We start from the raw sequence: 56,295 nt of genomic DNA, 5'->3' as shown, positions 1-56,295 counted from the left end.
ATACATCAAACAAGTGAATCATAATAATATTATGTAAACTTATTGAGAATAGTAAATGTCGAACTAATCCTATCATGACATTTTCAATACTGCTTAATGAGAAGGGGGCCACCAAATAGATTAGATTTTATACTTTATTCTTGGTCTGTAAAATTCAACTCAACACCAGAATTGTAACTTTTATAAGGTGGTTTTAGCTTGTCTATGCAACACTCATTACAAAACATCTATCAAAGAAAATTAGCTGTCAGTGCTGCATTTATTGTGATTTTTTCACTTCTGCTTTCAAAATTCTCATACCCTGACCTAGCATACTTCGCTGGTGTAAATCATATGTACTTTTTTGTTATTGTAGCCATTTCTATTTATGGCATTTGGGCATCGTTGTTAAGCGACATGTTTGCTTCAATAATATCGGATCGTACGCGAATTCCAGAAGTATACCTAGCGGCGTTATTACATATTTTGGCTGGATTAGTCTTTGGCCTAGGCACTTTAGCTATCGCCTTTTCATTTTTCCTATTGGATCGTTTTTTCATGAAATACATAAACGTTTTTTTTCTGTAGCTGTCATTTCTTTTGGGATAGTCGTTCTCATTTTTGCTTTGAACTTTACTAATTATTTTCCGTCTTAATCGACATACAATAGCTTCATTACAAACGAAGAGGGAGGGTGATTATGGATTATATAAAGCATTTACGCTCAATGGTAGGTCACGAAAAAGTGATTATGGTCGTAGCGGGGGCCATGGTGTTTGATGATCGAAATCGATTGTTGCTACAACTCAGAACAGATAGCGAGTCATGGGGACTACCAGGTGGATTTATGGACTTAAACGAATCTGTTCAGGAAGCAGCTCGACGAGAAGTGTTCGAAGAAACGGGACTTACTTTAAAAGATATGGAGTTGTTTGGGATTTACTCAGGTCCTGATAAACACAAGCAATTTGCCAACGGAGATCAGGTTTCACCTGTTCAAATTCTATTTCGTTGTCATAAGTATGAAGGGGTTTTAAAGAAAGATAATGAATCCCATGATATAGCGTTTTTTCACCTAAATGAACTTCCAGAAAACCTGTTTCAGGAGCATCGTATAATGATAAACGATTTATTACAGCATAAAGAACAACCGATAATTGGTTAAGGAAGGAAGGTAAATAATGAGTGAAAGAAAGGTAAGTGTCTATATTGCTACAAGCGTGGATGGCTATATTGCTACGGAAAATGACTCGCTTGACTGGCTGTTTCGATCAGAGCCAGAAGGTGACGCTGGGTACGGGGAGTTTTATGATACGGTCGATACGGTTATAATGGGCCGTCGAACGTACGACTGGGTGATGGAACAAGTAGAAGGGAAGTACCCATATGAAGATAAGCAGTCCTATATTTATACTTCTAGACTTGAAGAGAGCACATCAGATATCACTTTTACGAGCGAAAAACCTTCTACTCTCATCGATCGGATAAAAAAGGTTGATGGTGGAACGATTTGGCTCGTAGGTGGTGGGGCGATTATTAACGAATTTCTGCAGAATAATCTTATAGATGAGTTCATTATTTCGATAGCGCCTGCGTTAATTGGAAAAGGCATTCCATTGTTTAATAACAGTAAGATGGAGCATAATCTTGAGTTAACAGACGTTCGTCGTTATGGACAGTTCGCACAGCTTCACTATTCAATAAAAAAAGCTAACGATTAACACCTATTCTGATCAGGATAGGTTTTTTTAATAGTAATAACGATTTGGACATGTCATCACTTTACCGGTCTTAAGGTATGGGGAGAAAGTCTCGATTTGGAGCGTATTTAAGAACTCATCTGATTCCATAGAATCAATTTCACTTCCTATTATTATAATTATTTGAAAATTATTCCTCTAGCTATCTACAATAGGAGTGTAGTTTCAACTAGAAGGGGTGAATTGATGGATGAAGAAAACAAATTGGAAGTGGGGCATTGCTCTATTACTTATAGGTGTATTGCCTTTTGTTCTTATGCCGACTGTTGGGAGTGCGAAGAGTAGTTGCTATGATTCTGATATTCCTTTAACGCCTGAGGAACAGCGTATTGAAGATGGAGCACCAATACCTCAACAATTAATGAGTGATGCAGAATTCACCGAATTCGCAGACGAATTTAAAGAAGATTTATGTAAAGCAAAGAACATTAAAAAAGCTCAGAAAGCAATTGAAAAACACGGAACAAAATTATGGAATACTGCTGTAGCTCGTGCCCAAGGAGAAAAACCAAAATTAGGTGATCTTGATCGGTATGATGATCGTCCGTTATATTGGACACGACTACATATGACTTCTGCTTTACGTCAGTGGAAACCTGATTACACGGTATCTGAGAAAGAGCGGGAAAAGCTGATGAAAAAGCTTGAGTACACTTCGAGAGGCATTACATCCATTGATTTTCCAAAGGGTAAAGGTGTAAAGCGTATTCTTGTTAGTGGTTTTGATCCTTACCGTCTCGAACAGGAATTCAGAAGATCCAATCCATCCGGTGCTGCTGCGCTTCAGCTTGATGGCAAAATGATTTTGACAAATGAGGGGCCTGCGTTCATTCAAACAGCGAACTTTCCAGTGCGCTGGGATGATTTTGAAGAAGGGATTGTGGAAGACACATTTGGACCTTATTTAAAAGAAAATAAAAATCAGGTCGACTTGATGATGACGATCAGCCAGGGAGGCCCACGTGTAATGGCTATTGAAGGCTTTGCTGGGCGATGGCATACGGGTGTAGGGAACAACTTGGAAGATCGATCAGAGGTAATCCCGACGGCAAATGATTGGGAAATGCCTGAGAAATTGCCTGAATTTATAGAAACAACCCTACCATATGATGAGATGATTGCTGCTCAAACTGAACCTTGGCCAGTTGAGCGAAATGATGAGGTGTGCGAATGGCTAGCTCCTGAGTATCGGGATCAGCCTTACGAATGTCATGATGGTGGTCCTACCGCAGGATCTAAAGCACGTAAAGGCGGTGGTGGAAGCTACTTATCAAATGAAAGTATGTATAGATCAAATCGTGTGAGAATTGGTCTTGGAGCGTACGATATTCCTGGTGGTCATTTGCATGTTGCTGCACAGGAATATTATCCTGATGACACAACTATTTATATAACTGATGAATTTACAAATTTCCGTAGAAACACTGTTGACCAAACCGTTGAATTGGTTTCAGCCGCAGCTGAGGCTGCAGAGAAATAATACTCGAGATGAAACAGAGAGGAGGCATTCGGCTTCCTCTCTGTTTTTATGCAAAAAAAGAAGCGCACACAGCGCTTCTAGTGTAATGAACGAAAGACACCAACAACTTTACCAAGAATGGAAACAGAATCAAGAATGATTGGCTCCATTGATGAATTTTCCGGTTGAAGACGGAAGTAATTGCTTTCTTTAAAGAACCGTTTTACGGTTGCTTCACCTTCATCAGTCATCGCAACAACAATGTCCCCGTTGTTTGCGGTTGGTTGTTGTTTGACGATAACCATATCTCCGTTATAAATACCAGCTTCAATCATGCTATCCCCTTCGATAACAAGAATGAACGTATGCTCTTCGTCTTGTGCAAATTGTTCAGGAAGTGGGAAATATTCTTCTACATTTTCAATTGCAGTAATCGGTTGACCTGCAGTAACTTTACCGATGACAGGAACGTTTACAGTGTGTTGACGAGGAATATCAATCGCTTCCTCTAAACCAAGCACTTCAATTGCTCTTGGCTTTGTAGGATCGCGACGAATGTACCCTTTTTTCTCGAGTCTTGCCAAGTGGCCGTGGACAGTTGAGCTTGAGGCAAGTCCAACGGCTTCGCCAATTTCTCTAACAGATGGTGGATAACCTTTTTGCTTTACTTCGACTTTAATAAAGTCCAGAATGTCCTGCTGACGATTTGATAGTTTCATATTTCTGGCACCTCGTTCCAATCTATCTATTTGTTACTAGTATACCAGAATTTTTGTTCGCATACAAACATAAGTTCGAAGATAGCAGTTGACACGAACAGGGGTTCTGATTATACTAAAAACAGAACAAATATTCGTATATGGGGTGATTGGGATGAGAAAGCAAGCTGGGGGCTTGTCTGGAATTGATTTTCTTGTCATTATATCTTTTGTAGCTGTGTTAATTATTGTGTTCATGTCTTTGCGAACAGCTGCAGCTGATGAATATGATCGTTACACGACCATTGAATTGGAGCAAGGTGATACTGTTAGTGAACTTGCGGAAGAGTATCGTAATGCGCATGATTTGTCTGATCGTAAGTTTATCAGTTGGGTTGAGAAAGTAAATCGCATTAATGCAAACAAAATTACAGCAGGAGATACTCTCATCATCCCTGTTGAAGCGAACGCTACCGCACTTGGGGGTATAGAATAAAGAATGAACGCCATTATTTATTGTCGGGTAAGTACAAAGAAAGAAGCACAGGAATCATCACTTACAAGACAAAAGGAAGAACTGCAGAGATTTGCATCAGAATCGGGATTTACGGTATATAAAATGATCGAAGAAAAGCACAGCGGGTATGAAATTGATCGAGATGGCATACTTGAGGTGCTAGATTTGTTGAAAGAAGGATATGCCGAAGCATTGTTAATCCAAGATGAAACAAGACTCGGAAGAGGAAATGCCAAAATTGCATTGTTACATTCAGTTCATAAATATGGAGGCACGATTTATACGGTAAATCAAAACGGTGAATTGCAACTGTCTGAAGCTGATTCAATGGTGCTTGAAATTGTGAGTATTGTTGAAGAGTTTCAGAGGAAACTCCACAATTTAAAAATTAAACGTGGCATGGACAAAGCTGTGAAGGACGGCTATCGACCACAGCGTAACCTTAGTCATCAGACTAACGGTGGAAGAGAGCGTGTAGAAATTCCAATTGAGGAAATCGTGAACCTTCGCAACCGAGGACTTACATTTAATGAAATAGCTGCAACATTAAAAGGGTTTGGTCATAATGCTTCTAAAGCAACGGTACATAGGCGTTATCAAGAGTATGTTGACCAGCAAACGGAAAGGCACTAAACTTGTCTATGTGCAACATTTACGTTAGCATTATAGATACAAGTTGCTATAAAGGAGCTATATAACATGCTTTCACAAGATAAAATCCAAAGAATTAACGAATTGTCACGTAAATCCAAAGAGTCGTCATTAACGGAAGCCGAAAAGAAAGAACAGAAAGATCTTCGTCAGGAATACCTGAAGAGTCTACGTTCTTCTTTTGACAACCAGTTGAATTCCATAAAAGTAGTGGACGAAGAAGGTAATGACGTGACACCTAATAAATTAAAAGAAAGCAAGAAAAACCGCCGCTTTCTTCAGTAGAAAATAGCCTAATTTTGCGAAAAGCAAAATTAGGCTATTTTTATGGTTGCAATTTTTTGAATTTTCGTTATACTGTACTATAACAAGATGTACTAATACAAAAAACGGAGAGGGCGGATAAGATGTTTGTTGTAACTGACTCAGCTGCAGAATTTTATAAGAATGAAATGGAACTTGGGAACGGAGATAGCTTGAGATTGTTTGTGCGCTATGCTGGAAGCGGAGATAGTGGCGGTTTTTCCCTTGGTGTTATGTCAGATCGGCCTTCATATGAAGATTATAAGCAAGAAATTGGTGGGGTTACTTACTTTGTACGACCGGATGATCAGTGGTTTGTTGATCGAATGAAGCTTGATTATGATGAGAGCTGTGGCGGCGTTCTTTGCGACTTGCCGAGCATGGCATAGCATTAAAAGCCTGTACTATAACATATATGTTATAGTACAGGCTTTTTTTGATTTCGACAAAACTAGTGGACACGTGCTACATGCATAGACAACGATTTTAAAGAGAGTCGTGTATACTATCTTTCATAATCATGCTTTGTGTGACAGGGGGAAGTGTATGAGGCACTATGAAATGTATTTCATTAAGCAAGACGTCGCTTCTGAATATGCTGGTAAGGAAACCCTTTTGTATCACCTATTCTCTGAAAGAAAGCGTGCTTTATTTGTAGAAGAAAAATCGCTTTTGGATAAACAGGTTAGTTTTATTACCGAGCCTGTTTGTGAAGAGGATCTGAATAAGTATATTGTGAATGAATTAGGTGGTTTTCGTACCTATGAATTCAGAAATGACGGCCATAGGCTATCGATTAAACAATCACAGAGTGATGCTTCCTTATTTGTAAGGCGTGAAAAACTTAATTTATATTCTAGCGGTTCGAACGATGCTGAGACCGTTTTTTTTGAAGTGATTCGGAAATTAACTCCTTCTTTTTTTGCGATTGACTTCCAATCTGGTCGATATGGCTGGCTTAACCCAATAAAACAGCAGAAACTAGTTTAAACAAACTCCTACTATTTTAGTAGTCGTTATTGTATAATCATTACGGGTTGTAGTACACTATTGGAAGAGAAAGAATAAGGAGGAAATCTAGAATGTGGTGGATGTACACGATTGTGGGCGTTCTAGCGTTGATTGCTGGAGTAGCACTTGGCTTTTTTATTGCCCGCAAGTATATGATGGACTATTTAAAGAAGAATCCCCCAATTAATGAGAACATGCTGCGTGTTATGATGATGCAGATGGGGCAAAAACCTTCTCAGAAGAAGATTAATCAGATGATGAAGGCTATGAATAGTCAAATGAATACAAACGATAAATAAAGCACGGGCACTCTGATAGCAGAGTGCTTTTTTTATGGGTTGATTTTGGTTGACGGGTCTAAATGGTTAGATGGTATGATAGATTAGACTATAAAACAATCAGGAAGTGTTGATATGACGATGAAGAATCTATTTATTGCAAGTGGCTTATCTCTTGCTCTTCTTGCTGGGTGTCAAGCAAATGACGCCAATCAAGACCCAGGGCAGACGGCGAATGAGAATCAAACGAATTTACCATCTAACGAAACGAACAATAGCGCAAATAACAATCCAGAAGACACTAAAAAGAATGAAGATCAAGAGACTAACGGCAATCAGGATGATGCCAAAAAGAACGAAGATCAAACTGAAGAAAAGCAAAGTGAAGATAAAAGTGAGCAGAGTGCCTATCCAACAATGGCTGAAACCATAGAAGAAAACGATGGACAACGCACTGTAACGAATCCAGGTAGTATCTACGTTGTTGCCAACAAGGAACGCAATTTACCTGCAGACTTTGTACCGGAGAATTTAGTTGAACCTGATGTAGCTTTCTATGCTCCAGAAGGTGACCCGAAGAGATTAATGGTGGAAGAAGCAGCGAAGGCGCTTGAAGAGATGTTTGTAGCTGCTGAAGAAGAAGGTCATGAGTTGAAAGCTGTTTCCGGTTATCGCTCTTATGATCGCCAAGAAGCGATATTTGCTTACAATGTTGATCGCTATGGCGAAGAAGAAGCGAATCAAGTTAGTGCTCAGGCCGGTCAGAGTGAACATCAAACAGGGTTAACGATGGATATTAGTACGCCATCCCTTGGTAGTTCATTAACTGAAGAATTTGGAAGCACACCTGAAGGACAATGGGTTGCTGAAAATGCGCATAACTATGGGTTTGTTGTTCGTTACTTAAAAGGGAAAGAAGAGATAACGGGTTATCAATACGAGCCTTGGCACGTTCGATATGTTGGGAAAGAAGCAGCACAAGATATTCATGAAGCAGGGAATACGCTCGAAGAATTCTTTCCTAATACAAAATAGTTGATGAATGTTCATAGTATGAACGTACAAATTCAATTACAATAAAGGTTGGAATGGTAACTACATGCACATGCTATAATGACCATGTGCATTAGACAAGGAGTAATGCAATGGCAGATTTGAACTTGTTTTTAGCGTTCGGTGCCGGTTTTCTATCGTTTATCTCACCGTGTGTCTTGCCGCTTTATCCGGCGTTTATTTCATACATCACAGGTGTGTCAGTTGACGATTTAAAAGAAGATGGTGGAATGATGCAGCGGCGAGCGATCTTTCACACGATTTTCTTCTTAATTGGATTCTCAATCATCTTTCTCGTGCTGGGCATGTCTACAACATTCATCGGACATTTGTTTATCCAATATAAAGAACTACTGCGTCAAGTAGGAGCTATTTTGATTGTTGTGTTTGGACTTGTTGTAGTGGGATTCTGGAAACCGACATTTCTTATGAAAGATAGGCGTTTAACGATTCGGAACCGACCGACTGGTTTTATAGGCTCTATTCTAATTGGAATGGGATTTGCAGCAGGCTGGACACCTTGTACAGGACCAATCCTCGCAGCTGTCATTGCCCTTGGTGTTTCGAATCCAGATGCTGGCTTATTGTACATGGTAGCGTACACGCTTGGTTTTTCCGTTCCATTTTTCATTCTTTCCTTTTTTATTGGACGAATGCAATGGATTAAGAAAAACAGCCGGTTCATTATGAAGGCTGGCGGGTATTTAATGATTGTAATGGGTGTGTTGTTATACTTTAACTTTATGACAATGTTCACATCATTTCTCGTGAATAACCTCTTTAATGGATTCCAAGGATTTTAAGATGGAAAGGATGCAGTCATGTGAAAGGGACAAATGATCTAATACTTAAAACAACTACAACAATTATTGTTTTCATTATTTTAGGATTCTCCATCTACTTATTTTTTGCAGGACACAATGCGCCTGGTGGTGGATTTATCGGTGGACTTATGACGGCGGGTGCCCTTGTTCTTCTTTACATATCGTATGGTTTCAAAACGATGGACAGGGTCATTCGAATTGACTTTAAGAATTTTATTCCGATTGGATTATTAATCGCTGTGTTAACGGGGATGGGTTCATTTATCTTTAATCAACCTTTTTTGAGCCAAACGGATGCCTATTTCGAACTTCCGATCTTAGGTCATTCTCACCTTGCAACTGCTATGCTATTTGACCTTGGCGTCTACTTCACCGTTGTAGGTGTAACGATGACGATTATTCTATCAATAGCTGCAGATGAGGGTGAAGAAGAACTTTCTAAGCAAAATGGTTAAAGGAGAGCAGGGGAGATATGCCCCTGTTCTTTTTTCGTAAGCTTGTATTTTCCGTCTCTTCCACATACAATGGAAAGGATAGGGAGTAACGGTATAGGTGAGGGATGAAATTATGCTGATTTTTAGTACAATTGTAGGAGCTATGATGGCAATGGCAATGATTGTCATCAGGTTGAAAGCTTCGAAAAAACCAGCAACAATTAGAAAGATTATACTTCCGCCTTTTTTCATGGCAACAGGTTTTTTTATGTTTGCCCTACCAGAGGCGAGAGTTCCATGGTACGAAGCGATAGAAGCGCTTTCTGTTGGTGCTGCGTTTTCACTTCTTTTAATTAGAACATCAAAATTTGAAATTAGAGGGAACCAGATATACTTAACGCGATCGAAGGCATTTGCGTTCATTTTGATTGGGTTATTATTGGTTCGAATTATTTTCAAACTCATAATAGGGGAGTCCATACCCGTTCTTCAAACAAGTTCACTATTCTTCGTTCTAGCATTTGGTATGATTGTGCCATGGAGAATTGCGATGTACTTTCAATTTCGGAAAACGGAGAGAAGTAGAGGGCATCGAACTACTTTGCATCAAACCTTATTATAAAAAACTCGTTTAGCTCTTATGCTAAACGAGTTTTTTATTGAAGCAAATGATGATATGGTGTCATATCAATTCGCTTTTCATTTAATTTTTTGATGAGCCACTTATGATCTCGTTTCGGAGTGGCGATAATATACCCTCGGATAATAAGATCCTGAGACATGTGTTTCGCGTTTTCTTGTAAAGCGAGCTCTCCAACTGTTCCTGCAATTTTGTATTTAGCAATGTCTCTAAATAATTCTGGAACAGGAGATACCAGTTCATCTAGGAGTTTGATTTGATCAGGACTCCACATGTGTTTTGTTTTTTCGATATGATATTCTTGCCAATCTAATATTGATTTGCCATCTTCTTTAGGTAGGCGTTTGAGAAACTTCCGAAACATAAAGAATCCACCAATAGCAATTAGCGATATTAATATGACTGTCCAGCTGACAATAAACCATTGAAACCAACCTGCCAACACCATCACCTCTTGGCATTATAGTGTAAATAATTGTTTGAATACGGTCACATTATACGTCGAAAATGATGATTAATCAAGAGGTGTAGCGTTATTTAAGTCTCGGCTTCGGAGTCTATGACGGTAGAGAAGATCGCTTCTTGATGCTAAGTCAGTATTTAGAGATTGGGCAGGTTGTCGGCAAAATGGAGCTCGATCCAAATTAACAGAGAACGACGATTATGAATGAGGGTTAAGAAAGTAGTGAGATTTAAAGAAGTTAGAAGAGAGTAGGGGAGAATTTGTTTCTTTAAGGCTCTTTTCTAAAAGATTGTTGTTTTTGAAAGTATTTTCGTAAAAGAACCTGACTACGCTAATTGGAGCGGAAGGATGCTCGACTCCTGCGGGAATAGCGGGACAGGTGAGACCCCACAGGCGAAGCCGAGGAGGCTCACCGCCCGCCCCGCGGAAAGCGAGCATCCTGGAGCGGAAATTAACCCAAACATATAGCAACAATGTATACGAAAAGAGCCTTCTTTAATGACAAAAAGCAGACTAGCATGCAGTCTGCTTTTTAATATGTAGAAATGTTTCATGATAGTTAGTCGATTAAAATTGGCGGGACTGTGTGGGAATCGAACCCACCGAAGACGGCACGCGCCTCCCAGGCGGTTTTGAAGACCGTGGCACTCACCAGACGTACAACCAGCCCCATAGAAATGAATCATTCTTTTAATATAATAACTGAAGAATCATTGAGATTCAACTGTTGTGCTCAGAAAGGAGTGAAGTTTAGTAAATGTCTTAGTAAACATTTACTGTGGGTAAAGTGAGAACGGTATTTTTTGTCGAACCGTGCGCTTAGCTCTATAATAAAGTAATGAGTCATACCTCTTGCATTTTTCGACAACAAATCTAAAAATATACCAAGCCTCATATTTCGACAAAAAATAAGATATGTAACAGTTGTTTTTAGCCGACTATAACAGCTGGAGGAGTGGTACAGCGTGATTTGTAAAGTATAACAGTTCTCTCCTGTGGATAGCTGTTAGTAACTTTTTGTACATGCATGACTGTATAATTATACAAGCGTGTATAGTTGAGAGTAGTGGATGTACATTACTATATTTGCGCATTTCAGGGGTTATAAGTTGCAACCTATTACGACTTTTATTAATGTTAACATCGGATGTATGTAGATTGGCGGGTGAAAGTATGAACTATTTTACGATCGGTCTTGCAGGACATATCGATCATGGAAAAACGACGTTAACTGGTGCTTTGACAGGCATTGATACAGACCGGTTAAAAGAAGAAAAAGAACGAAATATTTCAATTGAGCCTGGTTTTGCGCCATTTCGTCTTTCGGAAGACATGACAGTCTCAATTATTGATGTGCCGGGTCATGAACGTTTTATTAGACAAATGATTGCGGGTGTCGCTGGGATTGATCTTGTTATCCCTGTTGTCGCAGCTGATGAAGGTGTGATGCCACAAACGAGAGAGCATCTAGAAATTCTCTCTCTCTTAGGTATTCAAAGATCCATCATAGCGATTACAAAAGCAGACCTTGTGGATGAAGAAATGCTTCAGCTTGTTCAGGAGGATATACTTGATTACATTTCAGGTTCTGGATTTGAAGGTTCTGAGATTCATTTTGTAGATGCTAAGTCCGGCAGAGGGCTTGAGGGATTGAAAAAAAGTATTGCATCATTTCTTTCCAGTTTGCCTTCAAGAAATAAAGCAGGAGCGTTCCGTCTACCTATTGACCAGGTTTTCACACTACAGGGACATGGAACGATAGTAAGAGGAACGATTTTTGATGGGGAAATAAGAGATGGTGAAAAAGTTACGCTTTTACCTGATCATTTCGAAGCTAGAGTGAGACAAATACAAACGCATAACGAGAAAGTAGATCGAGCGTTTGCAGGTCAGCGTGTTGCGATTAATCTTGCAGGGACAAATAAACATGAGCTTAGTCGAGGTCAGGTTATGGTTAACTCTAATCATTACGCGGTAACGTCAACCATCGATCTTGCATTCACGCAATCCCTAACAATGTCTCATGAGTTGAAACAGCGCTCACTAGTTACGGTGCATAACGGAACAGCTGAAGTAAGGGGCACTATTGTCTTTTTCGATCGAAACGTATTGAACTCAGGTGAGCGAGAAGAGCTTTATTGCCAGATTCGACTTCATGATCCTTTGGCAGCCAAAAAAGGAGATCATGTTATTGTAAGACGCCCTACGCCTGTTGAAACAATAGGAGGAGGGAGCATTTTAAATGTAGCTGGAGAAAAGTATCAATTTGGTCATGACACGATAGCGATGTTTGAACAGATGCAACGAGGTACACCAGTAGAAAGGTTAGATCAATTGCTTGATCAAGAACTTCTACTCTCTAAAGATCAAGTGATGCAGAATATTGGTCTTGATGAAGAAGCTTATGTACAGCTCTCTAAAGAATCGCAACTTGTTCTTTTTGATGACTATGTAACATCGGTTAATGTATTTAACAGAGTTGATCAGGCAATTCGAATTATTGTTGAGGATATTCATAAGCAATTTCCGATGCGAAAAGGTATGCCTAAAGCAGAGTTAATACAAGAAGTTAGAAAAACTTATCCGGTAAAACTTATAGAAGAGACCATTGATGTGAATGTAGAAAAAGGTGAGCTAAAGAGTACGGGTCCTTTCCTTTCAACAGACTCATTTGAGCCGTATCTTCCTGGATCGTGGAAAACAAGAATGACGCAGGTTATCGAGGAATTACGAAAACAAGGCTTGAACGTTTCACCAATTGATATGCTCATTGAGAAAGAAAGCATACCAGATTCCCTAAAAGGTGAATTTAAGCAATACGTAGTAACAGAAAACATCGCCGTTAGCCTGACCGATGAATTATACGTTCACGAGAATAGCTTCAAAAAGGCCATTACTGAGTTGAAATCACGCACAGGTGAATCATTTACACTTCAAGAAGCGAAAGATATCCTAAATGTGAGTAGAAAGTACCTGGTTCCTATTCTTGAGAAGCTTGATGATAGTGGATATACAATTAGAAAAGATCGGAATCGATTCTGGAGAACATAAAAAAGAGATGTTTAATGGATGAGGAGTGGAAAAGATGAAGAAATTAGGAATCGTGTTAATGGTCCTATTCGTAAGCATTCTGGCGGCATGTGGATCAAATCAACAAAATGATGATCAGGCTAGTGAGGATAAAAAAGAAAGTAAGCCATTTACAATTGGTGTAATCCCTGTTCAAACTGAAGGTGAAATTGACGAAGCAATGACAAAGCTTCAGGGTGAACTTTCGAACAAACTCGATCGAGATGTGGAAATTACCACATTTCCAGATTATAACGGTGTTGTTGAAGCAATGAATTATAATCAAATTGATATGGCTTTTTTCGGTCCACTTACTTATGTCATTGCACATGAGAAGAGCGGTGCTAAAGCGATTGTCACGCAGTTAATCGATGGTGAACCTTTCTATCATTCTTATATCATTACAAACACGGATAATGATTGGGATACGCTAGATGCATTTTTAGAGCAAAGTGACTCAAAAACGTTTGCTTTTGGCGATCCAAATTCGACTTCTGGATCACTTATTCCATCGATTGAACTTCAAGATCGAGGCGTATTTGAAGATCAAGATAAGAACAGTTTTGAATCAGTGAAGTATACAGGCTCGCATGATGCTACTGCTTTATCCGTTCAAAACAATCAGGTTGACGCCGGAGCAATTGATAGTGCCATTTATGACCAGCTCTTAGAATCTGGCAAGATTGATGGAGATAAGCTGAAAGTGATTTGGGAATCAGAGAAGTTGTTCCAATACCCATGGGCTGTTACGAAAGAAACGGACGATGAGACGATTGATAAGCTTCAAAATGCATTTCTATCGATTGAAGATGAGTCTATTTTAAATGCATTTGGTGCATCGAGCTTTACAAAAGCAAGTAATGAAGACTACGAGAGTATTCGTCAGGCTGCTGATAAACAAGGATTATTAAGCGAGTAATCATGGCATGGTTTAAATGGAAGCATCTAATTATTTTTATCGTGGTCATTGGATTTATGATTTGGAGCGCGAGAGTTACAGAGTTCGACATAAGAAAGTTCAGTCAGTTTAATAACATGGTGGATTTTCTATCAAATTGGTTTCCGCTGAACACGAGTATTATCCCCAAAATGCTTGAAGCAAGTTTTGTGACGCTAGGAATGGCGTTTCTTGGGAGTTTTGTAGGGCTACTAGTTGCGCTGCCAATTAGTCTTCTGGCTGCTAAAAATACAGCGGGTCGATTCTACGGAATTATCAGGATTATGCTCAGTTTTATTCGATCGATTCCAGAGATCGTACTTGGATTAATGTTTCTAACAGTAGTGGGCCCTGGGCCGTTCGCTGCAACCATTGCAATTATTGTTCATAATGGGAGCGTGCTATCGAAATTAATTGCAGAGTTGATTGAAGCGGCAGATAAAGGGCCCCAAGAAGCGATGAAAGCCGTTGGAGCACGGTCATTACCAGGAGCGCTTTTCTCCATCTTTCCGCAAATTTGGCCAAATGTGTTATCACACTATTTCTACCGTTTTGAGGTTGCGATTCGCACATCTTTAATTCTTGGTCTTGTTGGTGGAGGGGGAATTGGGCAGCAATTGTTTGTTCATTTTAAAACGTTTCAGTATTCGACCGTAGCTGTGGATGTGATGATCATTATGATGATCGTTATTGCGGTGGATTTTCTTGGGAGTAGGGTGAGACAATATGTTATGTAAGGAAGAGCTACTAACAATTCAAAGTGGTACTGTTACCTACAATAATATAGCTGCCTTAAGTGATGTCTCTCTGACGTTTTATAAAGGTGAATTTGTTTGTGTGCTCGGGAAAACGGGTGCGGGTAAATCAACTCTCATACGAACATTGAATGGTCTTCAACCTCTCTCAGAAGGAGAAATATCTTATAATAAGAAAGTTTATAGTGAATTAGATCACGAAGGCCTAAGGCAAATCAGGAGCAACATTGGGATGATTTTTCAACATCATCAATTAATTCCTAGGCTTTCAGTAATACAAAATGTATATACAGGCTTATTTGGATCTCGATCAACGTTTCGGAATCTTGTTGGCTTGTTTTCGAATGAGGAGAAAGAGCTCGCTCGAGACGTTCTTAATCAGGTAGAATTATTACCGTACCTAAATCAACGCGTTGATTGGCTGAGTGGTGGACAGAGGCAAAGAGTTGGGATCGCAAGAGCGTTGATACAAAAGCCAGAAGTTTTTCTCGGTGATGAACCTGTTGCAAGTCTAGATCCAGGTACAGCAAACCGAATTTTTCAATTGATCGAACGACTGCATTCAGAACGTCAATTACTAACAATCATGAATGTTCATGACGTTAAAATCGCAAAAAGGTATGCGTCGAGAATTGTGGCGTTAAAAGACGGAAAGGTCGTATTTGACGATAGCCCTGAGGCATTTACTGAAGAGATTGAAGAAATGATATTTGCATATTAGAAAAGCGGAAGGGATCATCCCTTCCGCTTTAATTATGCGTTTATTTACGTGCAATTATCGCAAAATCTTCTTGCTCCGTAACATGACCAACAACGCTTGCCTCTTTCCCATTTTCGCGCATGCGTTTTTTGTATATGTCTGCTTGATCTGATGGAAGGCTTATTAGTAAGCCACCAGATGTAACAGCATCGCATAGTAAATATTGTTCAAGTTCGCTTAAGTTTTCATACTGAACAGATTCAGAGATCCAGCGGTGGTTTGCTTTAGAACCACCTGGGACAAATCCTTGTTCAGCAAGCTCTAACGTTCCAGGAAGAACAGGAACACGGTTGTAATCAATATGAATACTCACATTGCTGCCTGTCGCCATTTCATAAGCGTGACCAAGTAATCCAAATCCAGTAACATCTGTTACCGCATTAGGGTTTAACCCAGAGAGAGACTCTGCTGCAGTTTTGTTTAATTCAGCCATTGTATTTGAAACTTTGTTAAGCTGCTCCTCAGTCAGTTTCTCAGGCTTAATAGCCGTTGTTTGAATTCCAACTCCAATAGGCTTTGTTAGAATCAGAACGTCTCCTGGTTTCGCACCAACATTCATATAGATTTGATCTGGATGAACAAGTCCTGTAACGGATAATCCGAACTTTGGCTCTTGATCATCAATCGAATGGCCACCAGCAGTGACTGCACCTGCTTCATCGACCTTGTCAGCAGCTCCTTTTAGGATTTCAGCTAGAATCGATGGGGCAAGGTTCTTAATTGGAAAACCAACAATATTTAGTACTGTTTTAGGTACACCACCCATCGCATAGACATCGCTCAATGAGTTGGCTGCAGCAATTTGACCAAACATATATGGATCATCAACGATAGGGGTAAAGAAATCTACCGTTTGAATCATTGCAAGTTCATCAGTTAAACGGTAAACACCAGCATCATCGGAGGTTTCGACACCGACAAGTAAATTTGGATCTTTTTTCTTATTAGGCAATTGACGCAAAACTTGCGCCAGGTCCTCAGGACCAATTTTGCATCCTCAACCACCTTTTGAAGAGAATGACGTTAATCGAATTTTTTCATGACTAGACATATGACCACCTCCTTACAAGAGTATAAATCTTTTCATGCATTTTTTGAAATGATATAGTATGGAAAACGGGAATTTTATTAAGGAGGTCGTTCAATTAATGTACAAAGTTAAGATTGAGTTTTGCATGCAGTGAAACTACGCACCTAAAGCCGCGAGTTTCGCGGAAGCGTTATTTAACCATTTTAGAACAGGGGTTACATCACTTGAATTAATACCAAGTTCAGGTGGAGCATTTGAAGTGACTGTAAATGGTGACCGCATGCATTCCAAGTTGGAATCAGGTCACTACCCAGATCCAGAAGAATTTATTAAAGAAATGGAAAAGTTGAATTTATAGTATCGGCACCCGGCAAAGGGTGCCTTTCCTTTCGCCATTAGGAGCTGAGAATATTGAATTTGTTAAGAGAACTGCCTCCAGTTCACCTAGTACAGGAAGAACTGGTGGAAAAGGGAATTGCAACCGACCTACCTCAATCGTTAGTAAAGGAAATGATCCAACAAGAAGTGAACGAAATTCGTCATCAATTATTAAATAACTCGTACAACGGAACTGCTCAGTCGAGAGAAGAGTTTCTGAACAAAATCATCCATACGATTCACTTGAAATCTCAGCAATCAGGTACGCTAAACCTTAAGTCTGTTATAAACGCTACTGGTGTTGTTCTTCATACAAATCTCGGACGAGCGCGTCTTAGTGAAGCTGCACTAGAGCATATGGTGGAAGTAGCAAGAAGCTATTCTACGCTTGAATACAACCTTGAAAAAGGTGAACGAGGATCAAGACATAGCATAGCTGAGGAATGGATATGTAAATTAACAGGTGCAGAAGCCGCGATGGTAGTGAATAACAACGCTGCTGCTGTTTTCTTAATTCTCAGTGCACTAGCAGAAGAGAAGGAAGTGATCGTATCGCGTGGAGAGCTTGTGGAGATTGGTGGATCGTTTCGAGTTTCTTCGATAATGGAGGAAAGTGGTGCGAAATTAACTGAAGTTGGAACAACAAATAAAACGCATCCCTACGATTACGAGAATGGGATTACCGATGAAACAGCCATGCTTATGAAAGTTCACCGCAGCAATTTTGCACTGATCGGTTTTACAGCTGAAGTGGAAAGATCAAAGCTCGCTAACATCGCTCGTGCTAACAATGTAATCTTTTACGAAGATTTGGGTAGCGGAGCTTTGTTTGATTATCGTAAAGCATTGATTGGCGATGAACCGACTGTTCAAGAAACGCTTCAGGCAGGTGCTGACCTGGTTTCATTTAGCGGAGATAAGCTGCTTGGGGGACCGCAGGCAGGGATGATAGCTGGTAAGAAAAATCTTATTGATCAACTAAAGAAACATCAACTTGCAAGGGTGCTTCGAGTTGATAAATTTACGCTTGCAGCACTTGAAGCCACACTTAAACAGCATTTGTTTAACGAAACCGATAGTATTCCGGCAATTAGAGATATTACAAAAGATGAGCATGAGATTAAATCACGTGCCGAGAGTTTTGAAGAAAAGCTTCAATTAAATACTTCTTCATATGTAACAGAAATTGTTCAAGGAACTTCACAGGTAGGCGGAGGGACAATGCCTGCAGTCGAGCTTCCTACGTACATTCTTTCAATTGCGTCATCATCGTTTAGTGTGAATGAGTTAGAAAAACGATTAAGAACGCATACTTCTCCTGTCATCACACGAATAAACGGAGATCGGATTTTGATGGATTTCCGCACCGTTACAGAGAGCGAAGAAGATGTAATATTAGACACATTAATGGAAATCGCACCATAAAAGACGGCCATAAGGCCGTCTTTTTAGCGTTTTATTAAGGCTCTTTACTAAGAGGTTGTTGTTTTGTAAACGATTTTTTATAAGAAACCACACTTAGCTAATTGTAGCAGAAGGAGGCTCACCGCCCGCCTCGCGGAAAGCGAGCATCCTGGAGCGGAAATGAACCCACTCATATAGCAACAATGTATACGAAAAGAGTCTTTGTGAATAATTTAAAACCCTTCACCATTTTTTTGTCTAGTGTGGTTTCTATTCTTCACTTTATGTGAGCCCTTCATTGGCTCTGGCTGTCCAGTATGTCCCTTAGGAGCGTTTTTACGAGCGTCTTTGAATGTGTTGCTCTCTGTCATATGAATCCCTCCTTAGTCATTAGTATTAGCAGTAGGAAAGTACTTATGCACGTCGTATAGGAAGCTTGTACGTGGTTACACTATGTTGAAAGTAGAAGAAAAGGAGGTTGGGTTTATGCCGTACAACAAGGATAAACAACAGTCGTTTCAAGCTGCTCAGCAAGGTTACGAACAGGCAATTAGTGCAAAGCAAGAAATTATTGTAAGTAGTAGTGGCTATGGAAAAGATCTTAAGCATTTGCAGCAAGAGGTTGGAGAAGCAAAGATGCAGATTGAAAATGCGCTCGTAAATGCCTCTGAACATCAGAGAGCTCAGCTACTTCAGTTTCAACAGGATTTGCAATCAATCGAAACAGAAATGAACGATAATTTGTAAAGAAAAACCCGTCATCTTGTGATGACGGGTTTCAATCCTATTGACGCTTTTTCGTCTTTTTATTGTATTGACGTTGTTCCTGCGTCATATTTTCGTGCGCGTATTCATTATCGGAGCCTGCACCATTTCCTTGTGCGTCGGCATCATTCATTCCAGGACGAACTCCGTTTGCTTTTCGCTTACCCATGTTAATCACCTCCGTTCTTTTAATTTCTCCTGAAGTAGAAAATATATGTGGTGAAGGTGATAAGGTGATCTTATGAAGTATAATAACAATCTTGTTATTTACTTATGTTTGAAAATTTACTAAGATGGATAAAGGGAAGTTGAAAACGTTTTTTTCGACATTCGCTTTGTTATGCAATTTGGAGGAGGGAACTACATATGGCAAATCATGAACTTTATAACTCAAAAGCAACATTCGATGCCAATGGTAAATCATATTCCTTCTATCGCCTTCAGGCGCTAGAAGAAGCAGGTATCGCTAAAGTAAGCAAGCTCCCTTATACGATCAAGATTTTGCTTGAATCAGTTCTACGTCAGTATGACGGTAAAGTAATTAAAGAAGAACATATCGAAAATCTCGCTAAATGGGGAACTAGCGAGCAAAACAAAGATATTGACGTACCATTTAAACCTTCACGCGTTATTCTTCAGGATTTCACAGGCGTACCAGCTGTTGTTGACCTTGCGTCACTTCGTAAAGCAATGGCAGACATTGGTGGAGACCCTGACAAAATCAACCCTGAAATTCCAGTGGATCTTGTAATTGACCACTCAGTACAGGTTGATAAATATGCTTCTGATGATGCGCTTGAATTTAATATGAATAAAGAATTTGAACGTAACCTTGAGCGTTATAAGTTCCTTAAATGGGCTCAAGATGCATTTGATAACTATCGTGCCGTTCCACCGGCAACGGGTATCGTTCACCAAGTAAACCTTGAGTACGTTGCGAACGTTGTTCAAGAAAATACGGTAGATGGTGAGAATATCGCTTATCCAGATACACTATTCGGAACAGATTCCCATACAACAATGATCAATGGTCTTGGCGTCCTTGGATGGGGCGTAGGTGGTATCGAAGCTGAAGCAGGAATGCTTGGTCAACCTTCTTATTTCCCTGTACCTGAAGTTATTGGTGTGAAACTTATTGGTGAACTTCCAAGCGGAACAACTGCAACTGATCTTGCATTGAAAGTGACGCAGCTTCTTCGTGAGAAAAAAGTTGTTGGTAAATTCGTTGAATTCTTCGGTCCTGGTCTATCTGGCATGCCGCTTGCAGACCGTGCGACAATTTCAAACATGGCACCTGAGCAAGGGTCTACTTGTAGCTTCTTCCCAGTAGATGAAGAAGCGTTAGAGTACATGCGCTTAACTGGTCGCTCTGAAGAGCACATCAATCTTGTTCGTGAATATTCAATTGCTAACGGCTTATTCTATACACCAGAATCAGAAGATCCTGATTTCTCTAGTGTTGTTGAACTTGATCTTGGAACAGTAGAACCAAGTCTTGCAGGACCTAAGCGTCCACAGGATTTAATTCTTCTTTCTGATATGAAAAAAGAATTTAACAAAGCACTTACAGCTCCTCAAGGCAACCAGGGTCTAGGTATGGATAAGAAAGAAATCGATAAAGAAGCAGTTGTTAAATTTAACGATGGCAAAGAAGTAACAATGAAGACTGGTGCAGTTGCAATCGCTGCGATTACTAGCTGTACAAATACTTCGAACCCGTCTGTTATGCTTGGAGCAGCACTTCTTGCGAAGAAGGCTGTTGAAAAAGGTCTTAAAGTTCCTGAGTACGTTAAAACAAGTCTTGCTCCAGGATCAAAAGTTGTAACTGACTACCTTGATAAGTCAGGGCTTATGCCTTACTTGAGAGATCTTGGTTTCCACCTTGTTGGTTACGGCTGTACAACATGTATCGGTAACTCTGGTCCACTTAAAGAAGAAATTGAAGATGCTGTTGCTAAGTCAGATCTTACAGTAACTTCAGTTCTATCTGGTAACCGTAACTTTGAAGGACGCATTCATCCTCTTGTGAAAGCAAACTACCTAGCTTCACCACCGCTAGTAGTGGCTTATGCACTTGCGGGAACTGTTGACTTTGATCTTCACTCTGAATCATTTGGTAAAGACAAAGATGGCAACGATGTATTCTTGAAAGATCTATGGCCATCAGCAGAAGAAATTAAGAAAGCAGTTGCTGAGACTGTTACACCTGAAATGTTTAAGCGTCAGTATAAAACAGTGTTTGATGAAAATAAACGTTGGAATGAATTGAGCACTAGTGAAGGAGAACTATATAACTGGGATGATGAGTCCACTTATATTCAAAACCCTCCATTCTTCGAAAATCTTTCTAAAGATCCAGAAGATATTCATGAGCTTAAAGACCTAAGAGCGGTTGCGAAGTTCGGCGATTCCGTTACAACGGATCACATTTCACCAGCAGGTGCGATTGCGAAAGAAATGCCTGCAGGACAGTATTTGCAAGATAACGGCGTACGCCCAATTGACTTTAACTCTTATGGTTCTCGTCGTGGTAACCACGAAGTTATGATGCGTGGTACATTCGGAAACATTCGTATCCGTAATGAAATTGCACCAGGTACAGAAGGTGGCTGGACTACTTTCTGGAAAACGGATGAAGTTATGCCGATTTACGATGCAGCTATGAAGTATAAAGAAGAAGGAACAGGTCTTGTAGTTCTTGCTGGTAAAGATTACGGCATGGGAAGCTCACGTGACTGGGCTGCTAAAGGAACGAATCTTCTTGGAATCAAAACGGTTATCGCTGAAAGCTATGAAAGAATTCACCGCAGTAACCTTGTTCTTATGGGTGTGCTTCCTCTTCAATTTAGAGATGGCGAAAGTGCTGATACGTATAACTTAACTGGTAAAGAAACGTTTGATGTTGAAATTACAGAGAACGTTAAACCAAGAGACGAAATCAACGTAACAGCTACTTCACCTGAAGGCGAAAAGCAAACATTTAAAGTTCTAGCTCGTTTTGATAGTGAAGTTGAAATCGACTACTATCGTCACGGCGGAATCCTTCAAATGGTTCTTCGCGACAAAATTGCAAACTAAAGAATGTTCAAAAGGTGACCTAAAAATGGGTCACCTTTTTTTGTATGGTCTCTAATAGCTTGTTGACTATATAGAACCCACACTTATCGTATTGAAGCGGAAGGAGGCTCACCGCCCGCCCCGCGGAAAGCGAGCATCCTGGAGCGGAAATAAGCTCACTCATTTTTTTCATTTAAAGAAATAAATAAACAAAAAAATCCGAATATGTAATAAGTTTTGGAAAATCGGGAATACTTGCAATAAACAAGTCCGTTTAAGAAAGGAGACTAACATGAGAAAGTCTAAAAAAGTATCATTTAAAGAACTTGTCATGCAAAATAAGCTTGAGCTTATGAACGATAAAAAAGCAATCGAACGTATTGAAGACAAATTTGAGCAAAAACACGCTAAAAATTTGTAACAGGGTAGATATTTCTCCTCCAATTGCACAGCCTAATATGTAAAGGAGGAGATAGTAATGAGTAATCCTAAACGCTTTCCTAAATCTTTTAAGCCGAATCACCTTGCTTCAGTCAATCCTGAAGCAGAAGGAAACAAAGGCAAACAGATGCAGACGAAAGGGAATCAGGAACCAGACTATGCACCCCCTAAAGGGAAGTAGACTAATCAAAACCAGAAAGGAAATAACTTTCTGGTTTATTTCATTTTTAACAAGTTCTTTTCAATCACCGTAAAACTGTCCCAAAAGGATAAAGGGGTGCGAACGGTTAGATATAAGAACGTTTTCGGGGGGACAATTATGACAATCACAGCAAAAATTCAACCTATTTCTACGATGGGAGTGGAAGAAGGCACGAAGGAAGATCTTCTATTAAAAGAACTTGAAATTAAAATGCAACAAATGGGTTATTTAGTACCTTACCGTGAAGAATTGAACTGGGAGAGAACAATAGCGAGTCTTGAGCTAGGCGAAGCACAGTCACTTCATCAATTAAAGAAAGCAGCAGCAAGAAATGATCGGGTATTGCTTATCTATGCGAGACTTTTTAAGGGAACAATTTTCCAACACCTTATTCTTCATCCTAACCATTCAGGAATCTATCTTCCGTTTCGGTTTGATGAACCTTTTACGATTCAAATTGAAGGCCAAAAAATTTGGATTGGTTCTTCTGTAAGGCTTCTTGAGGAATTATCATGGCTACAAATTAGCTTTGATCAGGGAAATCATAATGACACCGTCAAAGATTACTGGCAGAATCTTATGGAGATATCTAGAAAAAGTGTTGATTACATGAGTCCGATTATTTTTGAAGAAGCCATTTAGGAGATTTTAACAAAGAAAGATCGGGTATGGACATATAAGGTGGGTGATGAATATGGAAAGACAACAAAAAGTTGGCACTGAGATTTATCGAATGTTAGAGGAATCTGGGCCACCATATGGATGTGGGACCGCTGGAATTGTTGGTGGCTTCGCGGCACGACTAGCGATTATGAGCCTTACAATTTCTGATATTGACCATGACTTACATGATGTACCAGGTACGTTCTTTCTTCTTTGTGATGAAGACAACCAAGAATTTCAATCATTTCTCGATGGGGAGGAAGAGCGGTCGATAAACGACGTACCTCTTCAGCTGTTGGAATGTTCTTATCGTCTTCTAGTCGCGCTATCCTCTTATGAGAATCAAATCCAGGATAATGTTGTTGTGGATTACCGAATGGGAATGAGGATGTTAAATCAAGTGTTTCTAGCTGCTGAAAACATTCTCCTCTCAAACGGGTGTAGTGCAGAGATACGAAAAGATATGCTTTATTATGAGAATAAATTATCTGGAACGATTCCTAAAAGCTTACAATCCTAAATAAGGAAACATAACCCGCTTGATAACAGACATACTAGAAGTGTGCCATCATGCACATCAAATTCTAGGTCAAGGGGGATATGATATGAAAGCTAATCCAGACGATCGTCGAGACAATGCAGCTAAATTACAAGAAATGGTTCAGGATACAATTGAAAACAAAAGGGATGCAGAGGCATCTCTAGAGTTTACCGATAGTGCCGAACAAAAGAAACAGATTGAAGCGAAAAATCATCGCCGTGAAGAAAGTATTGAAGCGATGCGAAATGAAATTAAAGATGAATCCAATAATCATCAATAACTGCATTGACTGAATGGCTCTTAGCCATTCAGTCTTTCTAATTTAATATTGCTTTAAGGTGGTTCTTTTCTAAAGACTCTTTTCTAAAAGATTGTTGCTTTTGAAACAATTATTGAATAAAAACCACACTTCGCTAATTGGAGCGGAAATGAACCCGCTATAACAACAATGTCTACGAAAAGAGCAATTATGGTAAAATATTAATGAAACAATGTAACAGTAAGAGGAGGAATTTTTTTGTACATAGCAACAACTCCAATAGAGGTTCGTTATGCTGAAACAGATCAGATGGGTGTAGTCTATCATGCTAACTATCTGATTTGGTTTGAGTTAGGACGAACAGCTTTAATAAATGATCTTGGCTTTCGATATGCTGATATGGAGAAAGAGGGGATTTTATCACCTGTCGTAGACATAAAGGCAAGCTACAAGCGCCCAGTCCGATATGGTGATCAAGTGATGATACGAACGTGGGTAGAAACGTATGACGGTATTCGGGTGTGTTATGGATATGAAGTGTTGAACGGTGAAGGGGAAATATGTGTAACTGGAGAGTCAGTTCACACATGTGTGAAGCGTGAATCATTTCGTCCTGTCTCCATTCGGAGAAAATTCCCAGAATGGCATAAAGCGTATGAAGAAGTTAAAAAAGAGCCTGTTATGGATCGGATGTAACGATGGCATTTGGACTATCAAAGCGGGAATTAGCAGAATGGAAAGAAAGAGTCGCTTCTGGAGAAGTCGCTTTGCTAACACATTTCTGGTATGATCCAAGGTTTCCAGAATATAAAACGGTAACGAAAGCAGGATGCAGTAATAAAGCAACTCTTGCCAGATGGGGAGAGAAATACGGATTAAAAGCCGAATGGATGCATGATCGAGAGGAATTTCCACATTTTGATTTACTAGGTGATGATCAGTTCCGCATTCTTCAATCAGAAGGACTAAATTCGCACATTAATCGGTTCAATTTGAAACCGACTTTTAAATGAAAAAACGCGAAAGCACTTGGCTTTCGCGTTTTATAATCAATTAATTACCGTGAACGAATTCAATTTCATCCTTGTTGCGGCTAAACTTAACTGTAAAATCTTGATTTTCAAAGAACCAAATATCTTTTTCTTCAACAAAAAAGGTAATGCCCTCTTCTTGAATACTGAGAGCGGGTTCGGCTGGTGCTTCTACAGTCATTCCAAGTGAGAAGCCATCCTGTACTGTGCTGCAACCGCCAACACGTACAAAAAAGCGGAGGTTATCACCTTCTGTTAGTTCCATTTCCCGTTTAAACCATTTCATAGCGGGTTTCGTAATTGTCATTTTCATATATATTCCTCCTTGCCGTACAAGTCTACCACCTCTATTATAAAGAAGTAGCACCAACTTGCAAAAAGAAAAGGGTTCATTTCGCAATAAACGTTAAAATCTCATACAATGAGGGTATAAATGGAAGTGAAATGGGGAGGTTTTTCTAGTGAAAAAACAGAGAGCATGGCTGTTTTTATTCCTCATTCTTGCTGGAAGTATTCTTCTAAGTATTAAGCCAGTGATGGAATACCGCAGTCAACGTTTAAATGAAATAAAGCAAGCTGCCTCAATGATGGTGATGAATAAAGCACCAAATGAAACGGTCATTTCATCTATTGCAGATAAAAAAGATTCAGAAAGCACAACGGTTACTCCAGAAGTAACGAGTAAAGAAGTAGAAGAAGTATCAACTTCCAAAGAAGATGGTGAGAAAGATCCTGATGTAACGATGGTTGGTCTTGGAGATTCACTAACAAAAGGGAGTGGAGATTCAACTGGTCAAGGGTACATCGGGCGGCTAGCAGCGAATATAGAGAATGAAGCAGATACATCCGTTCTAGTTGAGAACTATGCAGTACATGGTAGAAGAACACCTAAATTATATAAGATGCTGAATGAAGAAAATGTCAAAGAAGCATTAGGCGATGCTGATGTTATTGTTATGAGCATAGGTGGAAATGATTTGATGAAAGTTGTGAAAGAACATTTTCTCGATCTTCAAATGGATGATTTTCAAAAAGAGCAAACAAATTATGTTGAACGTCTTAATCAAATCATGAATAGAATCAGAAGCATTAATTCCGAAGCACCCATCTTATTTATTGGACTTTATAATCCATTATTAGTGAATTTTCAATCAGTAACAGAAATTGATCAAATCGTTCAGCGTTGGAATGGAGCGACGCAAGAAACTGTTGAGAAAGATGAAAACACAACTTTTGTACCCATCTACGAATTGTTTCATTCAGTTGATGAAAATCTGTTCTTTGAAGATGGTTTCCATCCAAATGATCAAGGGTATGAATTAATGGCGAGGCAAATTCAGTATCGCCTTCAACAAGATGAACTAGTTGAAGATATCCCATTTGAATAGACGTTTGATGGAGTGACAATTTGCACTTATTGAACTAATATTATTGACAGAGCAGTAGGTAAAGGTAGGGAACGAGCATGGAAGAGACGTTGAATTACGAAGAACTATACAATGTACTTGCAAATCGTTACGAAGTACAAGGTGTCATTACTCCTAATACAAAATTAATCTTTATATTGGAATCTCCGCATATTGCTGAAATAAAACATGGGGTGCCAGTAGCTGGTCCCTCTGGTGCTACGATGTCAAAAAAGTTATTTGGTGAAGAATATGGTAAGCCACTTGGTCTTCTTCTTCAGAAACAGTTAGAGGAGAGCAAGGATCGACCTTCTCTCGATGTCGTTGGGCTACTAAACGTTTGCAATATTCCTATGCAGAAGCGCCCATACGAAAAAGAGGATATTGAGCAATCGAACGGTTTCTTGAACCACCTGGAAACCATTCGAATATCAAATCAGAAAAGTCAATTCAAAGATGAGAATCTAAATAACGTTCAAAGTTTTATTTTGAGTAAGTTTCAACATAGGCTAGAATCTCTAGTTGATCGAGAATTAACAATTGTTCCGTGTGGGCGGTTTGCTCAAAAATTCTTCAAGCTTGCAAATGTGTCTAGTCAGAAGTGGACAGTTGTTGAAGAAGTTCCCCATCCCTCTTATAATTCATGGAGTCGTGAGCGATACCAGACTCCTGTAAATAACGTGATTCAAGAATTAAACCGTCATAAAATATAAGCATGTTTATTAATTCTTATGAAAAAGCTTCGTTCAACTTGAACGAAGCTTTTTTGATGGGCCGTTTGCGCAATTTAAGCAAACGCATAACTATTGGAAACGTTGTAATATAAATGTAACAAAGGGGGTGTTGATTTGAAAAAGTGGGCAGCTCTACTTTTCCTTTCTATTGTCGTATTCAGTGGTTATGCTGTAGCTCCTTCACACTCGCAGGAAGTAGTACAAGTTTCAAATTATATAATGAATGATGAAGATCTTCCTTATTGCCATTAAAGAATGAAGAGGGGTTTAGAATTTGGTAGCAGCCGAAGATATACAAATTAGAATAAATAGTCCGTAAAATTAGTGAAAGGAGGACATGCAATGGAAGAACTCATGTTATTTATTACAGCCGGACTTTTCTTCGTGTCTCTCTTTAATTTCATCGTTATCTTAATAGAGAAAACAAAGCATAAATAACTTAAGCTTTACGAGGTAGCATGCCAATCTTTTTGGCGTAGTCATCTACGTGACGTTTAAACGGTTCATTTTGATCTAGTTGAAAAATAGTGGAGGCAGTGGTGAGGTATTCCGAAGCAAGTTCCTGGTTATTTAATAAGTAGTTCAGTTTACCACATTGGTAGCTTAGTTCACCGAATAAATAAAGGCGCTGTTTATCACGACAAAGAAGAAATCCCTCTCTTGCAATTGAAAGTGCTTTCTCGTAGTTTCGACAAGTGGAAAGAGCCTTTGCGTAATTATAATAAAGTCTAATTTCTATGGTTTCATCCTTAATGATAGGGAAGAAACGAACATGATAGAGTGCTTTATGGAATAAAGGTAGCGCACGATCCCAATTTTCTTCCTCACTATAAAGAATGGCCATACTTATAAGGATTTCAATTTCCCGTTCAGAATAATTTTTTGAAGTTGTCGTTGTATAGTGGAGCGCAGCATCCAAGAGTTGAAGCGCAGTGTCTGCTTCCTTGTGAAGGTAATACATGCAAATACCCTTATGCCACAGATAGAATTGCTGATTTTTTACGGGTCTAAAAAGGGGGTTCGATTCTTCTGCATCTAATATTTCTTCCACTTCCGAGTATTCACGCCGTTTAATGTGTCGCCTTACCTGACGAATCACTTCATTGACGTAATCCAGGCGAGGCGTTTCTCTCATATGAAAGAAATAGTTGATATCAACACCAAGTCTTAATGCAAATTGATAGAGTAATTCTGCGGACGGAGAGACATCATTGTTCTCGATTTGACTAATCAATGCCTGTGTACAGATGCCATCTGAAAGCTCAGCCTGTGAAAGTCCAAGGTACAATCGAAGTTCGCGCATGGAAAATCCGAGTGTATCCTGATGCACCTGCAATCCCCCTTTTTACTTTCAGTGTATCATGAAGCTAGAAATGAAATACATATTTTTCTAAAACGCTGTTTTTTAAAGGCTCTTTTCTAAAAGATTGTTGCTTTTGAAAAAGGTTTAAAGACAACACTTAGCAAATTGGAGCGGAAATTAACCACTAATCTAATAACAACAATGTCTACGAAAAGAGACTTCTAAAAATAAAGTGGATGTTAAGGAAACAAAATCAAAGCAGGAATTGATACTTTTATATTGAAACGTACTCTAGTAGTCGTATAGAAAAGGAGTGGAAAAAATGTCTTATTTGCCATCATTTGAACTAACTGATCAAGTCGTTGTCGTCACCGGAGCAGGTAAAGGGATTGGAAGAGCCCTTGCAGTAGGTGCAGCTGAAGCAGGTGCGGATGTTGTTATTCTTGCTAGAACAGAAGCTGATATTAACGAAACGGCTGGACTCATTCGTGATTTAGGACGAAAAGCCTATTCTATTCAGGCAGACATTACAAATAATGAGGATATAAGCAACGCAGTAAAGCGAATAAAAGTAGAGGCTGGTTCGATTGATGTACTTATTAATAACGCTGGCATGAACATTCGCTCAAAAGCCAAGGACGTAACAGAAGCAGAATGGAACCAGATTTTTCAAACGAACCTGCAAGGTGCTTTTTTTATGTCTCAAGCATGCGCTGAGTTTATGAAAGAGAATGGTGGAGGAAAAATCATTAATATTGCATCCGTTGCAGGACTCGTTGCTCTCAGAACAGGAGTGGTGTACGCAGCAACGAAAGCAGGGATGATTCAAATGACCAAAAATCTTGCTTTAGAATGGGCGGAGGACAATATAACAGTCAATGCAATTGGACCGTGGTATTTTAGAACACCGCTTACGGATAAGCTCTTACAAAATGAAGAATACCTTCAGGATATCCTATCAAGAACGCCGATGAAACGTGTTGGTGAGCTTAAGGATCTTGTTGGTGCAAGTGTGTTTCTGTCATCCGAAGCCTCTAATTATATGACAGGACAAACACTTTATGTTGATGGTGGAATGACCATTTACGGTTTCTAATATGTTATATAAAAAGCTATGTTAACTCATATTATTGATTTCTCAATTTTTGGCTCACTTGAGTGAGCCAAAAACCAACACTGTCCATTAATATAGCCATATAAAAAACCGTTACACATTGTAACGGTTCAATCATTTCTATTAATCTACTAAATCTGCTGCAAAGCTTGGTGCTGTAAGACCTGCGTCTTTGTAAACAGTACCCATTTTTTCTTCAAAAGAAGCGAATTGAGCATCAGATTCTTCATAAGCTGCTTCTGCCTCATCAGATAGGTTAGCTGCTCTAGTTTCGTATGATTTTGCAAGATCTTCTAATGCTGTCTCGATATCGCTTTGGTAAGTTTCAAGCTCAGCTGGAACCTCAACGCCACGAACATCTTCAGCAACTTGCATCGCTGCATCTTCAGCTTCAGACTTCATTTTAGCAAGTTCTTCATCAGAAGGCTTTTCTTCAGCAACTTTTGCTGATTCGAATGCGTAGATTGGTGAGTCATTCTTGTTAACCGTTGAAATAAGATTCATTTGGAAATCAAGAAGTGCACTCTTAACATCTGTTTCGCTAGTAGTTGTTTCCTCACTGTCGCCAGAATTGGTAGCGTTTTCGTTACTAGTATTAGTCTCACCGTTGTTGCTGCAAGCTGCCGCAAAGACAAGTGCGAATAACATAAATGGAAGCAATAATTTCTTCATTCAAAACCCTCCTAATTTTTAGAAAATTATCCTTACGAATACAAATTCTAGTGTATTGAAAGCCTTTTGTAAATAACCAGGCTTGAATTTGGAAAAAATAGATAAATGAGACTATTCAGACACAAAAGAAAGGCAAAAAAATCCTATGTATATGTTAAAGTAGAGAGAGAAAAAAGGTGATAGGAGTTGTATGAAATTGATTCTATTAAACGGCGAATTACTTTCGAGAGAACAAGCTTCAATTGATATTGAAGATAGAGGATATCAGTTCGGAGACGGTGTTTATGAAGTTGTACGAATTTACAATAGTCATTTTTTTGAATTAGACGCTCACCTGGAAAGGCTTGAAAGAAGCGCTCATGAAATTAAGATCAAACTACCGTTTACGATAAGTGAACTTAAACAAAGAATAGAGAAGTTGAAAAAATCAAACAATGTCCATAGTGGGCATCTCTATCTACAAATTACTCGAGGTGTTTCGCCTAGGAATCATGCGTTCCCTGAAAAAGCTGAACCTGTTCTAGTTGCATACACAAAAGAGTACAGCAAAGAGCCTTCTCGTATTCCAGGACGTGCCATGTTTACTGATGATATTCGGTGGTTACGCTGTGATATAAAGAGTCTTAATTTGCTTGGTAATGTGATGGCAAAGGATGATGCAACCGTTAAAGGATATGATGAAGCGATTTTCCACAGAGGAGAAATTGTTACTGAAGGAAGCTCAACAAACGTTTTTATCATTAAGAACCGCATCCTTTACACCCATCCAGCAAATCATTTGATTCTTGATGGCATTACTAGAAGAAAAATATTATCAGTAGCGGCGAGTCTTGACATACAGGTGAAAGAAGAATCCTTTACGAAACAGCAGCTGCTTGAAGCTGATGAAGTTTTTATTTCTAGTACAACACAAGAAGTAAGACCGATCATTGAAGTAGATGGTCAACCAATCGGAAATGGCAAAGAAGGTGATGTCACAGCTTCTCTTCAAGCGGAGCTTGAGAGACATATCTCTCGATCCGAGAAGTAAGGATTTAATCTTTTTAAGAAGTATAGTTGAATTATCAACATAATAGTGGTACTCTTAACTTTGGCTATATGTTAATGAAGAATTGCTTGTTCTGAGCGTTTTCCAACATTAGGGAAATGCTTTTTTGAACATTATCAGGAGAGTTGTCTCCCGTTTATAGCATTTAATGCATTTAAAAGTAAAAAGGAGTTTTTAAAAGTTGAAAAAATTTCAAGATCTAGGTTTAAGTAATACACTAATTGAAGCCGTTAATCAGATGGGCTTCGAAGAAACAACACCAATTCAATCAGGTACTATTCCAATTGCCCTTGAAGGTAGAGACGTAATTGGTCAAGCACAAACTGGTACTGGTAAAACAGCTGCATTTGGTATCCCAATGATTGAAAAGATCGACACTTCACTTTCGCACGTACAAGGTATCATTCTTGCTCCAACTCGTGAGCTTGCAGTACAGGTTGCGGAAGAATTAAATCGTATTGGTCAAGCAAAAGGCGTACGTGCCCTTCCTATATACGGTGGACAAAGCATCGTTCACCAGATTAAAGCACTTAAAAAGAGACCTCAGCTAGTTGTAGCTACTCCAGGTCGTCTTATTGACCATATGGAACGTAAAACAATTCGTCTTTCAGAAGTTTCATTCGTTGTTCTTGACGAAGCAGACGAAATGCTTAACATGGGCTTCATTGAAGACATCGAGAAAATTCTTAAAGGCGTACCTACTGAGCGCCAAACACTTCTATTCTCTGCTACAATGCCTAAGCGTATTGCACTACTTGCTGAGAAGTTCATGAGCAATCCTGAAACAGTAAGAACGAAATCAAAAGAAATGACTGTTCCTTCAATCGAACAGCATTATTATGAAGTTCGTGATTCTAAGAAATTCGATATTCTTTGTCGCCTTCTTGATACTCAGTCTCCTGAGCTTGCGATTGTGTTCGCAAGAACTAAAAAGCGCGTAGATGAAGTATCTGAAGGCCTTAAGAAGCGTGGATACATGGCTGAAGGAATTCACGGTGACCTACCACAGGGCAAGCGTGATCAGGTTATTAAACAGTTTAAAGACAGCACAATTGACATCATGGTAGCAACGGACGTTGCTGCACGTGGTCTAGATATCAGTGGTGTGACTCACGTTTATAACTTTGACATTCCTCAAGATCCTGAAAGCTACGTTCACCGAATCGGACGTACAGGCCGTGCTGGTAAATCAGGTCTTGCTTCAACGTTCATCACTCCACGTGAGTATGATCACTTGAAAGTAATTGAGAAAATTACAAAGAAAGATATGCAAAAGCGTACGATCCCAAGTTTTGCTGAAGCAATGGAAGGTCAGCAACAAATGGCGATTCAACAGCTTCAAAGCACAATTGAAGAGCAAGATCACTCAGGTTACCGTTCATCAGCTGAACAGCTTCTTGATGATCACGATTCTGTAACACTTCTTTCTGCAGCACTTAAGTTGCTAACGAAAGAGCCGGATACAACACCTGTTAAAATTACAGAAATTGCTCCTCTACGTGCGAAAAAAGCACAAAACCGCGGTGGCGGCGGTGGAAATCGCAACCGTAACCGTAGCAACGATCGCGGAGGCCGTAAAGGCGGAAGCGGTGGCGGATACCGTGGCGACCGTAACAGCTCTGGTGCTGGTAATAAGCGTCGTAAGTTTAACGACAAAGGAAATAAATAAGTACACTAAAGTCGGGCTAATGCCCGGCTTTTTTTGTTGTATATAGATAAGAAGATAGAGCATGAAGGAAATACTTTTAGATAAGGCGTTTTGAAAGGTCTCTTTTTAGTTGTTGCTATTGCGGTTATTTTCGCTCCAGTGAACTAAGTTGTTTTTGAAGCAATTATTGAATAAAACTCAACAAATCGCTGATTGGAGCGGAAGGATACTCGACTCCTGCGGGACTAGCGGGACAGGAGAGACCCCACAGGAGCGTTAGCGACGAGGAGGCTCACCGCCCGCCCCGCGGAAAGCGAGCATCCTGGAGCGGAAATCAATCGCTATACAGTAAAAGCAACAATGTCTACGAAAAGAGCCCTTCATAAACATTGTTGCTATCAAAGTAGAGTGAATATTAACCAATCCTCTTATCAATGGCTCTGAAATGAGTTTTTTTTACAAATCAGGACTGGGAAAAATCGTTTGAAAGCGTTATTCTAAGGTAGACACTATTAATGAAAGGCAGCGGTATAATATGAAGCATGATTCCAAGTTGCATACAAGACTTAAAGAGGACGTTTTATTTGAACGTCTTGCGCTTATTGAGCGAGAACTTGATACACCTGAAGCTACAAAAGTAAAACAGCTTATTCAAAAGCTAATGACTGGAGAGCAACACTTTTTATTTTCGGGGCATTTTTCTGCGGGAAAATCATCATTAATTAATGCTTTATTTGATACAAAACTACTGCCGTCAAGTCCAATACCCGCAAGTGCTAACACGGTTCGAGTTCGTTCAGGTGAGCCCGGTGCTTCTGTCCATTTTTTGAATGGGAAAAAAATGGTGTTTCAAGCGCCTTACGACATTGAAGTGGTAAAAGGATACTGCTTGAATGGAGAAGAAGTGGAGCGTGTGGAATTGTCTTCACCTTCCATGCTTAATGAAGATGTAATTTTAATAGACACTCCAGGTATTGATTCAACCGATGAAGCGCATCGTTTATCAACTGAGTCATCGATGTATTTAGCTGATGTTGTTTTCTATGTTATGGACTACAATCATGTACAGTCTGAAGTGAATTATCAATTCATTAGAGAGCTTTATCGTCAGAATAAGAAAGTGATTCTGATCGTTAATCAAATTGACAAACATAAAGAATCTGAACTTTCCTTTACCTCGTTTCAGCGATCAGTCGTTGAGTCATTTGAGACGTGGGGGATTTCGCTTGAATCTTTCTTTTTTATTTCATTAAGACATCTTGACCATCCACACAATCAGTTTAACCAACTTAAGTCTTATATTGAGGGACTGTCAGTTAAAACAACGGAAGAGAAAGTGAAGCGAGTTTATGATGCGGCTGTTGAGCTACTAGTAGATGTAACAGCTGTTCAAGTGGAAGATGATGACGTGAATGATGCGTTTAACGATATGCAACAGGCGCTTTCAAATTCAAATGAACGTTTTGAATTAGTAGAGGAAGAGTTTCAGGTTGAATCATCTAAGATTTTAAAGAGCGCTAACCTAATGCCTTACGAAGTTCGTGAATCAGGAAGAGCGTACCTTGAGTCTATCCAACCTAGTTTCAAAGTAGGGTTTATTTTCAGAGAAAAGAAAACGGAGCAAGAGAGAAATGCGAGGTACCAGGCGTTTAGTGATGGCTTACAAGAACAGGTTAAATCACAGCTTCAATGGCACTTTCATCAGCTATTGCAACAGCTGGTGGAGACAGCAAAGGTTGAGAACGAAGAAATATCTGAAAAACCACTCACTGTTGATCTCAATGTCATTCAGGAAGAAGCAAAAAAAGGAACTGGTGCATCAGGAGAGGCCGTCTTACACTATACTGAAAATGTTGCAAGCCTCCTTAAGTCACAAATTAAGCAGAAGGCAGAACGTGTGAAGGATGAGCTGCTTGAACAAGTGAAAATTGACCATGAAGAAACTTTTGAAAAAGCAGAAGCATCTTTTAAAGAAACGGTTGGCGAAAAAGCAGCGGCTACCTATTTAGCGAGAGTAAAGATTGCCAATCGCAAATACGAAGACCTCTGGTCCATTATGAGTGGTGAGTATGATGAGGATGCTACTCACGCGGCTGAACAAATAAAGCAGTCGTTAGAATCAGAAAATGAAGATGTTGTCTTTATTGAAGCGGCAGAAGAAAACCAGGTGCGTCAGAAAAATCAACCGACCACAAACGCCAAAAGAACTCAACGAGAAGAGTCCACGGATCGTTTACCTTCTACTGAAGAAACGGCTCTTGCTCTGTCTGACATCGCTAACCAACTAGATGATTTACCAGGATTTGAACAAACCAAAACAGCTTTGTTAAATAAAGCAGCTAAAATGAAAGACAAATCCTATACTGTTGCTTTATTCGGAGCGTTTAGTGCTGGGAAATCATCATTCGCGAATGCTTTGATTGGAGAAACTATTTTACCGTCATCACCAAACCCAACAACGGCTACACTCAATCGTATTTGTCCTGTTACACACGAGCATCCACATAAATCAGCTATGATTTATTATAAAACGGAAGAAGAACTTCTTAATGATTTAAAGCATTCGCTTTCCTATTTCGGTGAGCAAGCCTTTTCAATACAAGATAGTTTGCGCTTGATAGAAACAGGAAAGATATTTAAACGAGAATCCGCAGATACGAAACCACATGCGCTCTTTTTAAGGGCTGTACTAGAAGGTGAGTCGGAACTCGATTATCTTGGAAAAGAACGAGAAGTATCCCTAAAAGATTATAAAGATATGGTTGTTAATGAGACGAAAGCTGCATTTATATCTTCTATCTCGCTATTTTATGATTGCCCGCTTACGACAGAAGGCATTACGCTTGTTGATACGCCGGGAGCTGACTCAATCAATGCACGACATACAGGTGTTGCGTTCCAATATATGAAATCTGCAGATGCGATTCTGTATGTAACGTATTATAATCATGCATTTTCAAAAGCGGATCGAGAATTTCTCATTCAGCTAGGTCGTGTGAAAGATGTATTTGAATTGGATAAGATGTTCTTCCTATTAAATGCTTCTGATCTTGCAGAGAACCAAGAAGAATTACATGTTGTCCTTGATCACGTGACACTTAAGCTTCAGCAACATGGTATTAGTCAACCGTCTCTTTATCCCGTCTCAAGTCTTGCTGGCATGCTTGAAGGGCAGCATAACCTTAATCAGGAAGAAACGCGTTTTCTAGAACGACTACCTGATAAATTGAAGAAGAAGGGTGGACTTGAGGAGTTCGAGTCTCGTTTTTATCAATTTATCCGTTCGGATCTTTCGAAACTTTCGGTCGAAGCCAATCTGAATGAAATGAATCGTATTCAGCAGTTAATCGAACAGTGGTTATTAAATTACGAACTTGATTCGAATGATAAAGAAAAACAGTTACATCGAATAAAAGGACGAGCTGTAGATGCGAAAAAGGAACTTTCTCATTATGCAATTACATCATCACAAAAATCGATTGAACAGGAATTAACTGAACTTGTTCATTATATTCCGCAGCGTTTGTTTTATCGATTCAATGATTTCTTTAAAGAAGCGTTTAATCCTTCTGTAGTAAGTAGCCGTGAAGATTTGGTAAATGCATCATCTAGCCTATTAGACGACATTGAGCAGGATATCGTTCAGGAATTAAGAGCTGCTTCACTTCGAGTTGATCGGTTTATTAAACGAGAGCTTCAAAAGAATGAGAAAGACATTCAGATGATCATTAGTTATAAACTATCTGAATTTCGCTATTCGGGAGAAGGTTATAAAGAAATGGAAACTCCTGCATTTTCGGAGTCCCTATCTTCTTGGCTTCCGCTAGATGATGTTCAAAAGAAAGCCCGATCCGTGTTTAAATCTCAGAAGCAGTTTTTCGAACAAAACGGTAGAAGTCAATTGCATGATGAGTTAAAAGACTTGTTCAAGCAACCAGTTAACGATTATTTAAAAGCGGAACGGCAAATTCTTGAAAATACCGCAATTAGTTATTATGAACAGATGATGAAGGTACTGAAAGATCAGGTTGATTCTCAAATTACGAACCACGCGGATTCTACTTCTTACATGCTTACAACTACAATCAAGAAAGAAGTGTTAGTTCAAAAAGAGCAAAAAATGGAGCAAATTAAAACAAAATTATTGGGGGAACAAACCGATGAAGAATCTCGTTACAGCTGAGTGGCTATCCAAGCATTTGCATGATGAAAATCTAGTCGTTGTAGATTGCCGTTTCGATCTTGGGCATTCTTCATCCGGATACGAAGCCTATTTAACTGGGCACATTCCAGGTGCTGTTTATGCGGATTTAGAAAAGGACTTAACAGGAGAGGTTGGGGAACATGGTGGAAGACACCCTCTCCCTGACCAAGAGCAATTACAGCGTCTAGTTGAACGTCTAGGTATCGAACAGGATTCAAAAGTGATTGCTTATGACAATCAGTACAGTGCGATGGCTTCAAGACTATGGTTTCTGCTAGGCTTTGCGGGTCATAAACAACGTGCTGTTCTAAATGGTGGAATGGAAGCGTGGAGAGGGAAGGGGTTAAAAGTCGAATCGAAGCTCCCTTCTGTTCAGGAATCCCATTATCCGATTAGCTTAGATAGTTCCATGATTGTGTCAATGAATGATGTGAAACAAGCTCAGAGTGAAGGGCGTACGATAGTTGACTCACGAGCACCTGAACGATTCTCCGGCAAAGAAGAGCCGATCGATGCAAGAGCGGGGCACATTCCAGGTGCAGTAAATTATTTCTGGAGAGATAACCTTACAGAAAATCAAAAATGGAAAGAGCCATTGGAGAGAGTAGGGGAGGTAGGAACTGGTGAAGAGCCTATCATATACTGTGGTTCCGGGGTAACGGCATGCGTCAACATACTTGCTTTTCAAGAAGCTGGTATTCATGCTAAACTTTATCCGGGTAGCTATAGTGATTGGATTTCATACAGTGACAACACAGTCATAACTTTATCGTAAGAAAAGCCATCCTGGACAAGATTGTCTAGGATGGCTTTTTTGTTATGAATTAAAGAGTGTTAAGAAACCGTTCTAATCGATCCATACCTTCCTTTAATATATCCAGCTTGTAAGCGAATGATATTCTTACATAACCTTCTCCGTAGTGAGAAAAAGCACTACCTGGAACTACTGCGAGGTTTCCATCTTTCGCTAGCTTCATTGCAAAATCAAATGACGATAACCCGAATTGCTTAATGGAAGGAAGGATGTAAAAAGCGCCATCTGGTTTGATCGGAGAAAGTCCCATCTCAACAAGTCGGTTATAAACATAATCCATTCGGTCCTTATATTCTTTTCTCATCTGGACAGGATCTTCTAGTCCATTTTGCAGTGCTTCGAGAGCTGCATACTGCGATATTGATGAAGCACAGGAAACATTGTACTGATGAACTTTAAGAATGTGTTTGCAAATCTCTTCAGGAGCGAAAAGGAAACCTACTCGCCAGCCTGTCATGGCGTGAGATTTTGAAAGTCCGTTAATGACGATCGTTTTCTCTCTCATTCCTTCAAATTGTGCAATGGAGTTATGGTCATCTGAGAAATTGAGTTCAGAATATATTTCATCCGAAAGAACGAAAATCTCTTTATCTCGTAAAAGGTCTGCAATGTTAGCAAGTTCTTCTTTAGACAATGCAACGCCTGTAGGGTTAGAAGGTGAAGGAAGGATAATACACTTTGTTCTTTCAGTAATTGCAGATTCAATTAAAGAACGCGTCATTTTAAATTCGTGTTGCGTCGTATCAACGTGAACCGGTGTTGCGCCTGAAAGCGTGATAATTGGTTCGTAACCTGGATAAACAGGACCGGGAAGAATCACTTCGGATTCCTCAGTTAAAATAGTTCTTAATGTCACATCAATCGCTTGACTAGCGCCGGTAGTTGTAATGATTTCATTCTCAGCTCGATAAGTAAGGTTATATTTTGATTGAAGAAAGTTTGCAGCAGCTTTTCGTAACTCAAGTATGCCTGCATTATGGGTGTACGTTGTTCGATTTTCATCGATGGCTGATTTTGCAGCTTCTTTAATGTGGTGTGGTGTTTCGAAATCTGGTTGGCCAATTGTAAGAGAAATCATATTCTCATAATCTGAGACCATATTGAAAAAAGTACGTATTCCTGATATTTCTATTGATTTCACTTTTGGGTTCAATAAGTGTTCCATATGGTTGTCTTCCTTTCCGTATTAAGCTCATATCGTTCATTTGATGAGATGGACGTTCTGTCCCTCTGTTCGTTACTTGAACTAATCAGACCTTAAGTGGAGGTTCCGCCAAAGCTTAATATTCTTTGCATTGCATTGGAGATTACACGATCACTTAAAGTGGAGTGAACATCATTGTAGCATAATTTAAAAGCTATCGTCGAAATTACCATTTTATGTGGATTAGGAAAGAGACGTTCCTAATAAAAGATTGTTGATAACTTCTGTAAGTACTGGTACGATTGGGTTTCGGTCACTTATCAACAGCTTAAACCTTATACCCTATATGGGTATATTCGGAAGTTGAGGGGGTATAAGCATGGGTATAGGGTTACCCACAAAAATCTGTGGATAACCAATATTCTGAATATTAACCCCTCTGATTTCCTATATTTACATTTATTGTATTTATCCAAAAGTTGTGGAATAATGGTTGTGTTTGCTAACGGAAAAAAGTTTAGCAAAAGATTCTTTCTCATTCCGTTTTACAATAGGAATAAGATAATAAATTCTTATAAGGGGAACGAGCCTAATGAACCAAAGATTGCTCTTCAGTGCACTTTTTATTTCTCTTAGTCTCTTAGTAGCATGCGGACAAGACGAGGACGTAGCGAAGGAAGATTCTAAAAAAGTAGATGAAACCGTTTCAACATCAAAGTATGACGAAGGAAATGTAAGCTCTGGCAATAGCGAAAATGATAGAGAAGTAGACGAAAATTCGTTAGAAGATAATGGTTCGACAGAGGGTGATTCTAAAACAGAGGAAGATGCCGCTTCAGAAGAAACACCTAATGATGAAGAAGAGAATGTGGATTCGAGTGAACGTTATGATCTTACGAAAGAGCAATTTACTGAAAACGGTGTTTCAATCAACTATCCACAAATTACTGGATTAATTGATAGTGAGAAACAGAAAGGTTTGAATGATCTTCTTTATAATGAAGCATACAAAGTATTAAATTTTTATGATGGATCAGAAGGGGTAGACTTAGAGATTGACTATCTGATTTCATATAAGAGCGACTATTTTTTAAGTGTTCAGTATGCAGGGAGCGGATATGTAGAAGGTGCTGCGCATCCGAATAATCTCTTTTACACGACAAACGTAGATGTGGAAAACGTGGAGCGAATCAGGCTATCTGATGTGGTTGTCATTGACGAATCATTCCTTTCGCTCTTCCAGTCAGATACTTTTAAGGTGGTTCATTCAGACCAAGCAGCTTTTGCAAACGACTTAAAAGCAAATGTAACAATAGATCAATTGCGAAATGCTGATAATTTGGATGGTATTGGAACTGAGGTGCATTCAGAAACGTTTACGTACTTTACGGATGAGGGGATAGGAATTAGCATTGGCACGAGTCATGCAGCTGGAGGGCATGCAGCTTTCGAAATGATGTATGTTGATTCCCCTGATGAGATATGGGCTGGAGATAAAATGTGGGATCTACTAAAAATATACCAATAACTATGGGGGACTCTGTGACATGCAGAGTCTTTTTATAATGGTATGACAACAAAAAGTAATCATTAAAATGAGAATAATTTAGAAATAATGACATCTTAGTAGGCATCTTTCATACACTATTTCGGGGTGAGTAAAATGCCAAGAGTAAAATACACGAGTTCAGATATTGATTTAATGGCAAGAATGATGAGAGCTGAAGCCGTGGGTGAAGGGCAACAAGGAATGTTGTATGTAGGAAATGTTATTGTTAATCGGGCAAAGGCGGATTGTTTAGACTTTAGAGATGTAAGAACAATTTCACAAGTGATTTATCAAGTACAGGGAGGGAATTATTCTTTCGAGGCTGTTCAAAAGGGTAATGTATTTTATAATAGAGCAAGATCTGTTGAGAAGAAATTAGCCAAAAAGAATTTAGATTATTGGAGAGAACATCCTGGTAAATATTCTCTTTGGTATTTCAATCCGTATGCTCCGTGTCCTCCAACTTGGTACGGCCAACCGTTTGCAGGACAATACAAAAATCATTGTTACTACGAACCAGCACCGGGAACGTGTGGCAGCGTCTATGTAGGAAGTTAAGTAAAGAAAGCTTGCTGAGAAACGTATGGTTTCTCGGCAAGCTTTTTGTAAGCCTTACATAATAAAGTTCTACTTAGAAAGAATACGATCCGTTAAATAAGCAAGAAGGGCAAATTGGATATGGATCCTTTGCTCGTAAGAATAGATATCAATCCCTGTGAGTTTCTCTAATTGTTTAATACGATAATTAAGTGTATGACGATGAATAAATAACTTGTCAGCTGTTCGATTAATTACGAGATTGTTCTCTAGAAAAGTCTCGAGGGTTGTCATTAACTGTGATTGATGCTTTTGATCATAATCGATAATTTGAGATAGCAGTGGAGTGTAGTAAGTGGAAAGGTCTTCACCGCTTTCTTTTAGTCGTACAAAAATCTGATACGCTCCGAGTTCCTCATAGTTAAGGATCGTTTCTCCTCGGTACTTGGCAAATTGATGAGCGGTTGATGCTTCTTTTAACGCTTCCTCTAAATAATGAATCCCTAATGTACTTGAACTAATCCCCGCATGAAAAGGAAAGGGAGTCTTCTTATTCGTGAACGGCACATAATCTCCAGTGAACAACACAACAACATGGTCTATTTTCCTATTAACAATACCTTTCGTTCTACTAGTGACTAACTGTTGGTGGCATTCTTTCTCGAGCAATACAAGGTTGCTAGACGAAAAGATAGCAACTCGATTGACTCCGCTTAAATCAAATCCCATATCTCTGCTCTTCTTTAAAATGTAGTCCCGGTCCTCGTATGAGTGAGAGAGAAGGGTATCAAGGAAGTCAGCTTCAATCTGAGATCGAGTATCTTCTACAATCTTTAACTTCAGGAATTCAATTGCAAATATGGTAGATGCATGTTTAAGAGCTAAATGTTCAAGGGATGTAAGAGGTGTTTGCTTTTGGATACATAACTTCCCGATCGTTTTCGTTTCTGCAGTGATAGGATAAGTTTCTTCAACACGATAGTTTCGATTTGCGTAGTATGTGCCTGCTACTAAATCTCCATTCTTATCGTATAACGTTATATTGCTATTCAGTAGTTTAGAGAGTGCATCCGTTATGGCAGAGAAGCCAGTGTTCTTTAGAACAAGCGAAGTTAATTCGTCTTGAATTTGTTGGGCATAAGTAAGCATGGAAAGCTGCTTGTTGACTAGCTGCTCAAGGATACTCCTTGTTACCATAGAGAAATTCATCGTCCTTGGAATCTCTAGAAGGGGTAGGCCTGTTCGATTTGCAGCTTCAATAATAGTTATCGGGATGACATCAAGGTAGAAGCCAGTATGAATGGCAAGTGCAGAAAGCTGTCGGTTAGCTAGCGCTTCAACTAGTTTCGTATAGGTCACTGAATTTTCATTCCATCCATAAGCGGTTGTTATCAAAAACTCGCCTTCATGCAGCCTTGTGATGTCTTCCATCACTTCTACAATCGTCAGCCACTTAATATCACGATCAATTCCTTGTTTGCCAGCAATGAGCTTAATTCCTTTCATCTCTCTTAGTTGCAATGCTTCTCTGACTGTTAATCCCATAGACGTCCCTCCGTATCCTCTTATCCAAATCGTACAACAAAGTCAGAATTTTTTGTAGATAGTGTGGAATAGAATTTTCACCTTTTTCAACATAAGCTATAACTATACACAATAATAGTGAGGTGAAGTTCTGAATGAACAAGAGAACCCACTTAATTAAACCGCTGCTCGGTATGGATTATGGCGTCATTTCTCATGGAAAAGGTATTTATTTATACGATGAAGAGGGGAACTCATTTCTTGATGGTTGTTCAGGTGCTGTAACAGCGAATATCGGTCATGGGGTATCAGAAATTACGGAAGCCATGGTCAATCAGGCGAATCAAGTTTCTTTTGTTTATCGTTCTCAATTCACCAGTTCATCTGCTGAAGAACTTGCAGAGCGCTTAGCTCAGTCAGCTCCTGGAGATCTCGACTGGGTGTTTTTTGTAAATAGCGGGTCTGAAGCGATGGAAACCGCTTTGAAAATAGCGATTCAATACTGGCAGGAACTGGGGAGGCCAACGAAGAACAAAGTCATATCAAGATGGATGAGTTATCACGGAATTACAATGGGAGCGCTCTCCATGTCTGGACATGTGATTAGAAGAAGCCGCTTCACTGCTATGCTTGAACAATATCCAACTCTTTCTCCACCGTACTGTTACCGGTGTACGTTTAAAGACCATTGTCCTAACTGTTCAAAACAATACGCGCTAGAGTTTGAGAGGGAAGTTCAGCGACTTGGAGCGGATACGATTGCAGCTTTTGTTTGTGAACCGATCGTTGGAGCTGCAGGTGGCGCTGTTGTCCCCCCGGAAACCTATTTCAAGGAAATGAAAGCGGTTTGTAATCGCTACGATATTTTGTTTATTGCAGATGAAGTCATGACGGGGATAGGAAGAACGGGCAAAATGTACGCGATGGAGCATTGGGGCGTTGTACCAGACATTCTCGCATTAGGGAAAGGGATGAGCGCTGGGTACACACCTATGGCCGCTACGCTTGTAAGTGATCGCATCATACAAACAATTGAACGGGGGTCCAAAATCGTTCTAAGTGGGCATACGTTTAGTGCAAATCCACTCTCAGCTTCCATCTGTCTAGCTGTTTTTAATTATATTAAAAAACATAATGTTGTTGAGAATGCTGAAAAGAGTGGTGCAATTCTATTAAGGGGATTAGAAAACCTAAAGTCTATTTATCCTATTATCGGTGATGTGAGGGGTCGAGGTCTGTTAACTGCGATCGAATTTGTTCAAGATCCGTTAACAAAGGAACCCTTCCCTCTTCAGAATGAAGTAACCAATCGATTTATCCGAAAATGCTATGAAGAAGGATTGCTTGTTTACACAGCAGCTGGTGGTTTAAATGGTGTGGCAGGCGATGCTGTGATTGTAGCACCTCCACTAATTATTCAAGAGCATGAGGTGCAAATTCTTCTCGATAAATTGAATAAGGGGCTTACAGAACTTGTTTCTGAACTTGCGACTGAAGGACTATATGAAACAAGATCAATTAGCTGATGAGGGGGAGTCCATTAGTGAGAAGTAAAAAAAGTAGACTTTCAAATCTAGACATCCTATATGATGGTATGACAATTATGTGTGGTGGATTTGGTGGGGTTGGTTCACCTCCTACCACTATTGATTGGATTATTGATTCTGGCGTTACGAATTTAACATTAATTTGTAATGATGCCGGTTTTCCGTGGATTGGGCCAGGCAAGCTAGTCACGGAGAAAAGAATTTCTAAGCTCATTGCTTCTCATATCGGATCTAATCCTGAAGCTGGTAAGCAAATGCATAATGGTGAACTAGAAGTACAGTTCTTTCCACAAGGAACGCTTGCAGAGAAAATACGTGCAGGAGGAATGGGGCTAGGTGGGATCCTGGTAGATGTTGGTCTTGGGACGTCTGTGGAAGAAGGAAAGGAGAAGGTGGTTGTTAATGGTAAGGAATATATGATCGAGCCTGCTCTAACCGCTGATCTTTCTATCATAGCTTGTAAACAGGCTGATCCATATGGCAATTTAATCTATGATCAAAGCGCACGGAATACAAATCCTCTTGTCGCAGCTGCAGGAGACATTACGATTGCAGAAACAGTTGAGCTAGTTGAAGCGGGGGCATTGAACCCTGAGGAAATTATTACTCAGGGTGTTTTCGTTGATTATGTAATTGAAAGCAAGGGGGTGGACTGGAAGTGGGTATGGGAGCTGAAACGAGAAGGCTGATCGCAAAGCGCGCAGCGCAGGAAGTAACATATGGCATGATGGTTAATCTTGGAATAGGAATTCCAACCCTTGTAGCGGATTTTATTCCTCCAGCACTTGATGTGATGCTTCATACCGAGAACGGCATACTTGGAATGGGAGGAAGTCCAGCTCCTGGCAAAGAGGATGGAAACCTTTCTAATGCTGGAGGTTATCCTGTAACCATTAACACTGGTGCATCATTTTTTGATAGTGCAGAAGCGTTCGGCATGGTGAGGAGAGGGCACCTTGATCTGACAATATTAGGGGCACTTGAGGTAAATGGTCGAGGTGACATTGCGAACTGGATAGTTCCAGGTAAGCGTGTTCCTGGTATGGGGGGAGCGATTGATCTCGCTCAGAAAGCGAAGAAAGTAATCGTTCTTATGAGCCATACAACGAAAGAAGGAATTCCCAAAATTCTCAAGGAATGTTCTTTACCGTTAACGGTCAAAGAAGGAGCCCATATGATTATTACTGAAAGGGCAGTAATGAGAATCAAAAATGGTGAATTGTTTCTTATTGAAGTTATGCCTGGTTTCTCAATTGAAGACGTGATCGATTCGACCGAAGCTAAGCTTAATATAGAACTTGTAGGGAGGGGCACTTCGTGAAGGATAAGATTAGTAGTTGGATGAACGAGAACAGGGACTACGGAATCGAATTACTTCAACGTCTTGTTCGATGTGATAGTGTTCAAGGCAATGAATCGACTGTACAAAATATTGTTGAAAAAGAGCTTCTACATCTAGAATTAACTGTTGATCGCTTTATTCCTTCAGAAGATACAATAAACCATCCGGCTTTTTGTGCGAATAGAACCGACTTTACGGAAAGTCCAAATATCGTAGGTGTGCTTAAAGGGAGTGGGGGCGGCCGCTCTTTAATCCTGAATGGACATGTTGATGTTGTTCCCCCTGGAAACCGAGAAGATTGGAATGAAGACCCTTATAGTGGTCAAGTGAAAGATGGACGTGTTTATGGACGAGGCGCTACCGATATGAAAGGTGGTAACACGTCGATGCTTCTGGCATTAAAATGTCTAAAAGAGCTCGGGATTACGCTTAAAGGAGACCTTATTTTTGAGAGTGTTGTAGAGGAAGAAAGCGGAGGGACTGGGACGCTCGCTACTATTCAAAGAGGCTACCGTGCAGACGCTGCGCTTATTCCAGAGCCAACGAAAATGAAGGTGTTTCCAAAGCAACAGGGATCGATGTGGTTTAGAGTAACAATTACAGGTCGCGCTGCACATGGTGGAACGAGATACGAAGGCATCTCAGCTCTTGAAAAAAGTGTCGCAATCATACAAGCGATTCAGAACCTAGAGAAGTTAAGAAATAAACGTATCAAGGATCCTTTGTATAGCAACATCCCAATTCCTGTTCCGATTAATATTGGCAAAATATCTGGTGGTGACTGGCCTTCTTCCGTTCCAGATCTTGTAACCATCGAGGGGAGAATGGGTGTCATACCAGGGGAATCCATGGACGATGCGAAAGAGGAAATGACTCATGCTCTAAAAGATATTAATGATTCTTGGCTAAAAGATCATCCCGTATCACTCGAATGGTTTGGTGCAAGATGGCTTCCGGGGGAAGTTGCAGAAGATCATCCACTAGTTGGTATTATTGGTGAGCACTATAGTCGAATGACAGGAGAAGAGTTAACAATTGAGGCATCACCATGGGGGACAGATGGAGGTCTTCTTAATGAAGTAGGTAAGACGCCTTCAATTGTGTTTGGACCAGGAGAAACCTCGGTTGCTCATTTCGCAAATGAATATATTGCAATCGATCAAATGATGCTAGCAGCAGAATTGTTTGTCCATATTATCATAGATTGGTGTCATCAAAAGAGCGGATAAACCGTTCTTTTTTTATTCCCCTCCTTTCAAAAGACTCTTTTAGTAGACATTGTTGACATAGCTGGTTAATTTCCGCTCCAGTCGCTTTCCGNCCGCGGGGCGGGCGGTAAGCCTCCTCGTCGCTAACGCTCCTGCGGGGTCTCACCTGTCCCGCTAGTCCCGCAGGAGTCGAGCATCCTTCCGCTCCAATCCTAAGTTTGTTTTTAGAAAATGTTTCAACAGCAATAATCTTTTAGAAAAGTTATGTTAGCTCTTATTGTTGATTTCTCGATTTTTGGCTCATTCGAGTGAAACCTCATTTTCACTCGCCTTTCAGCTCTGCTGAAAGGTCGCCCTGTGGTGACCAAATCGTCTGAGCAAATAAATTTGCTCGAAGCGATTGGTCACCACAGGGCGTAAATGAGCCAAAAATCAACACTGTCCATTAACATAGCCTTTTAAAAAATTGTTATTCTAAAGGTTTTTCTATAGAGAACCCCATTTCACATTGGAGCGCAAATCAACTACTACTCTTATAACAAAAGCAACAATGTTTACGAAAACAGCGTTTCATTATGAAGGATTTCAATTAGAAAAGGAGAAGCAATTTGTATAACAGGAAAACGAAGGAGGGCCATTAAGTGAGTCAAGAGCGAAGTAAGGCTGTTTCAAGCGTTTATAAAGGGGGCGATTATTCCTTTTCCTGTACGCATGATCGATTCAATGAACGTATACGAATTGATGAATATACAGGTAATATTAAAGCGATGATCAGTCATATCCACTCCTTATTTACAGAAGAGTATACAAAATGCATTATCATAGCAAAAGAAGGAGATGTAACCAGGCTTCTATCTTTTGGTCTATCTTACGAAGGAATAATTCGACATTATTTCTGTGGAGTCGATGCGCACGTGATGACAAAGTACCGAGACAACTGGCGAAGAAACAGTCAGACCTGGAAGGATGAAGATCTTATCCTAGAAGGTGTATTAACGAAAACATGTTCCGAATTAAACGGAAAACCGCTTATGCGACCTGGTCGTGAAAGTGACGCAGTTGCTTTAGCAGAATTGTATAATGAAGTGTTTGCTGTTTATCCGACGCCAATGGATGAACCTGCTTACATTCGTAAAGTAATGAATGAGGATACTATTTTTCACGTGTTAGAAAAGAATGGGCGCATCATTAGTGCTGCTTCAGCAGAGATGAATCGAAAGTATAACAATGCAGAAATAACGGACTGTGCAACACTTCCTAATTATCGTAAAGGAGGTACGATGCGCCACTTAATCACCGAACTTGAGAAGAGATTACTTAACGAGGAAATTTATTATGCCTACTCGATCGCAAGAAGCCTTTCATTTGGAATGAATGCAGTGTTTCATCATCTTAACTATGACTATGGTGGGCGGCTTATAAATAATGTAAGGATTTATCAAGACTGGGAAAACATGAACCTTTGGAGTAAGTCGCTGACGTGTGGTGCCGAATAATAGGCACCTAGTGATGAAAATTCGGCAAAAAGGAGCTAACTATGAACGAAAACATTTCAATCACGGATGGAATGTTTAAGGCTATTCTAGAAAGTATCGATGAAGGCATCCATGTTGTAGACAACAAAGGCATAACGATCTATTACAATGAAATTGCAGCAAGACACGATGGGTTACAAGTCGAAGAAGTTCTTGGAAAGCATTATTTAGAAGCGTTTCCATCTCTGTCAAAGGAGACAAGCACATTATCCCATGTAATGGCGACCAGGAAAGCAATTTTCAATAAAGATCAAACATACCAGAACGTTAAGGGGCATTTTATTTCTACAGTTAATACAACACTTCCTATTGTAGTGAATGGTGAGCTTGAAGGTGCTGTTGAAATAGCGAGAGACATCTCCCGAATCAAAACACTTTCTGACAAAGTGATGGAGTTACAAGCGAAGATTAATAAAAAATCCATCAGAGAATTTGATAACGGAACAACATATACATTTGATGACATTTTAACGAACGATGAGACGTTTTTGAGTGTGAAAGCAAGGGCTAGAAAAGCAGCAGAACTCCATTCACCTGTTCTTGTTTATGGAGAGACCGGCACAGGTAAAGAGCTGATTGTACAATCTATTCATAATGCTTCGAACAGATCAGGACCATTTATTGCACAGAACTGTGCAGCCTTACCAGCAACTATCCTTGAGTCAATATTATTTGGAACAACGAAAGGTAGTTTCACGGGCGCAGAAGAGCGTGAAGGGTTATTTGAGCTGGCTGATGGTGGAACGCTTTTTCTAGATGAAGTAAATTCGATGCCAATTGATGTACAGGCAAAGCTTCTTCGTGTTCTTGAGGATGGAGTAATTAGAAGAGTCGGTGCTGTTAAAACAAGAAAAGTGGATGTTAGAATTATCGCTGCAATTAATGAAGAACCAGAAGTAGCACTTCAAGCAAAAAGATTACGTGTTGATTTATTCTATCGATTAAATGTCATTTACTTGAGGATCCCACCTCTTCGTGCCCGAAGACAGGATATCCCACAGTTAATTGATCACTTTATTGATAAATACAACCGCAAGTTCCATAAGAAGGTTAAGATGATTCGTGATGATGCAGCTGACTACTTATATGAACGTAATTGGCAAGGGAATGTAAGGGAGCTCGAACATGTGATACAGTCGGCAATGAATTTTGCAGATGGCGAAATGTTAAGTATGAAAGATTTCCCTATGCTACAGCCTCAAACAAACGAAGTGGTAATGAACAAGTCAATAGAACCACTGAGAGAAACACTGAAGAAAACTGAAAGAAGAATCATTGAACGAGCGATGATCGCCAGTGAGGGAAATGTGAAAAAAGCCGCCAAGCAACTTTGTATTCCAAGACAAACGTTACAATATAAATTAGCTAAGTTACCAAAACGAAGCAGTGCCGAATAGTGGGCACTGCTTCGTTTTTTATTAACGGCTATCGGATCCTTTTTTTTGAAGATTTTGATCACATTGGAGTAACCACGACTCTTATAGCCGCAATGTCCTAGAAAACATCCAAAAGAATTAATGGAGCTGGCATTAAACTTGCATAGTATGTAAGTAGATTATTTGAAGGGGGAATGCTTCATGCTTATGCAACTTTATAAGCCAGCTCGACATTGGAAGGACATTGAGATTTGGAAGGATGTAACGGAAGAACAGTGGAATGATTGGATTTGGCAATTAACAAATACAATTCGTACCCTTGATGATCTTAAAAAAGTAGTGGATTTAACTCCTGATGAAGAAGCGGGTGTTAAGATTGCTACCAAAACGATTCCCTTAAACATCACACCTTACTATGCTTCTCTCATGAATCCCGATGATCCACGTTGTCCAATTCGTATGCAATCTGTACCAATATCGCAGGAAATGCACAAAACAAAATATGACCTTGAAGACCCATTACATGAAGATGAAGATTCTCCTGTACCGGGACTAACACACCGGTATCCAGATCGTGTTCTTTTCCTTGTCACAAATCAATGCTCTATGTACTGTCGTTACTGTACAAGGAGGCGTTTCTCGGGCCAGATAGGAATGGGTGTACCGAAAAAGCAGCTAGATGATGCGATTAACTATATTGCGAATACACCTGATGTAAGAGATGTTCTTATTTCTGGAGGAGACGGCTTATTAATTAACGATAAAATACTTGAATACGTACTCAAAAATCTGCGTGCAATCCCACATGTTGAAATCATCCGAATTGGAACAAGGGCGCCCGTCGTATTTCCCCAACGGATCACTGAAGATTTGTGTAATATTCTAAAGAAGTATCACCCTGTCTGGTTAAATACGCATTTCAATACAAGTATAGAGATTACGGAAGAATCAAAGAAAGCTTGTGAAATGCTTGCTGATGCAGGTGTTCCAGTTGGTAATCAAGCGGTTATTCTTGCAGGTATCAATGATAGCGTGACGATTATGAAGAAGCTAATGCATGACCTCGTTAAAATAAGAGTAAGACCTTATTATATTTATCAGTGTGATTTATCAGAAGGAATCGGGCATTTCAGAGCACCAGTTTCAAAAGGATTGGAGATAATTGAGGGACTTAGAGGTCATACGTCAGGGTATGCCGTTCCGACTTTTGTTGTAGATGCACCTGGTGGTGGCGGCAAGATAGCTCTGCAGCCTAATTACATGATCTCCCAGAGCGCAGATAAAGTTATTTTACGAAACTTTGAAGGTGTGATCACTTCATATCCTGAACCAGAGAATTATACTCCAGGTACAGCTGATACCTATTTTAACGATGTTTATAAAATAGAGAAAAAACCAGCCATTGGAATTCACTCTTTAATGAAAGATGAGCGGTTTAATCTTGTACCTGAGGGTCTTCAACGATTAAATCGTAGATCACAATATGAGAAAGATGCCGAACATAGTTCTCTAAAAGACAGAAGAGATAAACGAGATCAAATGAAAGAAAAGAAATTTAATGCTGAACAGAGCAAATACAAGGAAGGAGAAAAAGGGGAGGTAAGTGAATGAAGTGCAAATGGTGTGATCAAGAAGGGGCGTTCGAAACGCTTGATAAAGGATACTGGGAGCTACCAGATGGAACGAGAGCTGTAGAGATTAATGAGTTACCATCAATTCAATGTGTTTATTGTGGAATGTGCTACCAAACGGATGAATTGGTAGGTGATGTAGAGGAGCAGCTTATGCTTATCGACACATCAAAGCTTTCTGCAACGTTTACGTATAAAGAATTAATGAATCAGGAACGACTTCTTAAGAAAAACTACTTTGATATTGATCGATACCCACTTTAGAGCTCTCTAAGTACCGTGATAGAGGCAAAAATGACCAACGGAAAAAATTATATCGGAATATTCTGAAAAATATTGATATTTTGACGATTCCCTCGTATAATATAAAAAAGAGCTTCAAGAGGGGGGAGAGCTAACATGAACAATCATCACAAGTCTTATAAAGATAATATGAAACAACGTGCAATGAAAAAGAAACAAGAACAAGAAACGTTTGAATTGGAATTGTACGCCCAGTTGATCCTTGATGAAGCCGTGTTTACTTTCCAAGAAGAACGTCATCAGCAAACTATTGATCAGGCTCTCGACCAAAGAGATGAGAAAGCATTTAAGGAAGCATCAGAACAGTATGTCGCGTTCCTACGCTCATACAAACAAGAGCTTCATTTTGACTGAATAGAATAAGACCTAATTGACACAAACTAATAGAGAAGTAATGATAAAGGAGTGTCACAATGGGTCGACAGAAAAAGGGCAATCCGAATGCCCAGCGCAATAACAATGCCAAACAAATGAAAGACAAACAGAATTTCCCATCATATGCAGAGGTAGAAGCTGAAAAACTTAAGAACCCAGAGAAATAGAAAAGAAGAAGCCTTCATACGAAGGCTTCTTCTTTTCTATGAATGGCAATGTTTTCTCTGACCAATAAGCGTTCATTCCTCGTTTATGTTACCATTACAAAAGATATTGGATGAACGAAAGGAAGAAAAAACAATGAGCCGATTAATTCTTATTGATGGTTTCAATTTATTGAGCAGAGGTTATTTTGCAACAGCATATGGAAAGACAGAGGAAGAATTAACGAAAACGGAAGAAGGCCTCTTTACAAATGCTCTACGAGTGAAACTTCAAAAAATAATCTCACTTGTTAAAGAGTACGAGCCGAGCCATATGGTTGTGACTTGGGATGTCAAAAGGAATGAAACGAAGCGGAAAGAAATTTACGAAGAGTATAAAGGGACAAGGCAGGATTTGCCATCAGCTCTAATTCAACAGTATGAAACGGCAGTCAATTTGTTTCACGCAACCGGAATACCCCAAATGTCCGTAGAAGGCTTTGAAGCGGATGATGTGATGGGAACCCTCTCGCACAGATGGACAAATGAGGGTAATGGTGATTGTTTCATCTATAGTAATGATCGCGATCTACTTCAATTGTTGAATCCTTCCGTTTCACAAATCATTGCGATTCGAAAAGAAGGGGATAGGGTATATACCGAAGAAGATTTTAAATTAGAATATGGTATAACTCCTGATCAGTGGATTGATGTAAAAGCATTACTAGGTGATAAGAGTGATAATATTCCAGGTGTAGCAGGAGTCGGTGATAAAGCGGCGTTACCTCTTATTCAACAATATGGATCTGTTAGAGGCGTGTATGAGAACATCGAAACACTCGATAGCAGATTTAATCGTTATCATAAAAAATTAATTGCAGGGGAAGAGTTGGCGAAATTGAGTCATCAGCTCGTTACAATTGAACGTGCAATTCCTCATCTCGAAAATCATTCATTTGAAGATAGTAAGCTTGATCTTGATTACGACAAGTTAAAGAACGAACTTGATTTATTGGGGCTGAGGATTCGAATGTGAAACAATTCTTTTTTGAAAGGCTGCAATAGCTCGGGAATTTTAGCTCCAGGATTCTCGCTTTCCGCAGGGCGGGACGCTTGAGTATCCTGAAGCGGAAATGAACCCACGCTTATAGCAACAATGTATACGAAAATAGCCTTTAGTAAAAGCCTTACGATCAGATTGTTGTTATAAATGAGGTTTGCTATTCAAAAACAGCGCCTTTGTAGAAAGGCGCTGTCGCTTTTTTAAGCAGTATTTAGCTGTATGGCTTTTCGTGCTAGCTCATCTGCATTTTTATTTTTGGAACTTGGAATCCATTTAATAAAACATAAGTCAAATTGGTCAACTAACGCAAGCGACCTAGTTAAATAAGGCTGATATACTTTGTTTTTTACATAGCGGTTATCGACTGCACTACTTACGAGTTGAGAGTCTGTACGAATGGATAGTGTTCTAAAGTTATGTTCGTTACAAAGTGTAAGTGCATGAATAAGCGCTTCAAATTCAGCTTCATGGTTTGTTAACATTCCAAGGGGCATGGATGAGCGGATGAGATTGCCTTCAGCTTTAATAAACACACCGGCTCCAGAAGGTCCAGGATTACCTGCGCTTGCTCCGTCTACATATACTTCAATCACGTGTATTCCTCCCTGGCGGCTAGTCGTGATTCATTTTATCATAATCATGTTCTACTAGAGAAGACATACATTTAAGGTAAAAGGAGAAACCTGTAAAGAAGGGATTGTGCTTAGGAGTGAAAAGTATGAAAAAGAAAGAAGTTATGATGGAGTTAGGGTTAATTCTTGATACATATTGTCAAGATTGCTTATTAAAGCGTGTCAATCAGCACGACTATGGTAAATGTCATGCTCAACGCTTTTGTATAACAGAATGCACGGTAGGAGACGAATTGAAGCAGTTAGGGAAACATCTAACGTAGGGAGTGGAGAAGGCATGATTGTCATAGTGAAATGGAAGTATAAAACGCCACGTGGTATACAGTCATGGATGACTTCTGATGAAATGGGGTCAAACGAAGCTATGCTTCTTGCACGTGATATTGCAAAAACGGGACGATCCATAGATCTTTACTTTCTTGATGATCGTGGAACAAAATGGTCGCTCAAGGAGCTCGAAACATTTACAACCAAAAAGCAAGAACGTCCAGCTTCTATTGAAGTCATATTTGATGGAAGTTTTGATAAAGAGACGAAACAATCTGGGTGCGGTGCTGTTATTTATTTTTATGAAGGTAGAAAAAGAAAGCGAATTCGAGTTAATAGAGCAATGGATTATCTTGAGAACAATAATGAAGCAGAATATGCGGCGTTATGGGTTGGACTACAAGAAGTGAAAACGATTGATGTAGAAGATACTGAAATTACCATTAAAGGTGATTCACAAGTTGTAATTAATCAGCTATCAGGACAGTGGGCAGTATACGAGCCGCTTTTGAATAGGTGGATGGACCGTATCGAGGAAGCCTTACGGGATCTAAGACTTCAGCCAGTGTATAAACATATTGCGAGGGATGAGAACAAAGAGGCTCATCGTTTAGCGGTACAGGCAATGAAGGGGACTGAAATAAGCAGTTCAATTGAATTGGATAACGAATAAAAGAAGCAGCAGGAGCTGCTTCTTTTATTCGTTTGCTTCTCTTAGTTGAGTCTCGCATTTCTCAATGAGTTCACTTGAGAATTCATAAAACTGTTCGTTTGTTCCTGTTTTGTGTGAAAGTGCTTGCTGAAATTGCTCTTTTGCCTGATTGATTGCATCTTGTGCTGCTTTTAACTGATTACCATTCATGCTTTTTGTCGCTTGCCCAACAAGGTGCTGAGCAGACTTAATTGACATTTCAATCTGTTGAAGATCAGAATATGGTTCTGACATACGATCCCACCTTTACAAATCATTCAGGAATAGTATGACCTAACGTTGTTATCATTAAACGAATGAAACAAAAAAAGAAGCAGATGAATTCATCTGCTTCTTTAGCTCATTTATATATTAGAGTTTGTTTACGTTAGCAGCTTGAGGTCCGCGATTTCCTTCAACGATTTCGAAAGAAACGTCTTGGCCTTCTTCAAGTGTTTTGAAACCTTCGTCATTGATTGCTGAGAAGTGTACGAATACGTCTTCAGCACCTTCGATTTCGATGAAACCGAATCCTTTTTCTGCATTAAACCATTTTACTTTACCGTTTTGCATGTTTGTTCCTCCTAAAAGCTTAGCACAATTCTTGTGCACTTAAAATTTCAACCATTCAAAAGATATTGTTACTGATGAACTTAACTGTACATATATCCACACAAATAAGATCAACAATTAAATATCCTATGTGATAAATGGTTAATTTAACTATACCGAATCATAACGTAATTGTCAAGGATGTGCTCAATTTTGTAGATAATCCTTAACGAACGGAATAAACTTGGGTAAGATGGAAAATGGAATACATATCTGAGTGCATGGAGGGGTTTTATGAAATCAGAATTAAAAATTAAAAGTGATATAGAAATTGCTCAATCAACAGAGATGAAACGAATTAAAGATATTGCGCAAAATCTAGGTCTATACGAGGATGAGTGGGAGCCATTTGGACACTATAAAGCAAAAATCTCATTAAATACAATGAAGCGTTTAAATGATAATCCATCAGGCAAAGTCATACTTGTAACTGCTATTAATCCCACTCCTGCAGGTGAAGGAAAAAGTACCGTAACTGTAGGGTTGGCTCAAGCTCTAAACCGAATCGGCA

Annotated in this window: 67 protein-coding genes and 1 tRNA gene (1 of these 68 cut by a window edge); 54 read left to right on the top strand and 14 right to left on the bottom strand. The window is 39.5% G+C overall.

From position 1 onward, the window contains the following. The first annotated feature begins 198 nt into the window (after window positions 1-198). The 4 genes from AB986_RS04720 to AB986_RS04705 all read left to right on the top strand — a co-directional run bounded on the left by AB986_RS04720 (window position 199) and on the right by AB986_RS04705 (window position 3,219). Window positions 199-567 carry a hypothetical protein gene (locus AB986_RS04720; RefSeq protein ID WP_048309705.1) on the top strand — a complete coding sequence of 123 codons (369 nt, stop codon included), beginning with the start codon at window positions 199-201 and terminating at the stop codon, window positions 565-567. Between the two features lie 112 nt (window positions 568-679). Beyond that, the gene (locus tag AB986_RS04715) at window positions 680-1,144 is read left to right on the top strand and encodes an NUDIX hydrolase (protein ID WP_048309704.1); all 465 of its coding nucleotides are present in this window, start codon (window positions 680-682) and stop codon (window positions 1,142-1,144) included. A gap of 16 nt (window positions 1,145-1,160) precedes the next feature. Continuing rightward, entirely contained in the window at window positions 1,161-1,700 is a 540-nt protein-coding gene (locus AB986_RS04710) for a dihydrofolate reductase family protein (protein ID WP_236690307.1), read from the top strand. A gap of 229 nt (window positions 1,701-1,929) precedes the next feature. Beyond that, window positions 1,930-3,219 carry a C15 family peptidase gene (locus AB986_RS04705; protein WP_053216041.1) on the top strand — a complete coding sequence of 430 codons (1,290 nt, stop codon included), beginning with the start codon at window positions 1,930-1,932 and terminating at the stop codon, window positions 3,217-3,219. A gap of 77 nt (window positions 3,220-3,296) precedes the next feature. Here AB986_RS04705 and lexA read toward each other — a convergent pair whose 3' ends face one another. Continuing rightward, window positions 3,297-3,917 (bottom strand): transcriptional repressor LexA, encoded by a 621-nt coding sequence (gene lexA / locus AB986_RS04700; protein WP_048309702.1) that lies wholly within the window; start codon window positions 3,915-3,917, stop codon window positions 3,297-3,299. 154 nt (window positions 3,918-4,071) lie between these two features. Between lexA and yneA the strand changes: the two genes are divergently transcribed. The 10 genes from yneA to AB986_RS04650 all read left to right on the top strand — a co-directional run bounded on the left by yneA (window position 4,072) and on the right by AB986_RS04650 (window position 9,589). Further along, window positions 4,072-4,392, top strand: coding sequence for a cell division suppressor protein YneA (yneA, locus tag AB986_RS04695; RefSeq protein WP_053216040.1), 321 nt, complete (start codon window positions 4,072-4,074; stop codon window positions 4,390-4,392). A 3-nt stretch (window positions 4,393-4,395) separates the two neighbouring features. Continuing rightward, window positions 4,396-5,046: a YneB family resolvase-like protein gene (locus AB986_RS04690; protein WP_048309701.1), complete on the top strand. Its 651-nt coding sequence runs from the start codon at window positions 4,396-4,398 to the stop codon at window positions 5,044-5,046. A gap of 66 nt (window positions 5,047-5,112) precedes the next feature. Beyond that, window positions 5,113-5,349, top strand: coding sequence for a DUF896 domain-containing protein (locus AB986_RS04685; protein ID WP_048309700.1), 237 nt, complete (start codon window positions 5,113-5,115; stop codon window positions 5,347-5,349). A gap of 122 nt (window positions 5,350-5,471) precedes the next feature. Continuing rightward, a complete protein-coding gene (locus tag AB986_RS04680; protein ID WP_048309699.1) occupies window positions 5,472-5,756 on the top strand; it encodes a HesB/YadR/YfhF family protein in 285 nt (94 codons plus the stop codon). A gap of 157 nt (window positions 5,757-5,913) precedes the next feature. Next, the gene (sirA, locus tag AB986_RS04675) at window positions 5,914-6,357 is read left to right on the top strand and encodes a sporulation inhibitor of replication protein SirA (RefSeq protein WP_048309697.1); all 444 of its coding nucleotides are present in this window, start codon (window positions 5,914-5,916) and stop codon (window positions 6,355-6,357) included. 92 nt (window positions 6,358-6,449) lie between these two features. Next, window positions 6,450-6,677 (top strand): YneF family protein, encoded by a 228-nt coding sequence (locus AB986_RS04670; RefSeq protein WP_048309696.1) that lies wholly within the window; start codon window positions 6,450-6,452, stop codon window positions 6,675-6,677. A 114-nt stretch (window positions 6,678-6,791) separates the two neighbouring features. Then, window positions 6,792-7,691: a M15 family metallopeptidase gene (locus tag AB986_RS04665; RefSeq protein ID WP_053216039.1), complete on the top strand. Its 900-nt coding sequence runs from the start codon at window positions 6,792-6,794 to the stop codon at window positions 7,689-7,691. A gap of 110 nt (window positions 7,692-7,801) precedes the next feature. Beyond that, window positions 7,802-8,512: a cytochrome c biogenesis protein CcdA gene (locus AB986_RS04660; RefSeq protein ID WP_048309695.1), complete on the top strand. Its 711-nt coding sequence runs from the start codon at window positions 7,802-7,804 to the stop codon at window positions 8,510-8,512. A gap of 20 nt (window positions 8,513-8,532) precedes the next feature. Continuing rightward, entirely contained in the window at window positions 8,533-8,988 is a 456-nt protein-coding gene (locus AB986_RS04655) for a Na(+)/H(+) antiporter subunit B (RefSeq protein ID WP_048309694.1), read from the top strand. A 112-nt stretch (window positions 8,989-9,100) separates the two neighbouring features. After that, window positions 9,101-9,589: a CcdC family protein gene (locus tag AB986_RS04650; RefSeq protein ID WP_048310876.1), complete on the top strand. Its 489-nt coding sequence runs from the start codon at window positions 9,101-9,103 to the stop codon at window positions 9,587-9,589. 34 nt (window positions 9,590-9,623) lie between these two features. Here AB986_RS04650 and AB986_RS04645 read toward each other — a convergent pair whose 3' ends face one another. Both AB986_RS04645 and AB986_RS04640 read right to left on the bottom strand, forming a co-directional pair. Continuing rightward, window positions 9,624-10,052 carry a DUF2621 domain-containing protein gene (locus AB986_RS04645; protein WP_048309693.1) on the bottom strand — a complete coding sequence of 143 codons (429 nt, stop codon included), beginning with the start codon at window positions 10,050-10,052 and terminating at the stop codon, window positions 9,624-9,626. A gap of 592 nt (window positions 10,053-10,644) precedes the next feature. Beyond that, window positions 10,645-10,741 (bottom strand) — tRNA-Sec (locus AB986_RS04640). Window positions 10,742-11,243: 502 nt separating this feature from the next. On the opposite strand from AB986_RS04640, the gene selB reads away from it, so the two are divergent. From selB to phnC, 4 genes are read left to right on the top strand one after another with little or no spacing between them, the layout of a single operon-like run. Next, window positions 11,244-13,121 (top strand): selenocysteine-specific translation elongation factor, encoded by a 1,878-nt coding sequence (selB, locus tag AB986_RS04635; RefSeq protein ID WP_048310874.1) that lies wholly within the window; start codon window positions 11,244-11,246, stop codon window positions 13,119-13,121. Between the two features lie 34 nt (window positions 13,122-13,155). Next, window positions 13,156-14,058 (top strand): phosphate/phosphite/phosphonate ABC transporter substrate-binding protein, encoded by a 903-nt coding sequence (gene phnD / locus AB986_RS04630; protein WP_048309692.1) that lies wholly within the window; start codon window positions 13,156-13,158, stop codon window positions 14,056-14,058. 2 nt (window positions 14,059-14,060) lie between these two features. Beyond that, on the top strand, window positions 14,061-14,813 hold the full coding sequence (phnE, locus tag AB986_RS04625) for a phosphonate ABC transporter, permease protein PhnE (RefSeq protein ID WP_048309691.1): 753 nt from the start codon (window positions 14,061-14,063) through the stop codon (window positions 14,811-14,813). Next, window positions 14,803-15,552: a phosphonate ABC transporter ATP-binding protein gene (gene phnC, locus AB986_RS04620; protein WP_048309690.1), complete on the top strand. Its 750-nt coding sequence runs from the start codon at window positions 14,803-14,805 to the stop codon at window positions 15,550-15,552. Before phnE ends, phnC begins: the two co-directional genes overlap by 11 nt. 40 nt (window positions 15,553-15,592) lie before the next feature. On the opposite strand, the gene selD is transcribed toward phnC, so the two are convergent. Beyond that, window positions 15,593-16,642, bottom strand: a complete 1,050-nt coding sequence (gene selD, locus AB986_RS04615; protein WP_084006398.1) for a selenide, water dikinase SelD — start codon at window positions 16,640-16,642, stop codon at window positions 15,593-15,595. 97 nt (window positions 16,643-16,739) lie between these two features. Here selD and AB986_RS22230 point away from each other — a divergent pair, with 97 nt between their 5' ends. Continuing rightward, the gene (locus tag AB986_RS22230) at window positions 16,740-16,979 is read left to right on the top strand and encodes an Rdx family protein (protein WP_486291646.1); all 240 of its coding nucleotides are present in this window, start codon (window positions 16,740-16,742) and stop codon (window positions 16,977-16,979) included. 53 nt (window positions 16,980-17,032) lie between these two features. Next, entirely contained in the window at window positions 17,033-18,424 is a 1,392-nt protein-coding gene (selA, locus tag AB986_RS04610) for an L-seryl-tRNA(Sec) selenium transferase (RefSeq protein ID WP_321212296.1), read from the top strand. A gap of 212 nt (window positions 18,425-18,636) precedes the next feature. Here selA and AB986_RS21465 read toward each other — a convergent pair whose 3' ends face one another. Further along, window positions 18,637-18,774, bottom strand: a complete 138-nt coding sequence (locus tag AB986_RS21465; protein ID WP_084006397.1) for a small acid-soluble spore protein P — start codon at window positions 18,772-18,774, stop codon at window positions 18,637-18,639. 115 nt (window positions 18,775-18,889) lie between these two features. Between AB986_RS21465 and AB986_RS04605 the strand changes: the two genes are divergently transcribed. Next, the gene (locus tag AB986_RS04605; protein WP_048309687.1) at window positions 18,890-19,150 is read left to right on the top strand and encodes a hypothetical protein; all 261 of its coding nucleotides are present in this window, start codon (window positions 18,890-18,892) and stop codon (window positions 19,148-19,150) included. A gap of 37 nt (window positions 19,151-19,187) precedes the next feature. On the opposite strand, the gene sspO is transcribed toward AB986_RS04605, so the two are convergent. Then, complete coding sequence (gene sspO / locus AB986_RS04600) at window positions 19,188-19,337, bottom strand: small acid-soluble spore protein SspO (protein WP_048309686.1); 150 nt, start codon at window positions 19,335-19,337, stop codon at window positions 19,188-19,190. Window positions 19,338-19,534: 197 nt separating this feature from the next. Between sspO and acnA the strand changes: the two genes are divergently transcribed. From acnA to AB986_RS04560, 8 genes are all read left to right on the top strand, one after another. Continuing rightward, window positions 19,535-22,246: an aconitate hydratase AcnA gene (gene acnA, locus AB986_RS04595; protein WP_048309685.1), complete on the top strand. Its 2,712-nt coding sequence runs from the start codon at window positions 19,535-19,537 to the stop codon at window positions 22,244-22,246. A 271-nt stretch (window positions 22,247-22,517) separates the two neighbouring features. Further along, the gene (locus tag AB986_RS04590) at window positions 22,518-22,646 is read left to right on the top strand and encodes an FbpB family small basic protein (protein WP_048309684.1); all 129 of its coding nucleotides are present in this window, start codon (window positions 22,518-22,520) and stop codon (window positions 22,644-22,646) included. A gap of 57 nt (window positions 22,647-22,703) precedes the next feature. Beyond that, the gene (sspN, locus tag AB986_RS04585; protein WP_048309683.1) at window positions 22,704-22,847 is read left to right on the top strand and encodes a small acid-soluble spore protein N; all 144 of its coding nucleotides are present in this window, start codon (window positions 22,704-22,706) and stop codon (window positions 22,845-22,847) included. Between the two features lie 138 nt (window positions 22,848-22,985). Then, window positions 22,986-23,510, top strand: coding sequence for a hypothetical protein (locus tag AB986_RS04580; RefSeq protein WP_048309682.1), 525 nt, complete (start codon window positions 22,986-22,988; stop codon window positions 23,508-23,510). Between the two features lie 52 nt (window positions 23,511-23,562). Further along, window positions 23,563-24,051 (top strand): hypothetical protein, encoded by a 489-nt coding sequence (locus AB986_RS04575; RefSeq protein WP_048309681.1) that lies wholly within the window; start codon window positions 23,563-23,565, stop codon window positions 24,049-24,051. 85 nt (window positions 24,052-24,136) lie between these two features. Continuing rightward, on the top strand, window positions 24,137-24,352 hold the full coding sequence (gene tlp, locus AB986_RS04570; RefSeq protein ID WP_048309680.1) for a small acid-soluble spore protein Tlp: 216 nt from the start codon (window positions 24,137-24,139) through the stop codon (window positions 24,350-24,352). Between the two features lie 237 nt (window positions 24,353-24,589). Beyond that, window positions 24,590-25,027 carry an acyl-CoA thioesterase gene (locus AB986_RS04565; protein ID WP_048309679.1) on the top strand — a complete coding sequence of 146 codons (438 nt, stop codon included), beginning with the start codon at window positions 24,590-24,592 and terminating at the stop codon, window positions 25,025-25,027. Window positions 25,028-25,029: 2 nt separating this feature from the next. Further along, window positions 25,030-25,344, top strand: coding sequence for a hypothetical protein (locus AB986_RS04560; RefSeq protein WP_048309678.1), 315 nt, complete (start codon window positions 25,030-25,032; stop codon window positions 25,342-25,344). 40 nt (window positions 25,345-25,384) lie between these two features. On the opposite strand, the gene AB986_RS04555 is transcribed toward AB986_RS04560, so the two are convergent. Then, a complete protein-coding gene (locus tag AB986_RS04555; protein ID WP_048309677.1) occupies window positions 25,385-25,675 on the bottom strand; it encodes a HesB/YadR/YfhF family protein in 291 nt (96 codons plus the stop codon). Window positions 25,676-25,823: 148 nt separating this feature from the next. On the opposite strand from AB986_RS04555, the gene AB986_RS04550 reads away from it, so the two are divergent. The 4 genes from AB986_RS04550 (at window position 25,824) to AB986_RS22995 (ending at window position 27,940) form a co-directional block, all read left to right on the top strand. Beyond that, window positions 25,824-26,750, top strand: coding sequence for an SGNH/GDSL hydrolase family protein (locus AB986_RS04550; protein ID WP_053216038.1), 927 nt, complete (start codon window positions 25,824-25,826; stop codon window positions 26,748-26,750). Between the two features lie 77 nt (window positions 26,751-26,827). Next, window positions 26,828-27,481: a uracil-DNA glycosylase family protein gene (locus AB986_RS04545; RefSeq protein ID WP_048309676.1), complete on the top strand. Its 654-nt coding sequence runs from the start codon at window positions 26,828-26,830 to the stop codon at window positions 27,479-27,481. Window positions 27,482-27,616: 135 nt separating this feature from the next. Beyond that, entirely contained in the window at window positions 27,617-27,754 is a 138-nt protein-coding gene (locus AB986_RS22225; protein WP_161797329.1) for a hypothetical protein, read from the top strand. 90 nt (window positions 27,755-27,844) lie between these two features. Beyond that, window positions 27,845-27,940 carry a putative holin-like toxin gene (locus AB986_RS22995; RefSeq protein ID WP_425545208.1) on the top strand — a complete coding sequence of 32 codons (96 nt, stop codon included), beginning with the start codon at window positions 27,845-27,847 and terminating at the stop codon, window positions 27,938-27,940. A 1-nt stretch (window position 27,941) separates the two neighbouring features. Here AB986_RS22995 and AB986_RS04540 read toward each other — a convergent pair whose 3' ends face one another. Further along, a complete protein-coding gene (locus tag AB986_RS04540) occupies window positions 27,942-28,832 on the bottom strand; it encodes a helix-turn-helix domain-containing protein (protein ID WP_048309675.1) in 891 nt (296 codons plus the stop codon). 295 nt (window positions 28,833-29,127) lie between these two features. Here AB986_RS04540 and AB986_RS04535 point away from each other — a divergent pair, with 295 nt between their 5' ends. After that, complete coding sequence (locus tag AB986_RS04535) at window positions 29,128-29,901, top strand: SDR family NAD(P)-dependent oxidoreductase (protein ID WP_048309674.1); 774 nt, start codon at window positions 29,128-29,130, stop codon at window positions 29,899-29,901. Window positions 29,902-30,042: 141 nt separating this feature from the next. Here AB986_RS04535 and AB986_RS04530 read toward each other — a convergent pair whose 3' ends face one another. Further along, on the bottom strand, window positions 30,043-30,591 hold the full coding sequence (locus AB986_RS04530) for a hypothetical protein (RefSeq protein WP_048309673.1): 549 nt from the start codon (window positions 30,589-30,591) through the stop codon (window positions 30,043-30,045). Window positions 30,592-30,781: 190 nt separating this feature from the next. Between AB986_RS04530 and dat the strand changes: the two genes are divergently transcribed. From dat to AB986_RS04510, 4 genes are all read left to right on the top strand, one after another. Next, window positions 30,782-31,621, top strand: coding sequence for a D-amino-acid transaminase (dat, locus tag AB986_RS04525; RefSeq protein WP_048309672.1), 840 nt, complete (start codon window positions 30,782-30,784; stop codon window positions 31,619-31,621). Window positions 31,622-31,820: 199 nt separating this feature from the next. Further along, window positions 31,821-33,308 (top strand): degradosome RNA helicase CshA, encoded by a 1,488-nt coding sequence (gene cshA / locus AB986_RS04520; protein WP_152670921.1) that lies wholly within the window; start codon window positions 31,821-31,823, stop codon window positions 33,306-33,308. A 514-nt stretch (window positions 33,309-33,822) separates the two neighbouring features. Next, entirely contained in the window at window positions 33,823-37,470 is a 3,648-nt protein-coding gene (locus tag AB986_RS04515) for a dynamin family protein (protein ID WP_053216037.1), read from the top strand. After that, complete coding sequence (locus AB986_RS04510; RefSeq protein ID WP_048309671.1) at window positions 37,448-38,266, top strand: sulfurtransferase; 819 nt, start codon at window positions 37,448-37,450, stop codon at window positions 38,264-38,266. The genes AB986_RS04515 and AB986_RS04510 overlap by 23 nt, the downstream gene beginning before the upstream one ends. A gap of 49 nt (window positions 38,267-38,315) precedes the next feature. Here the strand turns inward: AB986_RS04510 and AB986_RS04505 are convergent, their stop codons facing one another. Beyond that, complete coding sequence (locus tag AB986_RS04505; RefSeq protein ID WP_048309670.1) at window positions 38,316-39,470, bottom strand: aminotransferase A; 1,155 nt, start codon at window positions 39,468-39,470, stop codon at window positions 38,316-38,318. 571 nt (window positions 39,471-40,041) lie between these two features. Here AB986_RS04505 and AB986_RS04500 point away from each other — a divergent pair. After that, on the top strand, window positions 40,042-40,977 hold the full coding sequence (locus AB986_RS04500) for a polysaccharide deacetylase family protein (RefSeq protein WP_048309669.1): 936 nt from the start codon (window positions 40,042-40,044) through the stop codon (window positions 40,975-40,977). A 135-nt stretch (window positions 40,978-41,112) separates the two neighbouring features. Beyond that, window positions 41,113-41,556: a cell wall hydrolase gene (locus AB986_RS04495; RefSeq protein WP_048309668.1), complete on the top strand. Its 444-nt coding sequence runs from the start codon at window positions 41,113-41,115 to the stop codon at window positions 41,554-41,556. A gap of 69 nt (window positions 41,557-41,625) precedes the next feature. Here the strand turns inward: AB986_RS04495 and AB986_RS04490 are convergent, their stop codons facing one another. Then, window positions 41,626-43,080: a PucR family transcriptional regulator gene (locus AB986_RS04490; RefSeq protein ID WP_048309667.1), complete on the bottom strand. Its 1,455-nt coding sequence runs from the start codon at window positions 43,078-43,080 to the stop codon at window positions 41,626-41,628. Between the two features lie 134 nt (window positions 43,081-43,214). Between AB986_RS04490 and AB986_RS04485 the strand changes: the two genes are divergently transcribed. The 11 genes from AB986_RS04485 to AB986_RS04440 all read left to right on the top strand — a co-directional run bounded on the left by AB986_RS04485 (window position 43,215) and on the right by AB986_RS04440 (window position 53,555). Next, the gene (locus AB986_RS04485) at window positions 43,215-44,585 is read left to right on the top strand and encodes an aspartate aminotransferase family protein (RefSeq protein WP_048309666.1); all 1,371 of its coding nucleotides are present in this window, start codon (window positions 43,215-43,217) and stop codon (window positions 44,583-44,585) included. 17 nt (window positions 44,586-44,602) lie between these two features. Beyond that, the gene (locus AB986_RS04480; RefSeq protein ID WP_269082688.1) at window positions 44,603-45,295 is read left to right on the top strand and encodes a CoA transferase subunit A; all 693 of its coding nucleotides are present in this window, start codon (window positions 44,603-44,605) and stop codon (window positions 45,293-45,295) included. Next, on the top strand, window positions 45,265-45,927 hold the full coding sequence (locus AB986_RS04475) for a 3-oxoacid CoA-transferase subunit B (RefSeq protein WP_084006396.1): 663 nt from the start codon (window positions 45,265-45,267) through the stop codon (window positions 45,925-45,927). Before AB986_RS04480 ends, AB986_RS04475 begins: the two co-directional genes overlap by 31 nt. Beyond that, window positions 45,924-47,177 (top strand): peptidase, encoded by a 1,254-nt coding sequence (locus AB986_RS04470; protein ID WP_084006395.1) that lies wholly within the window; start codon window positions 45,924-45,926, stop codon window positions 47,175-47,177. Before AB986_RS04475 ends, AB986_RS04470 begins: the two co-directional genes overlap by 4 nt. 620 nt (window positions 47,178-47,797) lie before the next feature. Beyond that, window positions 47,798-48,652, top strand: coding sequence for a putative beta-lysine N-acetyltransferase (ablB, locus tag AB986_RS04465; protein WP_084006393.1), 855 nt, complete (start codon window positions 47,798-47,800; stop codon window positions 48,650-48,652). A 41-nt stretch (window positions 48,653-48,693) separates the two neighbouring features. Beyond that, the gene (locus tag AB986_RS04460; protein ID WP_048309663.1) at window positions 48,694-50,088 is read left to right on the top strand and encodes a sigma-54 interaction domain-containing protein; all 1,395 of its coding nucleotides are present in this window, start codon (window positions 48,694-48,696) and stop codon (window positions 50,086-50,088) included. A gap of 180 nt (window positions 50,089-50,268) precedes the next feature. Further along, window positions 50,269-51,678, top strand: a complete 1,410-nt coding sequence (gene kamA, locus AB986_RS04455) for a lysine 2,3-aminomutase (RefSeq protein ID WP_048309662.1) — start codon at window positions 50,269-50,271, stop codon at window positions 51,676-51,678. Beyond that, window positions 51,675-51,962: a YokU family protein gene (locus AB986_RS04450; protein WP_048309661.1), complete on the top strand. Its 288-nt coding sequence runs from the start codon at window positions 51,675-51,677 to the stop codon at window positions 51,960-51,962. Before kamA ends, AB986_RS04450 begins: the two co-directional genes overlap by 4 nt. A gap of 135 nt (window positions 51,963-52,097) precedes the next feature. Then, window positions 52,098-52,355, top strand: coding sequence for an IDEAL domain-containing protein (locus AB986_RS04445; RefSeq protein WP_048309660.1), 258 nt, complete (start codon window positions 52,098-52,100; stop codon window positions 52,353-52,355). Between the two features lie 59 nt (window positions 52,356-52,414). Then, complete coding sequence (locus AB986_RS22830; protein WP_269082687.1) at window positions 52,415-52,543, top strand: hypothetical protein; 129 nt, start codon at window positions 52,415-52,417, stop codon at window positions 52,541-52,543. 133 nt (window positions 52,544-52,676) lie between these two features. Further along, window positions 52,677-53,555: a 5'-3' exonuclease gene (locus AB986_RS04440; RefSeq protein ID WP_048309659.1), complete on the top strand. Its 879-nt coding sequence runs from the start codon at window positions 52,677-52,679 to the stop codon at window positions 53,553-53,555. Window positions 53,556-53,782: 227 nt separating this feature from the next. On the opposite strand, the gene AB986_RS04435 is transcribed toward AB986_RS04440, so the two are convergent. After that, window positions 53,783-54,175, bottom strand: coding sequence for a reverse transcriptase-like protein (locus AB986_RS04435; RefSeq protein ID WP_048309658.1), 393 nt, complete (start codon window positions 54,173-54,175; stop codon window positions 53,783-53,785). Window positions 54,176-54,300: 125 nt separating this feature from the next. Here AB986_RS04435 and AB986_RS21450 point away from each other — a divergent pair, with 125 nt between their 5' ends. Then, window positions 54,301-54,477 (top strand): zinc-finger domain-containing protein, encoded by a 177-nt coding sequence (locus AB986_RS21450; RefSeq protein ID WP_084006392.1) that lies wholly within the window; start codon window positions 54,301-54,303, stop codon window positions 54,475-54,477. A 14-nt stretch (window positions 54,478-54,491) separates the two neighbouring features. Further along, the gene (locus tag AB986_RS04430) at window positions 54,492-55,154 is read left to right on the top strand and encodes a reverse transcriptase-like protein (RefSeq protein ID WP_048309657.1); all 663 of its coding nucleotides are present in this window, start codon (window positions 54,492-54,494) and stop codon (window positions 55,152-55,154) included. Window positions 55,155-55,178: 24 nt separating this feature from the next. Here the strand turns inward: AB986_RS04430 and AB986_RS04425 are convergent, their stop codons facing one another. Both AB986_RS04425 and cspD read right to left on the bottom strand, forming a co-directional pair. Beyond that, entirely contained in the window at window positions 55,179-55,427 is a 249-nt protein-coding gene (locus AB986_RS04425; protein WP_048309656.1) for a DUF2564 family protein, read from the bottom strand. A gap of 117 nt (window positions 55,428-55,544) precedes the next feature. Beyond that, window positions 55,545-55,745 carry a cold-shock protein CspD gene (gene cspD / locus AB986_RS04420; protein ID WP_048309655.1) on the bottom strand — a complete coding sequence of 67 codons (201 nt, stop codon included), beginning with the start codon at window positions 55,743-55,745 and terminating at the stop codon, window positions 55,545-55,547. A gap of 273 nt (window positions 55,746-56,018) precedes the next feature. On the opposite strand from cspD, the gene AB986_RS04415 reads away from it, so the two are divergent. Then, a protein-coding gene (locus tag AB986_RS04415; RefSeq protein WP_048309654.1) for a formate--tetrahydrofolate ligase crosses the window boundary here: on the top strand, window positions 56,019-56,295 show its start. Its footprint extends 1,412 nt past the window's final position; the window shows 277 of its 1,689 coding nt (coding positions 1-277); its start codon is at window positions 56,019-56,021; the stop codon falls past the right edge of the window.

Source organism: Guptibacillus hwajinpoensis (assembly GCF_001039475.1).
Taxonomy (GTDB): Bacteria; Bacillota; Bacilli; order Bacillales; family Guptibacillaceae; genus Guptibacillus; species Guptibacillus hwajinpoensis.
The sequence above is the reverse complement of the archived record's forward strand: the minus strand, read 5'-3'. Positions and strand labels throughout refer to the sequence as shown.

What these genes read in the sequence shown, in the direction of transcription:
- AB986_RS04715 (WP_048309704.1), top strand. Translation starts at nt 680, where the DNA reads ATGGATTATATAAAGCATTTACGCTCAATGGTAGGTCACGAAAAAGTG.
- AB986_RS04710 (WP_236690307.1), top strand. Translation starts at nt 1,161, where the DNA reads ATGAGTGAAAGAAAGGTAAGTGTCTATATTGCTACAAGCGTGGATGGC.
- AB986_RS04705 (WP_053216041.1), top strand. Translation starts at nt 1,930, where the DNA reads ATGAAGAAAACAAATTGGAAGTGGGGCATTGCTCTATTACTTATAGGT.
- lexA (WP_048309702.1), bottom strand. Translation starts at nt 3,917, where the DNA reads ATGAAACTATCAAATCGTCAGCAGGACATTCTGGACTTTATTAAAGTC.
- yneA (WP_053216040.1), top strand. Translation starts at nt 4,072, where the DNA reads ATGAGAAAGCAAGCTGGGGGCTTGTCTGGAATTGATTTTCTTGTCATT.
- AB986_RS04690 (WP_048309701.1), top strand. Translation starts at nt 4,396, where the DNA reads ATGAACGCCATTATTTATTGTCGGGTAAGTACAAAGAAAGAAGCACAG.
- AB986_RS04685 (WP_048309700.1), top strand. Translation starts at nt 5,113, where the DNA reads ATGCTTTCACAAGATAAAATCCAAAGAATTAACGAATTGTCACGTAAA.
- AB986_RS04680 (WP_048309699.1), top strand. Translation starts at nt 5,472, where the DNA reads ATGTTTGTTGTAACTGACTCAGCTGCAGAATTTTATAAGAATGAAATG.
- sirA (WP_048309697.1), top strand. Translation starts at nt 5,914, where the DNA reads ATGAGGCACTATGAAATGTATTTCATTAAGCAAGACGTCGCTTCTGAA.
- AB986_RS04670 (WP_048309696.1), top strand. Translation starts at nt 6,450, where the DNA reads ATGTGGTGGATGTACACGATTGTGGGCGTTCTAGCGTTGATTGCTGGA.
- AB986_RS04665 (WP_053216039.1), top strand. Translation starts at nt 6,792, where the DNA reads ATGACGATGAAGAATCTATTTATTGCAAGTGGCTTATCTCTTGCTCTT.
- AB986_RS04660 (WP_048309695.1), top strand. Translation starts at nt 7,802, where the DNA reads ATGGCAGATTTGAACTTGTTTTTAGCGTTCGGTGCCGGTTTTCTATCG.
- AB986_RS04650 (WP_048310876.1), top strand. Translation starts at nt 9,101, where the DNA reads ATGCTGATTTTTAGTACAATTGTAGGAGCTATGATGGCAATGGCAATG.
- selB (WP_048310874.1), top strand. Translation starts at nt 11,244, where the DNA reads ATGAACTATTTTACGATCGGTCTTGCAGGACATATCGATCATGGAAAA.
- phnD (WP_048309692.1), top strand. Translation starts at nt 13,156, where the DNA reads ATGAAGAAATTAGGAATCGTGTTAATGGTCCTATTCGTAAGCATTCTG.
- phnE (WP_048309691.1), top strand. Translation starts at nt 14,061, where the DNA reads ATGGCATGGTTTAAATGGAAGCATCTAATTATTTTTATCGTGGTCATT.
- phnC (WP_048309690.1), top strand. Translation starts at nt 14,803, where the DNA reads ATGTTATGTAAGGAAGAGCTACTAACAATTCAAAGTGGTACTGTTACC.
- AB986_RS21465 (WP_084006397.1), bottom strand. Translation starts at nt 18,774, where the DNA reads ATGACAGAGAGCAACACATTCAAAGACGCTCGTAAAAACGCTCCTAAG.
- AB986_RS04605 (WP_048309687.1), top strand. Translation starts at nt 18,890, where the DNA reads ATGCCGTACAACAAGGATAAACAACAGTCGTTTCAAGCTGCTCAGCAA.
- sspO (WP_048309686.1), bottom strand. Translation starts at nt 19,337, where the DNA reads ATGGGTAAGCGAAAAGCAAACGGAGTTCGTCCTGGAATGAATGATGCC.
- acnA (WP_048309685.1), top strand. Translation starts at nt 19,535, where the DNA reads ATGGCAAATCATGAACTTTATAACTCAAAAGCAACATTCGATGCCAAT.
- AB986_RS04590 (WP_048309684.1), top strand. Translation starts at nt 22,518, where the DNA reads ATGAGAAAGTCTAAAAAAGTATCATTTAAAGAACTTGTCATGCAAAAT.
- sspN (WP_048309683.1), top strand. Translation starts at nt 22,704, where the DNA reads ATGAGTAATCCTAAACGCTTTCCTAAATCTTTTAAGCCGAATCACCTT.
- AB986_RS04580 (WP_048309682.1), top strand. Translation starts at nt 22,986, where the DNA reads ATGACAATCACAGCAAAAATTCAACCTATTTCTACGATGGGAGTGGAA.
- AB986_RS04575 (WP_048309681.1), top strand. Translation starts at nt 23,563, where the DNA reads ATGGAAAGACAACAAAAAGTTGGCACTGAGATTTATCGAATGTTAGAG.
- tlp (WP_048309680.1), top strand. Translation starts at nt 24,137, where the DNA reads ATGAAAGCTAATCCAGACGATCGTCGAGACAATGCAGCTAAATTACAA.
- AB986_RS04560 (WP_048309678.1), top strand. Translation starts at nt 25,030, where the DNA reads ATGGCATTTGGACTATCAAAGCGGGAATTAGCAGAATGGAAAGAAAGA.
- AB986_RS04555 (WP_048309677.1), bottom strand. Translation starts at nt 25,675, where the DNA reads ATGAAAATGACAATTACGAAACCCGCTATGAAATGGTTTAAACGGGAA.
- AB986_RS04545 (WP_048309676.1), top strand. Translation starts at nt 26,828, where the DNA reads ATGGAAGAGACGTTGAATTACGAAGAACTATACAATGTACTTGCAAAT.
- AB986_RS22995 (WP_425545208.1), top strand. Translation starts at nt 27,845, where the DNA reads ATGGAAGAACTCATGTTATTTATTACAGCCGGACTTTTCTTCGTGTCT.
- AB986_RS04535 (WP_048309674.1), top strand. Translation starts at nt 29,128, where the DNA reads ATGTCTTATTTGCCATCATTTGAACTAACTGATCAAGTCGTTGTCGTC.
- AB986_RS04530 (WP_048309673.1), bottom strand. Translation starts at nt 30,591, where the DNA reads ATGAAGAAATTATTGCTTCCATTTATGTTATTCGCACTTGTCTTTGCG.
- dat (WP_048309672.1), top strand. Translation starts at nt 30,782, where the DNA reads ATGAAATTGATTCTATTAAACGGCGAATTACTTTCGAGAGAACAAGCT.
- AB986_RS04515 (WP_053216037.1), top strand. Translation starts at nt 33,823, where the DNA reads ATGAAGCATGATTCCAAGTTGCATACAAGACTTAAAGAGGACGTTTTA.
- AB986_RS04510 (WP_048309671.1), top strand. Translation starts at nt 37,448, where the DNA reads ATGAAGAATCTCGTTACAGCTGAGTGGCTATCCAAGCATTTGCATGAT.
- AB986_RS04505 (WP_048309670.1), bottom strand. Translation starts at nt 39,470, where the DNA reads ATGGAACACTTATTGAACCCAAAAGTGAAATCAATAGAAATATCAGGA.
- AB986_RS04500 (WP_048309669.1), top strand. Translation starts at nt 40,042, where the DNA reads ATGAACCAAAGATTGCTCTTCAGTGCACTTTTTATTTCTCTTAGTCTC.
- AB986_RS04495 (WP_048309668.1), top strand. Translation starts at nt 41,113, where the DNA reads ATGCCAAGAGTAAAATACACGAGTTCAGATATTGATTTAATGGCAAGA.
- AB986_RS04490 (WP_048309667.1), bottom strand. Translation starts at nt 43,080, where the DNA reads ATGGGATTAACAGTCAGAGAAGCATTGCAACTAAGAGAGATGAAAGGA.
- AB986_RS04485 (WP_048309666.1), top strand. Translation starts at nt 43,215, where the DNA reads ATGAACAAGAGAACCCACTTAATTAAACCGCTGCTCGGTATGGATTAT.
- AB986_RS04460 (WP_048309663.1), top strand. Translation starts at nt 48,694, where the DNA reads ATGAACGAAAACATTTCAATCACGGATGGAATGTTTAAGGCTATTCTA.
- kamA (WP_048309662.1), top strand. Translation starts at nt 50,269, where the DNA reads ATGCTTATGCAACTTTATAAGCCAGCTCGACATTGGAAGGACATTGAG.
- AB986_RS04450 (WP_048309661.1), top strand. Translation starts at nt 51,675, where the DNA reads ATGAAGTGCAAATGGTGTGATCAAGAAGGGGCGTTCGAAACGCTTGAT.
- AB986_RS04445 (WP_048309660.1), top strand. Translation starts at nt 52,098, where the DNA reads ATGAACAATCATCACAAGTCTTATAAAGATAATATGAAACAACGTGCA.
- AB986_RS22830 (WP_269082687.1), top strand. Translation starts at nt 52,415, where the DNA reads ATGGGTCGACAGAAAAAGGGCAATCCGAATGCCCAGCGCAATAACAAT.
- AB986_RS04440 (WP_048309659.1), top strand. Translation starts at nt 52,677, where the DNA reads ATGAGCCGATTAATTCTTATTGATGGTTTCAATTTATTGAGCAGAGGT.
- AB986_RS21450 (WP_084006392.1), top strand. Translation starts at nt 54,301, where the DNA reads ATGAAAAAGAAAGAAGTTATGATGGAGTTAGGGTTAATTCTTGATACA.
- AB986_RS04430 (WP_048309657.1), top strand. Translation starts at nt 54,492, where the DNA reads ATGATTGTCATAGTGAAATGGAAGTATAAAACGCCACGTGGTATACAG.
- AB986_RS04425 (WP_048309656.1), bottom strand. Translation starts at nt 55,427, where the DNA reads ATGTCAGAACCATATTCTGATCTTCAACAGATTGAAATGTCAATTAAG.
- cspD (WP_048309655.1), bottom strand. Translation starts at nt 55,745, where the DNA reads ATGCAAAACGGTAAAGTAAAATGGTTTAATGCAGAAAAAGGATTCGGT.